The following is a 57,671-nucleotide window of genomic DNA, read 5'->3' as shown; positions in this document are numbered from 1 at the left end:
ACCTTCCGATAAGTCTCTGCGGTCACCTCAAACTACCGGCACACCTCAGTCCTGGCCGTAGCGCGGGTCCACCGACTCGGGGGCGAGCCCCAGCAGCTCCGCCACCTGCTCCACCACGACCTCGTGGACCAGCGCCGCCCGCTCCTCGCGGTTCTTGGTGCGGATCTCCACCGGGCGCCGGTAGACCACGATCCGCGCCGGGCGCCCCTTCTCCGCCGACGCCGAACTGCCCAGCGGCACGGTCTCCTCCGGCGCGCCCGGGACGTCCATCACGAGGAAGTCGACATCGGCGAGCTGCGGCCAGCGCCGCTCCAGCCGCTCGACCGAGTCCTGCACCAGGTCGCCGAAGACCTCCGCGCGGCTCGCCGAGAGCGGTACCTGGGGCGGCGCGACCGGTCCGCGCATGCCCCGCCCGTGACGGTCGCGATGACGCGGCCTGGGCTCGCTCGGCTGGGGCGGTACGGGACTGTCCATCACTGACGCAGCGTAGCTCTCCGGGGCCCTCCCCCATCGGCTCCCCGCGCCAAAGCGCCGCCAAAACGGCCCCTCTCGGCGGCATGTCGCCAATTGAGCGTTCCGGCTGCCCTTGCGGCCGGTTCGGGGTAGAACCACGATCACCGGACGTACGGTGAATGACCTGATTTACCTCGCGTCCTGACCGAATCCGCTCCGACCGCCCCTCCCCAACTCCCCTTCATCCGCAGGTCAAAGCAGCCGCCCAGGGCCCTTGGAAGCGCCCGCGAGCACCACGACACGGTGGGGTGACGTGGGGGAGAGTCGTCGCAGCCCGCTCAAGAGTGCGGTACCGTCCAACGTCGTGAGCCCTGTACGTCGCTGTTCGCGCACCGCGTGCGGTCGACCTGCCGTCGCGACACTGACGTACGTCTATGCCGATTCGACCGCGGTCCTCGGCCCGCTCGCCACCTACGCCGAGCCCCACTGCTATGACCTGTGCGCCGAGCACAGTGAGCGGCTCACCGCGCCACGCGGCTGGGAGGTCGTCCGTCTCACCGACGGCTCGGCCCCGCCGCGCCCCAGCGGTGACGATCTGGAGGCCCTCGCCAACGCCGTTCGGGAGGCCGGGCGGCCACAGCAGGGCGGCAGAACAGCCGACCCGCAGAACGGACGGCGCGGGGCGGACCCCATGGAGGTGGCCCGCCGGGGTCATCTGCGGGTGCTCCGCTCCCCCGACAACTGACCGCGACCGGCGGCCGCCGGCGGCGCTCGGCGACCACCCGGGCGGCCCCCGACGGCGCTCGGCGGCCACGCGCGGTAACCGACGGCAGCCGGCGGAGCCCGGAGCAGGCACCGGGAGCCCGAGGCGGGAGCCGCGAGCCCGGAGCGGGAACCGCTCAGTCGTCGAGCACCGACAGATCCTGCTCCGCCTCCGGCACCGACACCAGGCCCCGGTCGTCGGGCAGCGTCTGCACCGTGAACATCCGGACCCCGTCCTCCGGGAGCGCCAGCGTCCGCGCCGCGTGCACCGGACCGCCCGACTCCGTCTCCACCGTCAGCGCGTAGGAGCCCTTCAGCCCGTCCGGCACCGGTGCCGGGACCGCCAGGGTCGTGCGCGCCTTGACCTCGTACGTCTTCACGGTCCGCGCCCCGCCCTCCGTACCGGCCGACGCGGTCACCCGGACCCGGGCCGCCGCGCCCGGAGCGGTCAGGGAGAGCGTCGAGCCCTTCGACCGGTTGTCGGCGACCGACGAGCGTTCCCCCACCGGCCCGGTCGCCGGGATGAACGCGATCTCCTGCTCGTCGCCCTTGCCCCGCACGACCCGCAGCGCCGCCACCACCGGGGTCGCCCGGCCGGCCCGCTCGGGGCTGAGGATCAGCGAACCCGCCTCGCCCTTGGTGACATCGGCCAGCTCCAGGCCCGCCGTCATCCCCGACTTCACATGCAGGCTCTCGCCGCCGATCGGGACGATCCGGCCCGAGGGGCCCGCGAGTTCGACCTTCAGATCGGCGTCGCTGTCGCCGGGGGCGAAGGCCACCAGACGCACCGAGGTCGCGTCGGCCGGGATGCCCGGCAGCACCGCCGTGCCGGCGGGGTCGGCGGAAGGGGCGATCCAGTCGCTGCCCGCCTCGCTCTCGGCGGCGCGCACCACCGCGCCGACCCGGCCCGAGCGGGTGCTGACGTGCGCGGTGACATCGGGGGCCACCTCGGAGGTGAGGGTGGAGAGCAGGATCGGCACGCTGGAGCCGGCGGGCACCGGGATGCCCTCGGTGATGGTGGTCTTCAGCTCGCCCTTGGCGCCGAACAGCTCGATATCGGCGAGGGCGGGGGTGTCGTCCGGGTTGGTCAGATGGAGGTAGTCCTGGCGGTCCTCGGCGGTGGACGCGCCGGGGAGCCAGAAGTCGGTCCCCGGCGGGGTGCAGCTCACACCGAGCAGCCCGCGCGCGCTGCCCGCCGTGACCGCGGTGGTCTGCTGGACGGTCCAGCCGGGGGCGAGCCGCCCGGTGGCGAGACCCACCAGGGCCGGGGCGTCCTTGCCGCGCTCCTCGACGACCACGGGCCGGCCCGGCTCCTTCAGCGAGACCACGGACTTCCCCGCGGTGGACGGCCGGACCGGGGCCTTCTCGGAGGAGCGGCGCTCCGCCATCGCCGCGTTGGTGGACTTGAGTTCGGCCATGCCCTTCTCCCCCCCGGCCCCCTCGGCGCCCTCGCCGGCCGCCGGGGTGAAGGAGGTGTGCCGGGTCTCGGCGACCTCCGTGCTGCCCGCCGCCGGGCAGGCCAGGCTGGAGCGCTCCACGGGGAGCCGGGCGAGCGTCCCGGCCGCCGGGTCGGCCCGCCCGGTGTCCGGCGCGGTCAGCGAGGCGAGGCCGGTGATCGCGGCGAGGGCGGTGGCGGTGGCGAGCAGGGAGATGGTTGTGCGCTTCACTCTGAGTCGCCTCGGGGGGTCGCGTTGGGGTCCGTGGTACGGGGGTCGGGGTGGAGGTGGGGGCGCGTGGGGTCGTACGCGGGCGGATAGGGGTACGCCTCCGGGGCGGCGGCGCGGTGCGCGCCGTCGGCGTACGGGTCCTGGCTGTACTGCTCCCGGGCATAGGGCTCAGGGGTGTACTGCTCCGGGGTGTACGGCTCCGGTGCGGCCGGGGCGGCGCTCTCGTACGGGCCCGCGCCGTACGGGTCGGTCCCGCGCCGGTCGTCGGTGGCGTGAGTGCCGTCGGTGCCGTGACTGCCGTCCGTGCCGTACGGGCCGGTCTGCAGTGGTTGCCCGTGCGCTCCCTGGGCTCCCTGCTGTCCGTGGGTCCGCTCGCCCCCGTACCCGTCGCCGGGGTACGGAGCGGCGTACGGATCGGGGTACGCGCCCCCGTACGGGCCCGGCTCCTCCGGACCGCGCGCCGGGGCCCGGTCGTCCGCCCGCGCCTCCGCCGGGGGTTCCGCCGGGGGCTCCGCCTGGGCGCGCAGCCGCCGGGCCCTGCGGCCCTCCCCGTCGGCCGCCTGGGCCGGGATCGAGGCCGCGCCCGCACCGCCGGCCGCCTCGTCCGGCAGATCGTCGTCGTTCTGCGCCCGGCGCCCCGGCAGGGCGAGCACGACCAGCACCAGGGCGAGGAGCGCCTGGCCCCAGATCCACACCGAGTGCCCGGTGGGGTTCTCGTACGTCAGAGCCAGCCTGCCGCCCCCGGAGGGCAGTTCGAAGCCCTGCGCCCAGCCGTCGACGGTGGTCCGCTCCAGGGTTCGGCCGTCGAGCGTGGCCCGCCAGCCCTCGTCGGCGCGGTCGGCGATCCGCAGCACCCGGCCCTCGCCGCCGGCCGGGATCTCGGCGTGTGCCTCGACGGCGTCCGACTCGACCGGCAGCGGGTCGCCCTCGCCGCCGACGATCGTGGCGCGCGCCACCTGGCGGTCGACCCGCCAGAGGGAGCTGCCGTCGAGCTGGCTGAGGCGGCTCAGTCCGGGTGTCGAGTCCAGCACCCGGCTGGTCTGCCGCGGCGCTCCGTCGCGCAGCAGCACATAGCGGATCGCGAAGCCGCTGAGCTGGCTGCTCTGGTCGGCTCCGGAGCCGGCGACGAGATTGGCGACGATCTTGTCCAGCCGGGTGTCGCCCTCGCCGGCGGCGGCGAGTTCGGCGTCGCCGAGCCGCCCGCCGGAGCCCCTGAGCAGGGTGTACGGGACGGTGGCGGCGGAGGTGCCGCCGAGTACCAGGGTCCTGGGCTGGTCGCGGGTGTCGCTCTCCTCGGCGACGAACGCGGGCACCTGGACCGGGTCCCGGCGCTCCAGCGGGCCGCCGGCGCCGCCGGCCATCCAGCCGACGGCGGCGACGGCCGGGCCGAGCCCCGCGGCGACGGCGACGAGCACGGCGACGGGCTGGCGCCAGCCGAAGTTCTGCGCGCCGACGCGGGTGCGGCCCATCTCGGCGCCGAGCACGGCGGCGGCGAGCAGCGCGATGCCGTACACGAGGGTCGCGGGCCCGGCCCAGGTGGAGCGGTTGGCCAGGACCGCGAAGAGCAGTCCGGTGAGCGCGACGGCCCAGGCGGTGAGGATGGCGGCCCTGCGCTCGTCGCGCAGGAGCGCGGCCAGCGCGGCCAGCACGATCCCGATGAGGACGATCCCGCCGGTGGTGCCCGGTCCGCCGGGGCTGGTGCCCAGCAGATCGACCGCCGGCGCGCCCGCGCCGCCGATGTCGAGCCCGGCCTCCCGGAGGAAGGCGGCCGGGTCGGTCAGCAGAGTGAGCGACCAGGGCGCCAGGGCGAGCAGTGGGGTGCCGAGGGCGGCCAGGAAGCGGAGCGCGTACGCCATGAGGTCGCCCCGGCGCAGCACCAGCACGCCGACGCCCAGGACGGCCGCGACCGGCCAGACGACCGGGGTGAACGCGGTGGCGAGGGTGAGGAGGAGGGCGTAGGTCCAGGTGGCGCGCCAGCTGCCGCGGCCGGGGCGGTGCAGTCCGTGGGCGGAGACGGCGGCGCGGGCGATGAGGGGCAGCAGGATCGCGAGGACAGCCGTGCCGAGCCGCCCGGTGGCGAGCGCTCCGGTGGCGGCGGGCAGGAAGGCGTACGCGATGCTCGCCCAGGCCCGCAGCAGCCGGGAGGCGACCAGGGGCCGGGAGGCGAAGTAGGCGGTGAGGCCGGCGAGCGGGACCGAGCAGACGAGCAGCACGGTGAGCGCGGTGCCGGTGGAGCCGAGGAAGAGCCAGGACAGGGCGGCCAGCACACCGAGGTAGGGGGGTGCGTTCTGGGTGCCGCCGGTGCCGATGGGGTGCCAGTTGTCCGCGTACCGGGCCCAGAGGTCGGAGACCTCGGCGGGGACGGGGAGCAGGGCGCCGCCGGCGAGTGAGCCGCCGCCGAAGAGATCGCGGCAGGCGATCAGGGAGACCAGCAGGAGCAGGCCGAAGAGGACGGGTGCCGGTTTGCGGCCGATCTTCTTCAGCCGGGCGAACTGCTCGATCTCCAGATAGTCGGCGTCGTCGCCGCCGGGTCCGGATTCGACGGCGCCGCCGTGCCGGGAGCCGGTCGCGTCGGCGTCGTCGCCCGCGCCGAAGTGGCCGGCGACCTGTTCGACGGTGGCGCGGACGGTGGCGCCCGGCGGCGGGAAGAGGGGGCGCAGTTCGCTCGCCGCCGCGGTGCGGTCGGCGGAGCGCCTGCGCCGTCCGGCGATGACGCGCTCGGGGCGCAGCAGAACGCCGAGGGCGCCCATGACCTCGTCGACGGCCTGTCCCGGGGCCTTGCCGACGAGGTAGGCGAGGGTGCGCAGGACGGTGCCGAGGAGGATGCGCAGGAGGACGTACGGGAGGGCCGCGCCGCGGGCGTTGGTGAGCAGGGTGTAGATCGCGCCGGCCTTGTCGACCCGGTGGGGGTTGACGACGGAGCGGCCCGCGCAGTCGACCGTGCGGCGCTCGCGGGCGGCGGCCTCGGCGTGCCGCAGTACGGCGTCGGGGGCGACGAGGACGCGGTGGCCGGCGGCGTGGGCACGCCAGCACAGGTCGACGTCGTCGCGCATCAGGGGCAGCCGGCGGTCGAAGCCGCCGAGCTGTTCGAAGACCTCGCGGCGGATGAGCATGCCGGCGGAGGAGACGGAGAGGACGCTGCGGATCTGGTCGTGCTGGCCCTGGTCCTGCTCGCGGCGGTCGAGTCCGGTCCAGCGGCGTCCGCTGTTGGCGATGGAGACGCCGGCTTCGAGGAGTTGCTTGCGGTCGTACCAGCCGCGCAGCTTGGGGCCCACGATCGCGGCGTGATCGTCGGAGTCGGCGACGCGCAGCAGCTCGGCGAGGGCGTCGGGCTCGGGCGCGCTGTCGTCGTGGAGGAGCCAGAGCCACTGCACCGGTTCGCCGTGGGGCAGTTCGGGCAGCTCGTGGGCGTGGTCGTGCCAGGTTCTGGTGACGGGGTCCCAGCTGCTGGGGCGCTTGAGATAGGGGAGGTCGTCGGGGGTGAGGACGCCCGCGGTGCGCACGGCCTCGTCGACGGCGGCGCCGAATCCGGTGCGGCGGGCGAGGTGCAGTACGCGGCCGGTGCCGAGGGCTTCGGTGAGCAGCCGCGCGGACTCGTCGGCGCTGCCGGTGTCGGCGGCGACGGCGTTCTGCACGGGGCGTTCCTGGCCGAGGAGTCCGGCGAGGGCGTCGGGGAGCCAGCGCGCGCCGTCGTGGGAGACGAGTACGGCGGTGACGACGTGCCGCGGGAACTCCGGGGGCTGTGCTGGGGAGTACGCGGCGGTGGTGGGGGACATCGAGGTACGGGCCCTCCGGCCGAGGTCGCCCTTTCGGGGGGCGCTGAAGCGTCTGGGACGGGGCCCCACACTAACGGTAGGGAAAGGTGCCGGGGTGACGAAGCGGGGTGGTGGGGCGGGGTGGGCGCGGGGCGCGCCGGACCCGAACCGGAGAGGAATCCGGGCAGACCGGGCAGGGGGTCCGTGCGGAGGAGGGGGTCCGCGCGGAGGAGGGGCGGCGCGGAGGAGGGGCGGCGGGGTCAGGGTCGGGGGAGAGCGGGCGGGCGGGGGCCGGGGGCCGGGGGCCGGGCAGCGAAACGGTCCGCCGGCTGCGCTGTGCCGCAGCCGGCGGACCGTGGTCGGTGCGCCGGATTCGTCTCTCCGGTCTGATCCTGGATATCCGTTCGGTTTTCAGACGGCGGCCTTCTTCAGTCGTCGCCGTTCGCGCTCGGACAGTCCGCCCCAGATTCCGAATCGCTCATCGTTGGCCAGTGCGTACTCAAGGCATTCCGAGCGGACTTCACAGGCCAGGCATACTTTTTTCGCCTCGCGTGTGGAGCCGCCCTTTTCAGGGAAGAAGGACTCGGGATCGGTCTGGGCGCACAACGCGCGCTCCTGCCAGCCGATTTCGTCGTCCGCGTCCTCGACCAGCAGTTGTTCGAACAGCTCGGTCATGTGCGCCCCTCGTCTGTCTCTGCGTCCCCGTGATGTTGCCGTGATCGCGTGATCGATTTCGGCCAAACGACACGAGTGAAATTACAAGTGCGCCGATCCGGGCCAGTCAAGCCGGGATCTGCTATTGGGCCCGGTATTCACTCTGCGGAACCAAGGCTATGCGGAAAGTGTTCAAATCACCAAAAAGGTGACACATGCCGGTGGCCTGCTCCACGCCCTCGCGTCCCCCCTTCTCATGAGTGAAGACGACACAGGGTTCGATCTTGTTGCGATCCGGCCAGTGAAGCGATCCGGATCACAGTCCGGTCACGCGGCGTTCGGATGGGCAGCCGGGCGGGACCAGGCACGGTTGCTGCGCCTTGTCTCCGCTGTACCGGCTGAGCAAACCTTTCTCCGGATTCCGTAACCGTATGAGGTGAAACATTGCCGCCAAACCGGTCATTGAGTTGACATCAAAGACCCCCACCCGTCACCTTGGGTGGCATGTCAGCGACCTCAGCATCTTTTGCGACCCCCGTCCGCGGGTTCCGCTGTGCTGTCCAGGCGCGCTGTTGCTGTTCCAGCTGTTGATGCCGTCGACGCCGTAGCGCTCCGGCCTTCACCCCGCTCTCCGCTCCACAGCTCTCCGCCCCCGCGTTCCCGTGGGCACACGGCCCGCCACCGGAGCCGTGTGTGCGGCCTCCCGCCCCGGATGCCGTACGGCCCGAGGCTCCCGCTCTCCCGCACCCGCGCCCCGTCCGCACTGCTCGTTCTCCGCCGAGGAACCACCGCACCCATGAACAGCGACAGCGACCTCCAGATCGCCGGCGACATCCTCGCCGTGCAGCACCTCCTCCAGCCCGCCCCCGAACACCCCGCGACCGTCGCCGACTTCGCCGGCCTGGCCCGCTCCATCGCCGGCGACCGGGCCCGATGGGCCCCGCTGGTCCGGTACGACGCCGCCAGCCGCTGGTACCACCGGCTCGACACCGGCCCCGGCTACGAGGTGTGGCTGCTGTCGTGGGTGCCCGGCCAGGGCACCGGGCTCCACGGCCACGGGGACTCCGCCGGGGTGCTCACGCTCCTCGAAGGACGGCTCACCGAACGCACCGGGCGGGGCGCACGGGAGCTCACCGCGGGCGCGCAGCGGGTGTTCGCGCCGGGGTACGAGCACGAGGTGGTCAACGACTCGCTCGAACCGGCGGTGTCGCTGCACATCTACTACCCGGGGCTGACGGAGATGCCGATGCGGCCGGGGGCGGCCGTGCCCGCGATGGCGCACGCGCGGTGCCAGGGCGCCGTACCCGCCTGAGCCCGGCCACCACCCCACAGACGATCAGGCTCCGCCCGACAGCCCCACCCGTCGCCCGGCCACCACCCCACAGACGATCAGGCTCCGCCTGACACACTGACATCCATGCGCATTGTGGTTCTGGCCGGCGGCATCGGCGGCGCCCGTTTTCTCCGCGGTCTTCTGAAGGCCGCGCCCGAAGCGGACGTCACGGTGATCGGGAACACCGGTGACGACATCCATCTGTTCGGACTGAAGATCTGCCCCGACCTCGACACGGTGATGTACACCCTCGGCGGCGGCATAAACGAGGAGCAGGGCTGGGGGCGTACGGACGAGAGCTTCCGGGTCAAGGAGGAGCTGGCCGCCTACGGTGTGGGCCCGGAGTGGTTCGGTCTCGGAGACCGGGACTTCGCGACCCATATCGTCCGCACCCAGATGCTCTCCGCGGGCTACCCGCTCAGCGCCGTGACCGAGGCGCTCTGCACCCGCTGGAACCCGGGCGTACGGCTGCTGCCGATGTCCGACGACCGCGTCGAGACCCATGTCGCGGTGGAGCTGGACGGGGAGCGGAAGGTCATCCACTTCCAGGAGTACTGGGTGCGGCTGCGGGCCTCGGTGCCCGCCGAGGCCGTGGTGCCCGTCGGCGCCGACCAGGCGAAACCCGCGCCCGGGGTGCTGGAGGCCATCGCCGCCGCCGATGTGATCCTCTTCCCGCCGTCCAACCCGGTCGTCAGCGTGGGCACCATCCTCGCGGTCCCGGGCATCCGCGAGGCGATCGCCGAGGCCGGGGTCCCGGTGGTGGGGCTCTCCCCCATCGTCGGGAACGCGCCGGTGCGCGGGATGGCCGACAAGGTGCTCACCGCCGTGGGAGTGGAGGCGACAGCCTCGGCGGTCGCCTCGCACTACGGCTCGGGGCTGCTCGACGGCTGGCTGGTCGACACGGTGGACGCGGCGGCCGTCGCCGAGGTCGAGGGAGCGGGAATCCGCTGCCGGGCGGTCCCGCTGCTGATGACGGACGCGGACGCGGCGGCGGAGATGGCGCGGCAGGCGCTCGCGCTGGCCGAGGAGGTCCGGGGATGACACCGCCGTACGGAACAGGGGAACGGACCGCGGCCGGCGCGGCTCCCGAGGGAGCCGGGCCCCCGGAGGCCGGGGCTCCGGCGTTCTCGGTCCGGGCCGTGACCGGGCTTCCCGAGGTGCGGGCGGGCGACGATCTCGCCGGGCTGATCGCCGCCGCCGGGCCGGAGCTGGCCGACGGGGACATTCTGCTGGTCACCTCGAAGATCGTGAGCAAGGCGGAGGGGCGGATCGTCACCGCCGACGACCGTGAGGCCGCCATAGACGCCGAGACCGTGCGGGTGGTGGCGCGGCGCGGGCCGCTGCGGATCGTCGAGAACCGGCAGGGGCTGGTGATGGCGGCGGCCGGAGTCGACGCCTCCAACACTCCGGCCGGGACGGTGCTGCTGCTGCCGCTCGACCCCGACGCGTCGGCGCGGGCGATCCGCGCGGGGCTGCGGGAGGCCCTCGGCGTGGAGGTCGGGGTGATCGTCACCGACACCTTCGGGCGGCCCTGGCGCGCCGGGCTGACCGATGTCGCGATCGGGGCGGCGGGCGTGCGGGTCCTGGACGATCTGCGCGGCGGGACGGACTCCCACGGGAATCCGCTGAGCGCGACCGTGATCGCCACCGCCGATGAGCTGGCCGCGGCCGGCGATCTGGTCAAGGGCAAGTGCTCCGGGCTGCCGGTCGCCGTGGTGCGCGGTCTCGCCCACCTGGTGGGGGGCGACGACGACGCCCGCGCGCTGGTGCGGGACGCGGCCGATGACATGTTCCGGCTCGGTACGTCGGAGGCGGTACGGGAGGCGGTGACCCAGCGGCGCACGGTGCGGGAGTTCACCGACCAGCCGGTCGATCCGGCGGCGGTGCGCAGGGCGGTCGCGGCGGCGGTGACCGCGCCCGCGCCGCACCACACCACGCCGTGGCGGTTCGTCCTGCTGGAGTCCGCAGCCGCCCGCGCCGGGCTGCTCGACGCGATGCGGGACGCCTGGATCGCGGATCTGCGGCGCGACGGGAAGTCGGAGGAGTCGATCGCCAAGCGGGTGCGCCGGGGGGAGGTGCTGCGCCGGGCCCCGTATCTGGTGGTCCCCTGCATGGTGATGGAGGGCTCCCACCACTACGGGCACGAGCGCCGGGACGCCGCCGAGCGCGAGATGTTCGTGGTCGCCACGGGAGCCGGAGTGCAGAACTTCCTGGTGGCGCTCGCCGGGGAGCGGCTGGGCTCGGCGTGGGTCTCGTCCACGATGTTCTGCCGCGAGGTCGTCCGCGAGGTGCTGGGGCTGCCCGGGGAGTGGGACCCGATGGGGGCGGTGGCCGTGGGGCACGCGGCGGCGGTGCCGAAGCAGCGGCCGGTCCGGGAGGCGTCGGCGTTCATCGAGGTCCGTTAGCGCCCGGCCGGGTCCCGGCCGCTCCGGGGGTGGTCAGAGCCGCCCGATGTCGACCCGGTACATCCGGGGGGCGCGGCGGGGCGGGACGCGGCCGCTGAGCAGGATGAGACGGGCGGCGCGGTGGCGCTGGCCCGCGTACGGGGCGAGGAGTTCGAGCATCGCCGTGTCGTCGGCGTCCCGGTCGCCCGCGAGGGCGTAGCCGACGATGCCCGGCAGATGGAGATCGCCGGTGGTGACGGCGTCGGGGGCGCCGTGGCTGCGCTGGACCGTCTCGGCGGAGGTCCAGGGGCCGATGCCGGGGATCAGTTCCAGGCGGGCCCTGGCCTGTTCCGGCTCCATGTCCGCGGCCTCCTCCATCCGGCGGGCGGCCCGCGCCGCGCGGATGACGGTGGCGGCGCGCTTGTCGTCGACGCCCGCGCGGTGCCACTCCCAGGAGGGGATGAGGGTCCAGGTGCGGGGCTCGGGGACCACATGCATCCCGGGGGCCGGGCCGGGGGCGGGCTCGCCGTACTTCCGCACCAGGAGCCGCCAGGCGCGGTAGGCCTCGTCCGTGGTGACCTTCTGCTCCAGGACGGAGGGGATCAGGGACTCCAGGACCAGTCCGGTGCGGGTGAGGCGCAGGCCGGGGCGGTGGTGGCGGGCGTGGGCGACGGCGCGGTGGCGCGGGGTGAGGGCGCCGGGGTCGTCCCCGGCGCCGAGGAGCGCGGGGAGGGTGTCCAGGAGCCAGGCGGCGCCGGGGCCCCAGGCGCGTGCCTCCACCCTGCCGTCCCGTGCGGTGATCCGGAGCGTGCCCGGGCCGTCCGGGGTCCGGGCGGTCCGCCAGAAGGCGCCGTCCGGGGTGGCCCGGTAGGTGGGGTCGGCGGGGCCCCGGCGGAGGGGGGTGAGGGTGAGGGGGAGGGTGGTGGGGGCGGAGGGTGTCCAGGTGCGGGTGGGTGCTGTGGGGGGTGGGGTGGGGGTGCCTGGCACGGGAGGGGTCCTTGGGGAGGGGGGTGGCTCTTCCGAGGGTAACCGTGCGGGCTCCCGCCGGTCCCGCCCGCGCCACCCCCACCCGGCACTCACGGGCCGGCCGCCGCGCCCCGGGCGACCCGGGCGACCCGGGCGAACCCGGGCCGACGGGGGGCCTCCCGGAGGCAGCTCTGGGGAAGCTTGGGGACGGCCCCCGCGCGACAGGTGCCCGCATGGTGCGGGCAACGGTCGGGGGCCGGCCCCCGAACCCCCGCTCCTCAATCGCCGGAGGGGCTTGGGTTGCTCAGGTCGCCAGCGGGGGGCTGGATTCCGTGCCTCGGACCGCCCGGAAAGGCCGGGGGGCTGCTCAAACGCCGGAGGGGCTGGATTTCGCGCCTCGGCTCTCCCGCGAGGGCTGGGATGACCCGCCTCGGCCCGCCGGAGAGGCTGAGGGGTGCGACTCAAGCGCCAGAGGGGCTGGGATGACCCGCCTCGGCCCACCCGGAAAGGCCGGGTGGGTGCGCCTCAAGCGCCGGAGGGGCTGGGGTGGCCTCCTCAGACGCGGGAAAGCTGGAGTGGGGCGGCAAACGCCGGACGAACCGGTGGCCCGGCTCACACGCCGGAGGAACCGGGGGTGCGGCCCGGGCTCCGGAGGGGCTCGGAGGGTGGGGGCTACTGGTCCGAGGAGAAGCGGAGGGACCTCGGCGGGAGGGTGGTGTCGCACCAGACGCGCGCGCCGGCGCGAAGCTCATTGTCGGCACCGACCGTCGCCCCGTCACCGACCACCGTGTCGGTGAGCACACTGCGTGCCCCGACACAGGCACCCGCGCCGATGAGCGATGCCGTGATCACCGCGTTCTCCTCCACCACCGCCCCCGCCTGGACCACGCTCCCGTGGACCCGGGCCCCCGCGCCGATCCTCGCCCCTTCACCCACCACCGTCCCCCCGCTCAGCTTCGCGTCCACCGCCACCGTCGCCGACTCCAGCACCAGCCGCTCCCCGCAGCGCCCGGGAACCGCCGGGGACGGGGCGTGGCCGAGGACCAGGTCCGCCGAGCCGCGGACGAAGGCCTGGGGCGTGCCGAGGTCCAGCCAGTAGGTGGAGTCCACCATTCCCTGGAGGTGGGCGCCGGAGGAGAGCAGGTCCGGGAAGGTCTCCCGTTCCACCGACACCGGCCGGCCCGCCGGGATCGTGTCGATCACCGAGCGGCGGAAGACATACGCCCCGGCGTTGATCTGGTCGGTGACGATCTCCTCGGGGGTCTGCGGCTTCTCCAGGAAGGCCGTCACCCGTCCGTTCGCGTCCGTCGGCACCAGACCGAACGCCCGGGGGTCCGCCACCCGCGTCAGATGCAGCGAGACATCGGCGCCGGAGTCCCGGTGCGTGGCCACCAGCGCGCCGATGTCCAGGCCGGTGAGAATGTCCCCGTTGAAGATCAGTACCGGTTCGTCGGGGCCGGACCGCAGCCGTCCGGCCACATTGCGGATCGCCCCGCCGGTGCCGAGGGGCTCCTCCTCGGTGACGTACTCCAGGCTCAGTCCGAGCGCGGACCCGTCGCCGAAGTACGGCTCGAAGACCTCCGCCAGATAGGAGGTCGCGAGCACGATGTGCTCCACCCCCGCCGCCCGGGCCCGCGCCAGTTGGTGGGTGAGGAACGGGACGCCCGCCGCGGGCACCATCGGCTTGGGGGTATGGACGGTGAGCGGGCGCAGCCGGGTGCCCTTGCCGCCGACCAGGAGGATCGCTTCAGTCACCGTGTCGTCTCTGCTTCCTGTCCGGGCGGGGGGTGCTCATTCGTTCGAGATCGGACAGTTTATGCAGTGGACGCGGGTCCGCCCGGTCAGACGCGTCCCTGATACCCCGCGGAAGCCTTTCTCGCGGTGCCGAGTCTGCCGTACAGACGCGCCCCGGGGCACTCGGTGTAGAACCCGTCCCGGTGTCCGGAGATCACGTTGAACCGGACCTTGCGGCCCTTGGCGTACTTGCCGCTGCCCCCCGATGTGAGGGTGACCTTGCCCTGGGGATTGCCCTTGAACAGCCCGAGTTTCCAGGCCGTCAGCCGGGCCACCCCGGTGACCGCAGCCGCCGGCGGGTTGCTGCGGCCGTAGGAGCCGAGGACGGCGATGCCCATGCTGTTGGTGTTGAAGCCCAGGGTGTGGGCGCCTCGTACCGCCTTGGTCACGCCGCCGGCGCGTCCTTCGTAGACGTTCCCGCACTTGTCGACGGCGAAGTTGTAGCCGATGTCCCGCCAGCCGCTGCTCACGACGTGGTAGCGGTAGATACCGCGGAGGACGGAGGGCGCCTGCTTGCAGGTGTACCCGTTGCCGGTGGCGCTGTGGTGGACGAAGGCCGCCTTGACGGTCTTGCTGTAGACGAAGCCCCGCTCCCGCAGCGACTCACTGGCCTTCCAGCCCTTGCGGGTCACGATCTTCGGGCGGGGGCCGATGTAGGGCTTGGCGGCGGCCTGCTCGGGGAGCGCGTCGGGGGCGGGCATCCCCGGCCGCGCGGCCGCCTGCCGGTTCGCCGGCGCCCGTACGGCTCCGGAGCCGTCCCCGGGGTCGACCAGTTCCAGCCGCAGCCCCCGGGGCAGCGGCCGGGGTGCGCCGCGCTCGGGCCGTACCCGGACCTCCACGCCGTCCGACCTCCCCACCCACAGCGGCGCGGTGGAGCCCCGCGCCGAGCGGCTCTCCGGTGTGTCCGGGTCGGCGCCGTGCTCGTGGTTGTGGGTCTCCACGGACTGCCAGCCGGACCACAGACGGGTGGCGGTGGCCCGGGTGCGGATCTCGACGGTGCCGTGCAGTTCGGCCCCGGGGTCGTCCCAGACGACCCCGGCCATCGAGAACGGGGCGACCCGCCGCTCGAAGCGACCGTGCTCCGATGGCGGCGCGACGGTCCGGCCGGTGGGCTGCGGCGCGAGCGGCAGGGACCGGGTGGAGCCGGGGACCCCGGGGGTCTCGGCGGCGGGCGGGGGTGGTGTCTTGGAGTCGCCGGAGGGCGGTGCGAGCGGGAGTGCGAGCGCGGTCGAGACCGCGACGCCGATCGAGGTAGCCAGGAATCCACGCATGAGGGAGATCCTGGCCTCTGGGGCCCCGGTTCGCCCGCCCACACACCGGTGGCGCGTCGGGCCGACCGGAGGACCCCGTCACCGGTTCGGCGGCCCCCGCGCGCGGCGCGGCGCGTACCCTGTCGCTGATGAACGCCATCGACCGTACCCCCGCCGACCTGCTGCGATCCGCGCTCGCCGCGGACCCCGCGCGTCCCTTGGTCACCTTCTACGACGACGCCACCGGCGAGCGCGTCGAATTGTCCGTGGCCACCCTCGCCAATTGGGTGGCCAAGACCGCGAATCTGCTCCAGGGCGAGCTGGCGGCCGAGCCCGGCGACCGGCTCGCGCTGCTGCTGCCCGCGCACTGGCAGAGCGCGGTGTGGCTGCTCGCCGCCGCCTCCGCCGGAGTGACCGTGGATGTGGGCGGGGACCCGGCGGACGCCGATCTCGTCGTCAGCGGGCCGGACACCCTGGACCGGGCGCGGGCCTGCCGGGGCGAGCGGGTGGCGCTGGCGCTGCGTCCCCTGGGCGGACGGTTCCCCGCGCCCCCGGAGGGTTTCTCGGACTACGCGGTGGAAGTGCCCTCGCAGGGCGACCGCTTCGCGCCGTACGCACCCGTCGACCCCGGCGCTCCGGCGCTGTCGGTCGGCGGGATCGGGCTGAGCGGCGCCGAGCTGGTGGAGCGGGCGCGCGCCGACGCCGCCGGTCTCGGTCTCGCGCCCGGCTCCCGGCTGCTGAGCGGGCACGGTTACGACACCTGGGAGGGGCTCTCCGCCGGGCTGTTCGCGCCGCTCGCCGCCGGGGCGTCGGTGGTGCTGTGCCGGCACCTCGGCCAACTGCCGGACGAGGAGCTGCGCAAGCGGATCGAGAGCGAGCGCGTCACCGCTACCGCGCGCCCCTGAACATGCCGCGCGCGCCGGGTATGGCGGAGCGGTGAACTCCGTCTGTGAAACCCTCGTGCGAGCCAACAGCCGTGTCAGGGTGAACGGCTGGAGGACCACCCGGGTGGCCGATGCGGGGCCCGGCCAGGTGCCCGTCCTCCAACTCCCGGTGGAAGATCGGGCAAACGCACGTGTCAACGCACAACCAAGCGCGAGGTTCAGCCGTCTAGCCCTGCGATCGGCGGTCCAGCGCGCCGCCGACGCCATGAAGGATGGACGCAGACGTGACCGACAGTGCTGGTACTCCGACCGGGCCGGACGGCCCGGACGAGGGCGACGGCGCGACCGACGCGGAGGCCGGGACGGAAACCGGGACGGAAACCGGAGGAGGAGCCGGTGCCGGGGCAGGGGCTGAGGCCGGGGACAGCGCCGGTGCCGAGGCCAAGGCCGGTTCCGGAACCGGAACCGGAACCGGAACCGGAACCGGGGCGGGTGGGGACGGCGCGTCTCCCCCGGGTCCGGACATCCCCGTGGAGCCCGGAGCGAGCGGGCCCGGAGCGAGCGGGCCCGGGACCAGCGGACCCGAGGCCGACGGACCCGAGAGCAAAGAACCCGAGGCGAACGGGGCCGAGAGCAGCGGGCCCGAGGCGAACGGGCCCGAGATCAGCGGGGCAGAGACGAGCGGGGCCGAGGCGGCCGGCGGGTCCGCGGCCGGCGGGCCGGATGCGCCCGCCCCCGCGCCCTCCGGCGCCCGCCCCGCACGGCGCCGGCGTCTGCTGATCCGGCTGGCCGCCGGCGGCGTCTCCCTCGCCCTGCTCGCGGGCTCGGCCGCCGCCTGGTGGTTCTACCGCAAGCTCGACTCCAACATCACCACCGACACCACCGCCGCCGCGGAGCTCCAGGTCCACGAGAAGGAACGGCCGGCGCCCCTGGTGATGGACGCCCAGAACATCCTGGTGCTCGGCTCGGACACCCGCTCCGGCAAGGGCAACAGCGAGTACGGCCGGGACGACGGCGGCAAGCGCTCGGACACCACGATCCTGCTGCACATCGCCGCCGACCGGCAGAGCGCGACCGCGATGTCCATCCCGCGCGATCTGATGGCCGAGATCCCCGGCTGCCGCACCGCCGACGGTTCCCGGACCGGCGCCCGGTTCGCCCAGTTCAACAGCGCGTACGAGACCGGGGGCGCGGCCTGCACCATCCGTACCGTCGAGAAGATGACCGGCATCCGCGTCGACCATCACATGATCGTGGACTTCCGCGGCTTCAAGAAGATGGTCGACGCGATCGACGGGGTCGAGGTCTGCGTCCCGGAGGCCATCGACGACCCGCAGGCGCGGCTGCGGCTCGCCGCCGGGGAGCAGACGCTCCACGGCGAGGAGGCGCTCGGCTATGTGCGGGCCCGCAAGTCCCTGGGCGACGGCAGCGACACCGAGCGGATGGAGCGCCAGCAGCAGTTCCTGGGCTCGCTGGTCAAGAAGGTCCAGAGCAATGGCGTACTGCTCAATCCGGCGCGGCTCTACCCGCTGCTGGACGCGGCGACCAAGTCGCTCACCACAGACCCGGGACTCGACTCGCTGAAGGACCTCTACGACCTGACCCGCTCGGTCCGGAGCATCCCGACCGAGAAGGTGCAGTTCCTGACCGCGCCCCGGCAGCCGTACACCGCCAATACGAACCGGGACGAATTGATACAGCCCGACGCGGAGCAGCTCTTCAAGCGGCTGCGCGAGGACGCGCCCATCACCGTGGTCCCGGAGGGCGGCCGGGAGAGCGAGGAGACGAAGCGGAAGCAGGACGCCACCAGCCCGTCGAGCCCCAGCCCCTCGCCCACTTTCACGGGCACCAATGCGGCGACGGGCAGCTGCGGGGTAAAGCACTGACCAACCCGGGCCCATTCTCCATGCGGATTGGGCGTATTGCCCGGTTGTAAGCGACGTGGAATTTGTCACGGACGTCGCTCCCCTGTGAACTGGGCGGATAGTGTGAAGCGATCCGGTTTCTCCGGCTCCGCGCGATCACACTGCCGGAACGAGAAACCGAGCGCTCTTCGGGGGGAGAGGCGCTTCGCGTGGCAGCGACGGAGGATTCGGATAACCGTGGATGCGCAGAGCCGTGGGCGTGGGGACGATATGGACCCCGCCGACCAGTGGGTACTGAACCCGCAGACAGGCCAATACGAACTGCGACTGGACCACTCCGGAGCGCAACCCTCCCCACCCGCGCCGGAGCCGGTGGAGGACAGCGAGCCCCCCTCCCCCGACCGGGACACGCCCGCCGCCGCGCCGGTGCCCCGGCAGCGCTCGCGCAGGTCGGGGAAGAACGCGCCCGAGACCGCGCGTCCGCCGGCGGCGGGCCGCCGCAAGCGGAAACCGCCCGCGTCCCGCAAGAAGAAGATCCTCATATGGACCGGCGGAGTGGTCGGCTTCGTGGTCGTCGTCGGTTCGGTGGGCGCGTATCTCGGATACAACCGCCTGAACTCGAATCTCAACACGATAGCCGTGCCGGGCGCGGGGTCCGGCGGCTTCAAGAAGGACAAGGCCGTCAACATCCTTGTCATCGGCACGGACAAGCGGACCGGCAAGGGCAATGGGTCCTACGGCGACCTCAACAGCGCCGGTCACGCCGACACCAGCATTCTGTTCCATGTCTCCGAGGACCGGACCAACGCGACCGCGCTGTCGATACCGCGCGATCTGCTCACCGATATCCCCTCCTGCACGACCGGGACGGGCGGTGACGCCAAGACCGTTCCCGGTTCGCCGCGGACGCGGTTCAACGAGAGCCTGGGCCAGTCGGGGCGCGACCCCGGCTGCACGATGCGGACGGTCAAGGAGCTGACCGGCATCACCGTCGACCACTTCATGATGGCCGACTTCAACGCGGTCAAGACGCTGTCCACGGCGGTCGGCGGGGTCGAGGTCTGCGTGGGCAAGGACATCAACGATGTGAAGTCCAAGCTCAAACTGACCAAGGGCACCCATGTGCTGAAGGGCGAGGACGCCCTCGCCTTCGTCCGCACCCGCGGCTCGGTGGGCTTCGGCAGCGACCTCAGCCGGATCGAGATACAGCAGCAGTTCCTCAGCTCGATGATCCGCAAGATGAAGTCCAGCGACACCCTGACCAGCCCCACGAAGATGTGGGACCTGGCGAACGCCGCCACCAAGGCGCTCACCGTCGACACCGGGATCGGCAGCATCAAGAAGCTCCAGGACCTCGGTCTGGAGCTGGCGAAGGTCAACCCGAAGAACATCACCTTCGCGACGGTCCCGGTGCTGGACAACGACGGCGCGACCGTCGTGCTCGACGAGGCCAAGGCCAGGCCGCTGTTCTCGATGATCCAGAACGACATCTCGCTCACCGAGGTGAAGCAGAAGGAGAAGGACGCCAAGAAGGAGCAGAAGAAGCTGCTCCAGGGCCCCCAGGCCGAGGCGTCCGAGGTCCGGGTCGCGATCTACAACGGAAGCGACACCCAGGGGGTGGCGCTGGCGACCCTGACGTGGCTCCAGAACGAGCAGGCCGTACTGAAGTCGAGCAACGAGGGCAACGCGCCGGCCAAGGCCGCCAAGACCACCCTTGAGTACGGTCCCGACCAGGCGGACCAGGCCCGCAAGCTCGCGGCCCTGATGGGCCTGCCGGCCACGGCGATGAAGCCGGGCACGGCCGACGCCGGAGCGACCGAGCCGATGAAGCTCGTCCTCGGCGCCGATTTCAAGGGCGCGGGGGTGCCCATCACCGGTTCGGCGAAGGCGCCGGAGGGTGTCCAGAAGGTCGAAGCCGACAAGCAGACGTGCGCCCAGTGACCTGGGGGCTCCCCGTCACCGGGTGCGTATGACAGGGGGGTCCAGGGGTGGGACGCAAGAGCGTACGAGGAGGAAGGGCGCCGGACCGCGTTCCGCGCGCCCATGACGGAGCCGCGGACGGCGGTGCCTCCGGCGGCGGAACCGGCGCGGCCGGCGGGCCCGGCACGGCCGGCGGGCCCGGCGGGATCGCGGTGCCGGGACAGCGCGGGCGCCGGGGCCATCACCGTCCCCCGCCCTCCGGCGGGCGGGGCAGCACATCACCGGACGGCGGCTCCCGGTCCGCGCGCGGGGCGGGCCGCGGCGCCGGGAGCGGCCGGAGCCGCAAGCGCCGGGTGCTGCGGTGGACCGCGGTCACCCTGTCGCTGCTGATACTCGCGACGGCCGCGGCCGGCTATCTCTACTACGAGCACCTCAACAGCAGGATCAAGAAGGACGATCTGACCCTCGGCAGGAAGATGCCGGGCCACAAGGCCAACGCCAAGGGCCAGACCCCGCTGAACATCCTGGTCATCGGCTCCGACGGGCGCGACAGCAAGGCGAACCAGAAGCTCGGCGGCGCCAGGGACACCTTCAACGGCAAGCCGCTGGCGGATGTGCAGATGCTGCTGCACGTCTCGGCCGACCGCACCAACATCTCGGCGATCAGCATGCCGCGCGACACCATGCTGAAGATCCCCGAGTGCACGGACCCGGACAGCGGTGAGACCTTCCCCGCGAGCGACTGGGTCCAGACGAACGAGTCCCTCGGCCGGGGCGGGCCCGGCTGCACGGTCGCCACCTGGCACGAGCTGACCGGGATCACCATCGACCACTTCATGATGATCGACTTCGCGGGTGTGGTCTCCATGGCGGACGCCATCGAGGGCGTACCGGTCTGTGTCACGGACAACGTCGAGTCCCGCAACCTCAAGGGCGAGGGCTCCGGGCTGAAGCTGGAGAAGGGCACCACCTCGGTCAAGGGCGAGCAGGCGCTCCAGTGGCTGCGCACCCGGTACGGCTTCGAGGACGGCAGCGACCTCGCCCGCACCCGCGCCCAGCACATGTATCTGAACTCGATGGTGCGCCAGTTGCGGAAGAACGCGAAGCTCACCGACCCCAACAAGCTGCGCAGGCTCGCCGAGGCCGCCATCGAGGCGCTCACCGTCGACAAGGGCATCGACTCGGTGGCCCGGCTCCTCGAACTCGGCGACGACCTCAAGAGCGTGCCCAGCGACCGGGTCACCATGGCCCGCATCCCGGTCGACTACTCGAAGCGTCCCGGCTTCCGGGGCAAGGTGGAGCCGATCCCCGGCGAGGCCGAGCAGTTGTTCCGCATGGTCCGGGAGGACATCCCGCTCGACGGCAAGGGGGGCCCGAGGAAGAAGAAGACGGCCCCCGCGACCTCGAAGGACCCGGCCGCGGCGCCCGCCGAGATCGCGGTGCAGGTACGGAACGGCACCGGCGGCGGGCAGGCGCCCCAGCCGGGGCGGGCCACGGAGATCGCCGGAGTGCTCCAGGCCAAGGGCTTCACCCGGGCGGTGGCCGACACGGCCGGGGAGGCCGCGCCGAAGACGGTGGTCCACTTCTCCAACGCGGAGCTGGAGGGCGACGCCCAGGCGGTCGCGAAGGCACTGGGCCTGCCCCGGTCCGCGGTGAAGAAGTCGACGGATGTCACCGGTATCGCGCTGACCGTGGGAGCGGACTGGCGGCTCGGCACCGCCTTCCCGAAGCCCGAGGAGAGCGACCGGACCCCCGATTCGGCCAACGCGCTGAACGGCGGGGACACCAAGGCGTGCATGAAGGTGCAGCCCGGCTTCACCTGGTAGCGCGGGCTGGTGCCGGGGGCGGGGGCGGGCACGGTGCCCTCCCCGCCCCACAACGGACCTTATGGGTAAAGCAATCCCCAAAGCGTGCGTACCGGCCCGGGGAGTTCGGGCAGATTGCCCCTGTGTGGGGTGCGGTGATTTCCCTCGGTCCGTCCCCCGGCGCCGAACGGGACGGATAGTGTGACGAGATCCGGGGCCCGGCCAGGAGGCCGTGGCCCACCGGAGTGAGGCATCGCGCGTCTCCTGAGGGGGAGAGGCACGTCGCGTGGCACCGACGGAGGACCCGAGCGACCGTGGACGCACAGAGCCGTGGGCAGACGGACGGAGTCGACCCCGCCGACCAGTGGGTACTGAACCCGCGGACCGGCACCTACGAACTGCGGCTGGACGACACCGCGGACCACCGGGAGACCGGCGGGCCGCGCCACGGCGCCCCCTCCCCCGGGCCGGACCGTCCGCCCTCCACCGCTCTCCCGGGACCAAGACCGGGGCCGGAACCGGGGCCGGGACCCGGCCCCTCGGTGCCGGGCCAGCGCGGCCGGCGGCGGACGAACCCCCCGGCGGCCGAGCGTCCCGGCGCGTCCGGGCGGCGGGGGCGCAAGGCGAGGAAGTCCGCCCAGCGGAAGGCGCTGGTGTGGACCGGCGGCGTCCTGGGCTTTCTGCTGGTCGGCGGGTCCATCGGCGCGTATCTGGTGTACGAGCGGCTCAACGGCAACATCAACTCCGTCGACATCGGTGACGCGGCCAGCGGCGGCGGTCTCTCGGGCGGCCCGCTCAACATCCTGGTGATCGGCACCGACAAGCGGACCGGCGCGGGGAACCAGGGGTACGGCGACAAGGGGAGCGCCGGGCACGCCGATACGACGTTCCTGTTCCATGTCTCCGCCGACCGCACCAACACCACCGCGATCAGCATCCCCCGCGACCTGGTCGTCGACATCCCCGCCTGCCCCACCAAGCAGCCCGACGGCTCGACCCGGGTCATCCCCGGGCAGCCGAGGACCCGCTTCAACCAGTCCTTCGGCCAGCAGGGCCGCGACCCGGGCTGCACCATGCGCACGGTCAAGGAGTTCACCGGCCTGCCGATGAACCACTTCATGATGGTGGACTTCAACGCCGTCAAGACTCTGACGACCGCGATCGGCGGCGTGGACATCTGCCTGGCCAAGCCGATGAAGGACCCCGAGTCCCGGCTCGATCTGGCGGCCGGCCCGCACAGCGTCGAAGGCGAGCAGGCGCTCGCCTTCGTCCGCAACCGGCACGGTCTGAAGAACGACAGCGACCTCGACCGGATCGATGTGCAGAAGCAGTTCGTCGCCTCGATGATCCGCAAGATGAAGAGCGACATCCTGGGCGACCCCAAGGAGATGTTCGATCTCGCGAACTCCATGACCAGGGCCCTCACCGTGGACTCCCGGATAGGCACCGTGCCCAGGCTGACCGCCCTCGCGCAGGAGCTGGGGAGGATCGACGTCAAGAACATCACCTTCCTGACCGTCCCGGTGATCGACAACCCCAGCGAGGGGCCGGTCAAGGCGACCGTCGTCCTGGACCCGGTCAGGGCGCCGCAGGTCTTCGACATGCTGGCGAACGATGTCTCCTTCACCGAGGTGGAGAAGAAGGAGAAGGACGCCAGGGACCGGCGGAAGGCGCTGCTGGAGGGGGCGCGCGCGGACGCCTCGGAGATCAGGGTGGACGTCTACAACGGCAGTGACACCACCGGCGCCGCGCAGTCGACACTGCTCTGGCTCCAGAACACCAAGGGCGTGCCCCTGTCGGCGAACCGGAGCAACGCCCCCGAGAAGCTCGCCAGGACGACGCTCGCCTACGCGCCGGACCAGGCCGACCAGGCCAGGGCGCTCGCCGACATGATGGGGCTCTCCGCCGCCGCCCTGCGGCCGGGCAACCGGGACGCCCAGGGGACCGATCCGATGACCCTGACCCTGGGCGCCGACTTCAGGGGCGCGGGGGTGCCGGTCAGCGGGTCCGGCAAGGCTCCCGACGGGGTGAAGAAGACGGAGGCCGACAAGAAGGTGTGCGCGCAGTGATCCGCGCGCACCCGCGCGGGCGCGCCGCCGGAACCAAAGGCGGCGCCGCGCCCGCCGGTGGCGCCGAGGCTCCGGAGCCGCCGAGGCCGCGGGTGGCGCCCGGGTCTCCGAGGCCGCGGGTGGCGCCCGGGTCTCCGAGGCCGCGGGTGGCGCCCGGGTCTCCGGAGCCGCCGAGACCGCAGGTGCGCCCGGCTCTCCGAGGCCGCCGGACGGGAGGGGAGCCGGCTTCAGTTCGCCGTCGCCCGGACCGCCGGGCGGCGGCTCGCGATGACCTTCCTCGCCAGGGACCTGGGGCTGGTCAGAAAGCCGAAGCCCCACGACATGTGCATGGTCGCCAGCGCCACCGGGATCTGGAGCCGGGCCCGGAGCGGCAGCCCCTTGCCCGCCGGGACCGAGCCGGCGGTGATCGCGGCCAGATAGCCGCCGGGGACGATCAGGCCCCAGGGGGTGAGGACCGCGCCCACCACCAGCCCCGCCGCGATCGCGCAGACGGCGACCGGCGGGGCGAGATAGCGGAGATTGATCGAGCCGGCGTGGTAGCGGGCGACGACATGGCGCCAGCGGCCGTAGTCCTTGTACTGCTTGGCGAGCGCGCGGACGGAGGGCCGGGGCCGGTAGCCCACCTTCAGCTCCGGTGAGAACCAGATCCCGCCGCCCGCCTCGCGGATGCGGAAGTTCAGCTCCCAGTCCTGGGCGCGGATGAACTCCACGTTGTAGCCGCCCTGCTGCTCCAGCGCCTCGCGCCGGAAGACCCCCAGATAGACGGTCTCGGCGGGCCCGGCCGCACCCCCGGTGTGGAAGGCGGCGTTCCCCACGCCGATCCTCGATGTCATCGCGGCGGCGACGGCGCGCTCCCAGTCGTTCTCGCCCTCGGCGTGCATGATGCCGCCGACGTTCTGGGCGCCGGTCTCCTCCAGGAGCCGGACGGCGGTGGCGATGTAGTTCGCCGACAACATGCCGTGCCCGTCGACCCGTACCACGATCGGGTGATGTGATGCCTTGATCGCGGCGTTGAGGGCGGCGGGGGTCCGGCCGGTGGGGTTGGGCACGGTCTGGACCCGGGGGTCCTCCCGCACCAACTCGGCGGCGATCTCGTCGGTGCGGTCCGTGGACGGCCCGAGCGCGATCACCACTTCCATCTCGCCGCCGTACTCCTGCTGGAGGATGTGACGGACGGAGTTGCGCAGATGCCGCTCCTCGTTGAGGACCGGCATGATCACGGAGACAGGGGGCGTGGCGTTCATCGGTCGCCACGTTACCGCGAATGGGGGACACGGACGCGCGGCGCCCGGCCCATGGCGCGGGCAGCCGATCGTATGGGCCTACCGTGTGCTCGTTCCCCCGTTCGCCGCTCGTCTGTCGTCCGCCCGCGATCCCCCGGTGTCCGCCCGTGCCCGCCGCGGTCCGCCGTGCCGCGGACGGCCCCTCCCCCCGTCGCCCGCGGAGGTGTCCCCCTCGTGCCCACGCCGTCCCGCTCCCCCCGTCCCCGGCCCAATCCCGGGCCCAGGACCAGACGGCCGGTGGTCGCGAGACCCCGCTGGGGGCTGCGGGTGGCGACCGCGCTGTCGATGCTGGTGCTGGGCGCGGGCGTGATCGGGCACGCGGCGCTCACCAGCCTGGACACCGGGATCGACCGGGTGGACCCGTTCCGCGACATGAAGAACAGGCCCGAGCCGGGGGACGGGCTGAATCTGCTGCTCGTCGGCACCGACGGACGCGAGCGGATCACCCCGGAGGAGAAGGAGAAGTACCGGCTCGGCGGGGCGCCCTGCCACTGCACCGACACGATCATGCTGGTGCACATCTCCCGGGACAGCGGGCGGGCGAGCGTGGTGAGCCTGCCGCGCGACAGCTACGCCGAGATCCCGGCCCACACGGACCGGGCCACGGGCACCAAGCGGCCCGCGCACCCGGTGAAGCTGAACGCGGCCTACGCGGAGGGCGGGCCCGCGCTGACCGTGCGGACGGTCGAGCACATGACCAAGGTGAAGATCGACCACTATCTGGAGGTCGACTTCACCAGCTTCATGAGGACGGTGGACGCCGTCGGCGGGGTCGAGATCTGCACGACACAGCCGATGAAGGACCGCTACACCGGTCTGGACCTCCCGGCGGGCTCCCACCGGCTCGACGGCGGCCAGGCCCTCCAGTACGTGCGCTCCCGCCATGTCGACGTCGCCTCCGACCTGGGCCGGATGCAGCGCCAGCAGCGGTTCGTGGCCGCGCTGATCGAGCGGGTCACCAGCAGCGGGATGCTGCTGAACCCGGTGCGCTTCCGCGAGATCACCTCCACCCTGCTCGGCTCCGTACGGGCCGATAAGGACTTCGGCAGGGAACAGATGCTGGCGCTCGGCCGGGCGATGCGCGGGTTCTCGGCGGCGTCGTCGGAGTTCACCTCCGTACCGATCGGTTCGATGGGTACGGTGCCGGGCGTCGGCTCCGCCGTGAAGTGGGACACCGCCAAGGCGGGGCGGCTCTTCCGGATGATCCGGGAGGACAGGCCGCTGGCGCCGGCGCGCACACAGCGGCGGGCGACGCTGGTGGATGTCTCCCCGCAGCAGATCCGGGTGCAGGTCTACAACGGGACCCACCGGGACGGTCTGGGGCGCACGGTGGACGTCGCGCTGCGGGCGACCGGCTTCGCCACCACGCGCGCCCCGCTGAACGGCGGCGGCGAGGAGCCGGCGGAGCGCACCTTCGTCTCGTACGACCCTCGCTGGGACCGCTCGGCCCGCTCGCTGGCCACCGCGCTGCGCGGGTGCGAGCTGCGGCCCGTGCCGGGGCAGGGCAGAACACTGCGGGTGACGGCGGGGGAGGATTTCCGGGGGGTGGTGCCGGTGCGGGCGCAGGACGCCCTCCAGGGCGAGTTCGGCGCGGTCACCGGCGACCAGGTGACCTGCCCCTGAGCGGGCCCGGTGTCAGTCGACGATGCCGTCGGCGGTGCGCCGCTCCCGCAGCTCCTTGATCGCGCGGCGGCGGGCGAGCCGGTGGGTGCGGCGGATCTGGGCCTCCTGGTAGCGGCGGCGGTCGCGCTCGTCCTCGGGGAGCACCGGGGGCACGGGCCGGGGCTTTCCGTCGCCGTCGACCGCGGCGAAGACCAGATAGGCGGAGCCGACCTGCTGGGCGGGGGTCGACTCGTTCCAGCGCTCGGCGAGCACCCGGACACCGATCTCCATGGAGCTGCGCCCCGTCCAGTTGCACTGGGCGCGGACATGGACGAGGTCGCCGACGCGGACCGGCGCCAGAAAGACCATCTCGTCCATCGAGGCCGTCACGGCGGGGCCGCCGGAGTGCCGGCCCGCGACCGCGCCCGCGGCGTCGTCCACCAGCTTCATGATCACACCGCCGTGCACCGTCCCCAGGAGGTTGGTGTCCGCGGCCGTCATGATGTGGCTCAGCGTGGTGCGGGAGGCCGATGTGGGCTTCCCGCCGATCGCCGGGTCCGGATGGTGGGGGTGGTCTGTCATGGTCTCCACCCTAAGCGGGGCCGGTGCGGCGGGGCCGCCGCGGGCGCGCGGCCGGCACATTGCATCAGCTTGGCAACAGGCCCGGTCCTATTCGCCACCCGGCCTGTCGGGGAGCCTCTGTGACCCGGCACACTTACCGTCATGAACGAATGGCCCAGTGGATACGGACGCGGCAGCCAGGGCCCGGAGCCCGAGGGCGCCCGGGCGATGCCCCATGTGCGGCGGCGGCCGGTCCCCCAGCAGCAGTCGCAGGGGTACGAGGACAGCCACGGCGCCCCCTACGACAGCGGCTACAACACGGGCCAGGTCTACGGCTCCCCGGCCGGCGGTCACGACGGCGGCGGATACCGGGCCCCGGGCTCCCCGGCCGGTCCCCCGCCCCCGGCGGGCCCGCCGCGCGGGCCGGTCGACTGGCGCCGCCGGATAAAGATCGGCTCGCTGGTGCTGGTGGGGACGCTTCTGGTGGTCACCGTCGGCACCTACTTCTGGGCCGACGGCAAGGTGCGGCGCGAGGTCGATCTCTCCAAGGTCATCGAGCGCCCGGGGGAAGACGACTGCACGACGTATCTGATCGTCGGCTCGGACAGCCGCAAGGGGATGTCGGCCGAGGAGAAGAAGCGGCTGCGGACCGGGTCGGCGGAGGGCAAGCGGACCGACTCGATGATGATCCTCGCCGACTGCTCCGGCGGCACCACGATGATCTCGCTGCCGCGCGACTCGGATGTGGAGATCCCCTCGTTCAAGGGGTCGCAGTCCGGCAAGCTCTTCCCGGCCGAGGGCCGCAGGGTGAAGCTGAACGCCGCGTACGCGGAGGACGGCCCGGAGCTGCTGGTGCGCACGGTCGAGCACAACACGCATCTGCGCATCGACCACTACGCGGAGATCGGCTTCGCGGGCTTCGCCCAGGTGGTGGACGCGATCGGCGGGGTGGAGCTGGACATCCCGAAGGCGTTCAAGGACAAGAAGTCGGGCGCCGACTTCGAGGCGGGCAAGCAGCTCCTCGACGGCGAGCAGGCGCTCGCGTTCGTCCGCACCCGGTACGCGTTCCCGGACGCGGATCTCGCGCGGACGAAGAACCAGCAGAAGTTCCTGGCGGCGCTGGCCGGCCAGACGGCGACCCCCGGCACGATCCTGAACCCGTTCAAGCTCTACCCGGTGATGGGCGCGGGCCTGGACACGCTGGTGGTGGACAAGGACATGTCGCTGTGGGACCTGAGCCAGATGTTCTTCGCGATGAAGGGGGTCACCGGCGGCGACGGCACCTCGATGAACATGCCGGTCGCGGGCAGCCGGGGCGGGAACCTGGTCTGGGACAAGGCGAAGGTCGCCCAGATCGTGAAGCAGATCAGGAACGACGAGAAGGTGACGGTGCCGGGCAACTGACCCCGGTTCCGTACGCTCCGTGTGTTCCGCAGGTCCTGTACGGCGGTGAGGGCCCGCACCGGGGTGACCGGGGCGGGCCCCTCTCCTGGGCCGGGCGGCGCGGAACCTCCGGGGGCCGGGGGCCGGCGCGGGGCCCCGGGGCGGGCCGGGCGGCATAGGCTCGGGGCGCAGAATCCGTATCCCGCCCGGAGGGCCGCCGTGCGCCGACGACTCATCAACTCCACCCTCGCCGTCGTCCTCGTCGTGATCGCCGTCTTCGGTATCTCCCTCGTCCTCGTCGAGACCCGCACCATCTCCGAGAGCGCCCAGGAACGCGTCGAGTCCGAGGCCATCCGCCTCGCCAGCATCGTCGACGGGCTCCTCATCGGAGGTGAGCCCGTCAACCCCGCGATCCTCGCCGAGCAGGGCGCCGCCAAGCGGTACGCGCTCATCGAGATCCCCGGGCGCGCGCCCATCGAGATCGGCGAACGGCCCACCGGCGGTGTCCTCACGGGCAGGGCGAGGGGCGAGCAGAACGAACTCGTCACCGTCGAGGAGCCGCGCTCCGCCATCACCCGGGAGGTCGGCGAGAGCCTCCTGATCATCAGCGGCGTCGCGGTGATCGCGATCGTCGCGGCGATCCTGCTCGCGGTCCGCCAGGCCAACCGTCTCGCCTCCCCGCTCACCGACCTCGCCGAGAGCGCCGAACGCCTCGGGCGCGGCGACCCGCGCCCCCGCCACCGCCGCTACGGCGTCCCCGAGCTGGACCGGGTCGCCGATGTGCTGGACGCCAGCGCCGAGCGGATCGCCCGGATGCTCACCGCCGAGCGCCGGCTCGCCGCCGACGCCTCCCATCAGCTGCGGACCCCGCTCACCGCCCTGTCGATGCGCCTGGAGGAGATCTCCGCGACCGATGACCCGGCGACCGTGAAGGAGGAGGCGAACATCGCCCTCACCCAGGTGGAGCGGCTCACCGATGTCGTGGAGCGGCTGCTCACCAACTCCCGCGATCCCCGGACCGGCTCCGCCATCGCCTTCGATCTGGACGAGGTGGTGAAGCAGCAGATGGCCGAGTGGCGGTCCGCGTACCGCAGCGCCGGGCGCGCCCTGGTCTGCTCCGGGAAGCAGGGGATGCGCGCGGTCGGCACCCCGGGCGCCGTCGCCCAGGTGCTGGCGGCGCTGATCGAGAACTCGCTGATGCACGGCGGCGGCACCGTGGCGCTCCGCACCCGGGTCACCGGCAATCAGTCCGTGATCGAGGTGACCGACGAGGGCCCGGGCGTCCCCGCCGACCTCGGTGCGCGGATCTTCGAGCGGTCCATCAGCGGCCGGAACTCCACCGGCATCGGCCTCGCGGTGGCCCGCGATCTCGCGGAGGCCGACGGCGGCCGGCTGGAGATGCTCCAGCAGCACCCCCCGGTGTTCGCGCTCTTCCTCAGCCGGGTCGCCCGCCCCCGCAAGGAGGAGGAGCGGCCCACGGTCCGCTGAGCCCGGAGCCCCGGCCGGAGGCGCCGGCGGAGGCTCAGGGGCGCGGAGCCACCGCGCCGGGCTCCGCCCGGCCCTGCTCCAGGAACGATTCGGCCGTCTGCACGGCCTCCCGGGCCGGCAGTGCCCGGAACACCCAGGTCCGGTAGGACCAGAAGCGGAAGAGTGTCGCGACGCCGATCCCGAGGAACTTGAAGACATTGCTCTGGAGCGGGCTGTCCCAGCCGAACCCGTAGGTCGCCACGTAGAGAATCCCGTTCTCGATCACCATGCCGATGGCGCTGAAGAACATGAACAGCGACATCTCCCGGGTCCGCCCGGTCTTCTCGCGGTCCCGGTAGGTGAAGTAGCGGTACCCCAGGTAGTTGAAGACGATGGCCACCGCGTTCGCCACCAGCGACGCCCGCACCACGGGCAGCTCGGTGGCCGCCCGCGTCAGGTTGAAGACGGCGAGGTTGACGATGACCCCCGCGCCCCCCACCGCCCCGAACTTGGCGACTTCGCGCATGAGCTGGTTGAACCGCGTGCGCAGCGCTCCGCCACGTTCACTCATAGTGAGAGTCCAGCCCCATCGGATCGACATCGCCAACCCCGTCATGCTAACCAGCGCCCAGGGGCCCCGCCCGGGCGCCCGGACGATGGTGTGGCGGGTCCGTGACCGTGTGTGCGCCCGAGGAGGACGGTGCGTACCGGACGGATACGGGCCGATGCCCGGCGCGGCGCGGCCGATATCCTGAGGGCGTGACGTTCCCGGTAGTCGGCATGGTCGGCGGCGGTCAGCTCGCCCGTATGACCCACGAGGCGGGCATCCCCCTCGGCATTCGTTTCAAGCTCCTCAGTGACAGCGCGCAGGATTCCGCGGCGCAGGTGGTCGGCGATGTCGTCATCGGCGACTACCGCGATCTGGCCACGCTGCGGGCCTTCGCACAGGGCTGCGATGTGATCACTTTCGATCACGAGCATGTCCCGGTCGAGCATCTGCGGGCCCTGGAGGCGGACGGCATCCCCGTGCGCCCCGGCCCCGACGCGCTGCTCCACGCCCATGACAAGGGGGTGATGCGCGCCCGGCTCACCGAGCTGGGGGTGCCCTGCCCCCGGCACCGCATCGTCGCCGACCCGGCCGACGCGGCGGCGTTCGCCGAGGAGGTCGGCGGCTTCCCCGTCATCCTCAAGACCGTGCGCGGCGGCTACGACGGCAAGGGCGTCTGGTTCGTGCGCACGCCGGCCGACGCGGCGGAGCCGTTCCGCGCGGGCGTGCCCGTGCTCGCCGAGGAGAAGGTGGACTTCACCCGCGAGCTGGCCGCGAACATCGTCCGCTCCCCGCACGGCCAGGCCGTCGCCTACCCCGTGGTGGAGTCCCAGCAGGTCGACGGCGTCTGCGACACGGTGATCGCCCCCGCTCCCGGGCTGGACGAGGCACTCGCCGGCCAGGCGCAGCGGCTGGCGCTCACCATCGCCGCCGAGCTGGGTGTCGTCGGGCATCTCGCGGTGGAGCTGTTCGAGACCTCGGACGGCCGCATCCTCGTCAACGAGCTGGCGATGCGCCCGCACAACTCCGGGCACTGGACCCAGGACGGCGCGGTGACCTCGCAGTTCGCCAACCATGTCCGGGCCGTGCTCGATCTCCCGCTCGGTGATCCGCGCCCCCGCGCGCCCTGGACGGTCATGTGCAATGTGCTGGGCGGTGACTACCCGGACATGTACGGCGCGTATCTGCACTGCATGGCCCGCGACCCCCAGCTCAAGATCCATATGTATGGCAAGGACGTGAAACCGGGCCGCAAGGTGGGCCATGTCAACACCTTCGGCGACGATCTCGCGGAGGTCCGCGAGCGCGCCCGCCACGCGGCCGACTACCTCAGAGGAACGATCACCGAATGAGCAGCACCACCCCGCTTGTTGGCATTGTGATGGGCTCCGACTCCGACTGGCCGGTCATGGAGGCGGCGGCGCACGCCCTCGCCGAGTTCGAGATCCCCTACGAGGTCGATGTCCTCTCCGCGCACCGGATGCCGCGCGAGATGATCGCGTACGGAGAGGGCGCGGACTCCCGGGGACTGAAGGCGATCATCGCGGGCGCGGGCGGCTCAGCCCATCTGCCGGGCATGCTCGCCTCCGTCACCCCGCTGCCGGTGATCGGCGTGCCGGTGCCGCTGAAGTATCTGGACGGCATGGACTCGCTGATGTCGATCGTGCAGATGCCGGCCGGGGTCCCGGTCGCCACCGTCTCCGTCGCCGGAGCGCGGAACGCGGGCCTGCTCGCGGCGCGCATCCTCGCCGTGCAGGACCCCGAGCTGCTGGCCCGGATGCGGGAGTTCCAGCAGGTGCTGAACGACCAGGCCACCGAGAAGGGCAAACGGCTCCGGGCGAAGACCGAGGGTGCGGGTTCCTTCGGCTTCGGGAAGTAGTCCGCCATGGAACCCACCCCCGAACTTCTCGGCAGGGCGCGCGAACTGCTCGCCTCGCACCCCGTGGTCGACGGCCACAACGACCTCCCCTGGGCGCTGCGCGAGCACGTCCGCTACGACCTGGACCGGCTCGACATCGCCGCCGACCGCACCGGTGTGCTGCACACGGACATCCCCCGGCTGCGGGCCGGGGGCGTCGGCGCGCAGTTCTGGTCGGTGTACGTGCGGTGCGGGATGTCCGGCGACGACGCGGTCAGCGCCACCCTGGAGCAGATCGACGGCGTACGCCAGCTGCTGGCCCGCTACCCCGGGGACCTGGCGCCCGCGCTGACCGCCGACGACATGGAGCGGGCGCGCGCCGAGGGCCGGATCGCCTCGCTGATGGGGGCGGAGGGCGGCCACTCCATCAACAACTCCCTGGCCACCCTGCGCGCGCTGTACGACCTGGGGGTGCGCTATCTGACGCTCACCCACAACGACAACGTCCCGTGGGCGGACTCCGCCACCGACGAGCCCGGTGTGGGCGGGCTCTCCGCCTTCGGCCGTGAGGTCGTCCGCGAGATGAACCGGCTCGGCATGCTGGTGGACCTCTCGCACGTGGCGGCCACGACCATGCGGGACGCGCTGGAGACCTCGTCCGCGCCGGTGATCTTCTCCCACTCCTCCGCGCGGGCGGTCTGCGACCATGTGCGCAATGTCCCCGACGACGTGCTGGCGCTGCTGCCGGGCAACGGCGGGGTCGCGATGGTCACCTTCGTACCGAAGTTCATCCTGCCGGCCGCCGTCGAGTGGACCCGCGCGGCCGACGAGAATCTGCGGGCGCACGGCTTCCACCACCTGGACACCGTCCCGGAGGCGATGAGGGTGCACGCCGACTTCGAGGAGGCGCATCCCCGGCCGGTCGCCACCGCGTCCACGGTCGCGGACCATCTCGACCACATGCGCGAGGTGGCGGGCGTCGACCACATCGGCATCGGCGGGGACTACGACGGCACGGCCTTCACACCGGCCGGTCTGGAGGATGTCGCCGGATATCCGAACCTTGTCGCGGAACTGCTGCGCCGGGGCTGGTCCGAGCCCGAGCTGTCCAAGCTGACCTGGCAGAACGCGGTGCGTGTGCTGCGGGACGCGGAGTCGGTGGCCCGGGAGACCCGTGCCCGCCGGGGCCCGTCGAACGCGACCCTCGCGGAGCTGGACTCCTGAGCGGCGGCCGTTGAGGGGGGGTACGGGTCCCACCCGTACCCCCCTTTCTCTCTGTCAGCCCCCCTCGGTCACTCCGCGCAGAGACAGAACGGGTGGCCCGCCGGGTCCTGGAAGACCCGCCAGGCCCGGGTGTGGTCCGCCGTGTCCAGCGGCTTCGCGCCCAGCGCGAGGATCTCCGCCTCCGCCGTGTCCAGGTCCGGGACCATCAGATCCAGATGGAACTGCTGCGGCGCCTCCGGCGAGCCCCAGCGGGGCGGCACATGGTCCGGGGCGAGCTGGAAGGAGATCGGAACGCCGGGGATGCCCACCAGCTCCACCCAGTCGCTCTCCGACACCTTCACCTCTCCGCCCAGCATCCGCTGGTAGAAGCCGGCCAGCCCGACCGGGTCCGGGCAGTCCAGTACGACGGTTCCGAGCGTGGCGATGGCCATGGTGTCCTCTCCGGAAGGGGCGGCCCCGCCACCAGTGACTGGTTACCGGCTCACCGCCCTCAAGGGGTAACTGCTGCTGTTACCGCATGCTGCCCCATGAGAGGTAACGTCGCAACCATGACAGAGGCAGCCGCGACCCCCGGCGCGCTCACCCTGATAGAGGCCCTGGTCAACTCCCTGGACCTCGCGACCGGGGCGGACGAACTCGACACCGAGGCGGGCCGCGCGCCCTTCGGGCTCACCGAGGCCGGGGTGGCGGACGCGCGCGAGCTGCGCGAGGCCCTGCGCTCGGCCGCGCTCGTCCACGCCGGACACCGCCTGCCGGGCGCGGTGTCACCGGCGGAGCTGGGCCGGCTCCTCGCCGCCGCGCCCCTGCTGATCACGGTCTCGGACGACGGCACGGCGGCACTGCGCCCCGCCGACCCGGCCCCGCTGGCGTCCCGGGTCGCCGCAGCCGTGGCCGCCGCCGTCGCGGACGGCACCTGGGCGCGGCTCAAGGCGTGCGAGTCCGACACCTGCCGCTGGGTGTACTGGGACCGGAGCCCGGCGGGCCGCCGCCGCTGGTGCTCGATGTCCGTGTGCGGGTCACGCGCCAAGATGCGTACCTACCGGGCGCGCCGCACTCCGCCGGGGGCCGGGCGGCCCGGGGCTTGAGCCGGCCGGGGCGTGGGCGGGCCGGGGCCCTGCGTGTGGCGGGAGCCTTGGGTGTGCGGGAACCTGAGCGGCCCGGCGCCTTGGCGGCCGGGAGCCCTGGGTGTGCGGCGCCCGCGCCCGTGCTCCCGGGCGTCAGGCGCCCGGGTGTCAGGCGCTCGGGCGGCCCATCGCCCGGTAGGTCCAGCCCGCGCCCCGCCACTTCACCGGGTCCAGCGCGTTCCGCCCGTCCAGCACGATCCGGCTCGTCGTGACCTCGCCCAGCTCCGCCGGGTCCAGCTCGCGGAACTCGCGCCACTCCGTCAGATGCAGCACCACATCCGCGCCGCGCACCGCCTCCAGCGCCGTCTCCGCGTACCCCAGTGTCGGGAAGAGCCGCCGTGCGTTCGCCATGCCCTTGGGGTCGTAGACCGTCACCTGCCCGCCCTGGAGGTGGATCTGCCCGGCCACATTCAGCGCGGGCGAGTCCCGGACGTCGTCCGAGTCGGGCTTGAAGGCGGCGCCCAGCACACCCACCCGCTTCCCGAGGAACGAGCCCCCGCCCACCGCCTCCCGCGCCAGCTCCACCATGTGGCCGCGCCGGCGCATATTGATCGAGTCGACCTCGCGGAGGAAGGTCAGCGCCTGGTCGACACCCAGCTCACCGGCGCGCGCCATGAAGGCGCGGATGTCCTTCGGCAGACAGCCGCCGCCGAAGCCGATCCCGGCCCGCAGGAACTTCGAGCCGATGCGCTCGTCGTGCCCGATCGCCTCGGCCAGCTTCACCACATCACCGCCGGCCGCCTCGCAGACCTCGGCCATCGCGTTGATGAAGGAGATCTTCGTCGCCAGGAAGGAATTGGCCGAGGTCTTCACCAGCTCGGCCGTCGGGAAGTCGGTCACCACGAAGGGCGACCCCTCGGCGATCGGCGTGGCATAGACCTCCCGGAGCAGCTTCTCCGCCCGTTCCCCCGCGACCCCCGCCACGATCCGGTCCGGGTGCAGGGTGTCGTCGACGGCGAAGCCCTCGCGCAGGAACTCCGGGTTCCACGCCAGCTCGACATCGCCCGGGGCCCGCTCGTCCAGCAGCCGGGCCAGCCGGGCTGCGCTGCCCACGGGCACGGTCGACTTGCCGACCACCAGCACGGGCCGGGTCAGCAGGGGCGCGAGGGTGGCGAAGGCGGCATCGACGTACGACATGTCACAGGCGTACTCCCCGTGCTTCTGCGGGGTGTTCACACAGACGAAGTGGACATCGCCGAACTCCGCGACCTCCTCCCACGAATCCGTGAACCGCAGCCGTCCGCTCGATCCCTCCAGCCCCGCGACATGCCGGGCCAGCAGCTCTTCGAGCCCCGGCTCGTACATCGGCACCCGGCCCGCCGAGAGCATCGCGATCTTCTCGGGCACCACATCGAGGCCGAGCACCTCGAACCCCAGCTCCGCCATGGCCGCCGCGTGCGTCGCGCCGAGGTAGCCGGTGCCGATCACAGTGATCCTGAGGGCCATGCGGTGCTCCAGAGAAGTCGAGGGGGAGGCGGTCCGAGCATAGTCGGGGGCCCGGAAGGGCACATGTGTGGCTGTCGCCAAGGTCACGTATGCCCGTGCGGGGCCCGGCCCCTAAAATTGGTTACTTAACGGTAGTTAGCGCTTCTGGGGAGTGAGTGACGTGGCTGGATCGACCGGTAAGTCGGACTTTGACCTGTACCGCCCGTCCGAGGAGCACGACGCCCTCCGCGACGCCATCCGCTCCCTCTCCGAGGCGAAGATCGGCCCGCACGCCGCAGCCGTGGACGAGGAGGCCCGCTTCCCGCAGGAGGCGCTGGACGCCCTGGTCGCCGGGGATCTGCACGCGGTCCACGTACCGGAGGAGTACGGCGGCGCCGGGGCCGACGCGCTCGCCACCGTGATCGTCATCGAGGAGGTCGCCCGGGTCTGCGCCTCCTCCTCGCTGATCCCCGCCGTGAACAAGCTCGGCTCGCTCCCGGTGATCCTCTCCGGCTCCGAGGAGCTGAAGGCGAAGTACCTGCGCCCGCTCGCCGAGGGCCGCGCCATGTTCTCGTACTGTCTCTCCGAGCCGGACGCGGGCTCGGACGCGGCCGGCATGAAGACCAGGGCCGTGCGCGACGGCGACCACTACGTCCTCGACGGGGTGAAGCGGTGGATCACCAACGCCGGGGTCTCCGAGTACTACACGGTCATGGCCGTCACCGACCCCGGGAAGCGCTCCAAGGGGATCTCCGCGTTCGTGGTGGAGAAGTCGGACCCGGGGGTCTCCTTCGGCGCCCCCGAGAAGAAGCTCGGCATCAAGGGCTCCCCCACCCGCGAGGTCTACCTCGACAACGTCCGCATCCCCGCCGACCGCATGATCGGCGCGGAGGGCACCGGCTTCGCCACCGCCATGAAGACCCTGGACCACACCCGCGTCACCATCGCGGCCCAGGCCCTCGGCATCGCCCAGGGCGCCCTCGACTACGCCAAGGGCTATGTCCAGGAGCGCAAGCAGTTCGGCAAGCCCATCGCGGACTTCCAGGGCGTGCAGTTCATGCTCGCCGACATGGCGATGAAGCTGGAGGCCGCCCGCCAGCTCACCTACTCGGCCGCAGCCAAGTCCGAGCGCGTCGACGGCGATCTGACCTTCTTCGGCGCGGCGGCCAAGTGCTTCGCCTCGGATGTGGCGATGGAGGTGACCACCGACGCCGTGCAGCTCCTCGGGGGGTACGGGTACACCCGGGACTACCCGGTGGAGCGGATGATGCGCGACGCGAAGATCACGCAGATCTACGAGGGGACGAATCAGATCCAGCGGATCGTGATGGCCCGCAACCTGCCGTAGCGACCTTTTAGCAGGTCAGCGGCCATATCTCGGGTGAACGCCCCGGCCCGGCGCGGCGGGGGCGTTCCTTGCCCGGGCCGGTGCCGCAGAGGGCCGGGCCCCGGATCTGATCGCGGCCAACCGCCAGTCCGCCGATGCGCGTGTGGAGTGGAGTGGAGGAGGAGACTGCGGCGAACCGGCCTCCGGAGGCTCCAGGAGAGCACCGGTGACCTGTACCAACGGACCAGGACCTTCCGCGTCCACGTATCCGATGTGATCCCCGGCTTCCTCTGGGATGGGCCTGGGCTCGCTGCCGGTGGACTACCGGAGCGGGCAGTCCATCGCGGGAGAAGTCCGATTCGGGGAGCAGCACGCCAGCGCCAGAGAGAGGAACGAGGGCCGCTCAAGGTAGAAGCCGAGGGAGACGTCCCCGCCCCACCCCAGCCGCTCGGCGGCCGAGCCGGCCAGTATCGCCAGCCAGGTGCTGTCCCGATCCGACTCCGAGGCGAACCGGGGGGCGTAGCCGGCGAGCTGTTCCCCGAGCCATTCCGCCGCTTCCTTCGGCTCATCCCAGGTGCCGCGCACCAGTTCCGCGGGCTTGATGAGCCAGTTCGCTGTTTCGAGCGGTGGGAGGTCCACAACGGGAAACTCCGCCCGCGCCTCGTTGTGGCGCTGGACCAACTCCGGCCTTCCGTCCGCCGGAGGCGCGCCGGGGTGCGGAGGCCGCCTCAGCGCCTCGTCGTCGAACCGCCGCTTCGGTCCGGCCCACAGATATCCATGGTGGTGCAACTGTCGTCCCATTCGGCTTCGGCGCGGGAAGGGTGTGGCGGGTGCGCTACCGGCTCCGGGTCTCGGAGGAACCGAGTCGGAGCCGGTGGAGCGCGGGCGACGACCGTCAGGCAGACAGACCGAACCGCGCCGGGTCGATACCGGCTGCCTCCAGCTCAGCGGTGGTGAACCTCAGCGGCTCGGCGCGGGGGCGCTTGCTGTCACCCACGGCCCAGGCGTCCGGGCCGATCCCGGCGAGGGTGACGCATGCCTCGCCGTCCGGATGGGTGTTGCCGCCGCAGGCCTTCATGAACACCACGCCTTCGATAGTGAGCGTGTACAGATCGATTCCGTTCTGCATTGACATTCCTTCCTGATCACTTGAACAGCCGCAGGCTCGACCGTTCAGTGGCTGATTCCGCATTCCGTGAACCGGACTTTAGAATCCCGGAGTTCGGTGCGGGGAAATGATTCTCGATTATTCTCACGAGAGGCCCCTCCATCCCTCGACATTCCCGCGCGAGGGCAGGGACGCTGAGCACACAGACCGATCTTGTGCTGTGGCGCACCCATGGAAAGGATGGCCTCAGATGGCACGCACGCTGCGATTCAACGGGACGAACAGCGGTGGAACCGGATGCCCCGCCGTGCACGAGGACCTCGGGAGTGGCGAGGTCATCGTGCACGGAACACCGCTCACCGATCCCAGCGACCTTCGACAGCTCCAGCACCTGTCCGAAGGTGAAGTGGCCGTCGTGGTTCCCCGTGACCTGCTCGTGGACTACACACCGAAGGACACGAACCGGCAGGCGAGGATCATCGGCCTGGACGAGTTCGAAAACCTTAATGGCTGTTTGACTCCCGGATCGTGGCACTGCTCAACTTCGACGCAGAGGATCAGCTCGTGGACGTCGAGCTCATCACCGAACCCGCCGAGGTGGTACGGCGGTCTCTGGTGCGGGAGGCGGCATGGCACCACGCCGTTCCCCATGAGAAGTTCGCGGCCGGGCCGGCCGTGACCGGATAGCGAAGGGCGGAGCGGTACCGGGTGAGTACGGACTTCCAGCAGGCGCGGAGCGCTCTCGGGCTGCGGCTCAGAGAGCTTCGTGAGTCAAGTCCCGGCGTCAGACTCACCGGTATCGCTCTCGCCGAACGGCTCGGCTGGACGCAGAGCAAGGTGTCCAAGCTGGAGAACGGACGCCAGACCGCCACTGTCGAGGATCTGCGGGCTTGGGCGGACGCGACCGGGCAGCCGGAGTCCTTCGAGGAGCTGCGCACACAGCTCAGGAGTTTCGAGTCTCGCGTGCGCTCCTGGCACCGCCAGCTCGCGTCCGGCCACCGCCCTGTACAGGAGACGTGGAACGCGTTGGTGGCGCAGGCCCGGGAGATCCACACCTGGGAGAACACCATGGTCTCCGGGATGCTTCAGACAGCCGACTACGCCAGGCATGTGTTCACCGCCTACTCGGGTCTTCAGAAGTCACCGAGGGACACCGACGACGCCGTGCGCGCCCGCCTCAAGCGTCAGGAGTGGATCCATGAGCCGGGCCACCGGTTCAGGCTCCTGATGTGGGAGGCGGCCCTGCGTACCCGCATCTGCCCACCGCCGGTCCTCGCCGCGCAGCTCGACCGGCTGTCGGGCCTGATCGGCATGGACACCGTGTCTCTCGGCATAGTCCCGCTCGAAGCGCCCGTGACGATCCCGCCGGCCAACTCGTTCTGGATCATCGACAGCAGGCTTGCCATCACCGAGGACTGGCACGCGGAACTCTGGCTGGACGACGCGCCCACGGTCACGACGTACCAGCGGGTGTGGCAGAGCCTGAACGAGTCCGCCCTCTACGGCGCCGACGCCCAGCGCCTGATCACGGTGGCTCGTCGCACACTCCTGGCGTAGGACCGCCCGGCAAGCGTGCTTCCCGGCAGCCGGGTGCCTCACGCCGGGGATCGTCTGCCGGTGCCGCTTCTTCCCGCGCGGCGCGTGGCGTTCCGTGCGAACCGGCCCGCGATCCGGGCCATCAGGCACTCGAACACCTCCTGCCGGCGGGCGGGGCTACGCTGTGGCCGGCGGCCCGGTCTGCACACTCCGATGATCAACGGTGGCCGCACCCGTCTCCACAGCGCGTCAGGGGCGCGCGGGGTCTGCCTGCCGTCATGTGTCCGGAGGATTTGTGCGACGTGGCGAAGTCTGGTGGGTCCAGTTCGACGAGCGGAGGTTGGTCGTACTGCTGTCGGGAGACGACACGTCCGCGATCCGGGTGATGCAGGTCGTCGCTCCTGCGGGTGTCGACATCAGCGGTCTGGGCATCGAGGTGCCGGTCGGCGCCGGTGAAGGGCTGCCGTTCGAAGGCGTGTTGCGGCTCGCGTTCCCGCGTCCGGGCTTCACGCCGTGCACCTGGCTGACCACGGTGTACCGGGGCGACCTGATCGAGCGGGCGGCCGTCCTGTCCTCCGTGAAGCTCAGCGAGATCGACGACGCCCTCCGGCTCGCTGAGCAGGCGCAGGAGCGGACTCCGGTCACGGCCGAGAAGCTCGGCGGGATGAGGGATGCCCTCCGTCTCGGTGAACTCGGGTAGGCGGAGGAGGAGCCGACGCTCGCGAGGCCGGCCACCTGCCGCCACCGACGGGGGTGCCCAGCCCCGAGCGCCGGGCCCCGCCCCACGACAGGGGCGGCCGCCCCTGGCCCGTCCGGGGGCACCTCCCAGAGGCAGCTCTGGGGGAGTTGGAGGACGGACCCTGTGCGACAGGACCCCGCACGGTGCGGGCCACGGTCGGGGGCCGGCCCCCGAACCCCCGCGCCTCAAACGCCGGCGGGGCTGGAATTCGTGCCTCAGCCCGCCGGAGAGGCTGGGGATGCGGCTCACATTCCGGCGAGGCTGAGGTGGTGCGGCTCAAAGACCAGCGAGGCCGGGTTTGCCCAGGCCCCTGGGAAGCGCTGGGTGGATGGACCGCACGCGCTGGACCAGCCGGGTTTGCCCAAGGCCCCGGAAGCGCTGGGTGGATGGACCCCGCACGCCGGACCAGCCGGGTTTGCCCAAGGCCCCGGAAGCGCGGGGTGGATGGACCCCGCACGCCGGACCAGCCGGGTTTGCCCAGGCCCCCGGAACCACCCCGGGCAGGGCGGGTGGAGGGTGGCACCCAGGCCACCGCGAGGGCCGGGTTCGCCGGGGCCGCACGGAACAGAGCGGGGGGCTGTGGATCAGGCCCCCCGCGGGGGTCAGCTCTTCTCGAAGCGGAAGCCGACCCCGCGGACCGTCGCGATGTAGCGGGGGTTCGCCGCGTCGTCGCCGAGTTTCTTGCGGAGCCAGGAGATGTGCATGTCGAGGGTCTTGGTGGACGACCACCACGTCGTGTCCCAGACCTCCCGCATCAGCTGATCGCGGGTGACCACGCGGCCCGCGTCCCGCACCAGGACCCGCAGCAGGTCGAACTCCTTCGCGGTCAGCTGGAGCTCCTCCTCCCCCATCCAGGCCCGGTGCGACTCCACGTCGATCCGCACCCCGTGCGTCGCCGGGGCCGGGGCCGGCTCGGTCGCGCCGCGGCGGAGGAGGGCGCGCACCCGGGCCAGCAGCTCCGCCAGGCGGAAGGGCTTGGTCACGTAGTCGTCCGCCCCGGCGTCGAGCCCGACGACGGTGTCGACCTCGTCGGCGCGGGCCGTCAGCACCAGGATCGGCACCGTGTGGCCCTCGGCGCGGAGTCTCCTCGCGACCTCCAGGCCGTCCATCCCCGGCAGGCCGAGATCCAGCACCACCAGATCGACACCGCCCGCGAGCCCCGCGTCGAGCGCGGCCGGGCCGTCCTCCCGCACCTCGACCTCGTACCCCTCCCGGCGCAGTGCGCGGGCCAGCGGCTCGGAGATGGAAGCGTCGTCCTCGGCGAGCAGTACACGGGTCATGGAGTGATGGTAGTCCGCGGGACGTTCACACCGGGGCATGATCCACAACCCCTGTAAGTCGTGGGTTCGATCATGACTACGACCTTCGATTAGGGGCATACGGTTCCACGGCCACCTGTGATCCGTGTCTCAAGTCCTTCCTTATCCGACACTGTCATGTCGTATGGTGTCGAGTACGCCTGTAGCACTACACGGAGACCTTTGGCCTGCCGCGCAACAAGCCAGCAGTCGGCAGCGGTGGCGAGCCAAGGGTCTCTTCTGTGCGCGGGTCCGGAGATACCGGGCCCGCAGACAGTGAATGACCTGTGGGCCGGGCCCCGGGCGCAAAGTCGCCCCCGGGGTGTGGATCCCGTTGCGGACTTGTCCTCCCGCCTCCGGCCGTGCCGGAGCGAACCTCCCGGGCGTGGGGTGGGGCAGTTCCCGTACCGGTGCCGGTCACCCCCACCGGGCGCGTCCCGCTCACCGAAGCAGCGCGTCCCGACAGCAAGGAACGTCCATGGCGTCAAGCCTGACGAAGGACTCGGCCGGCTCCGCCGCCGCCGAGAAGACCTTCTTCGGCCACCCCCGCGGCCTGGCCAATCTGTTCATGACCGAGATGTGGGAGCGGTACAGCTTCTACGGAATGCGGGCTCTGCTCGTGCTCTACCTGGCCACGAATGTGGCCGACGGTGGACTCGGCATGAAGGACGCGACAGCGGTCGCGATCTACTCCGTCTACAACGCCATGGTCTACCTGCTCGCCCTCCCGGGCGGCTGGCTGGGCGACCGGGTGTGGGGCGCGCGCAAGGCGACGGCCATCGCCGGCGTGATCATCATGACCGGCCACTTCCTGCTGGCCGTCCCCGCCAGTGTCTCGTTCTTCATCGGTCTGGCGTTCATCGCCGCGGGATCGGGCCTGCTCAAGGCCAATATCTCGACGATGGTCGGCCAGCTCTACACCGACAAGAACGACCCCCGCCGCGACGGCGGCTTCACGATCTTCTACATGGGCATCAACCTCGGTGCCTTCTTCGCCCCGCTCACCATCGGCTGGGTGGGTCAGAAGGTCGACTGGCACCTCGGCTTCGCGATGGCCGGTGTCGGTATGGCGATCGGTCTGGTCTTCTACTTCCTGGGCTTCCGCAATCTGAGCGAGGAGTCCCGGGTCGTGCCCTCGCCGCTGACCGCCGAGGAGCGCTCCGCGCTCGTCCGGAAGGCGCTGATCTGGCTGGGCGTCGCGGTCGCCGCGTACGCGGTCGTCGGTCTCTCGGGCGCGTTCACCGTCGACTGGGTGCTGTGGCCGCTGACCATCCTCGGTCTGCTGCTGCCGACGTGGTACCTGTTCCGCATCAGGCGGGACAAGGACCTGTCGACGCTGGAGCGGGCCCGGATGTCGGGGTACATCTGGTTCTTCGTCGCCGCCGCCGCGTTCTGGGCGATCTACGACCAGACCGGTTCGGTGCTCTCGCTCTTCGCGAAGAACGACACCGAGCCCACGCTCTTCGGCTTCGAGTTCCCGACGACCTGGTTCCAGTCCCTGAACCCGCTCTTCGTGATGGCGCTCGCGCCGGTCTTCGCGATGCTGTGGGTGGCGCTCTTCAAGCGCGACAGGGAGCCGAGCACGCTCTCCAAGTTCGCCCTGGCGCTGGTGCTGGTCGGCGGCTCGTTCGGCGTGATGATGGTGGCGCAGGGCCTCGCGGCCGGCGATGCCAAGGTCTCCCCGATGTGGCTGGTCACGGTCTACTTCATGCAGACCGTCGGTGAGCTGTGCCTCTCCCCGGTCGGCCTGTCGCTGACCACCAAGCTCGCCCCGCAGAAGTACGCCGCCCAGATGATGGGCGTCTGGTTCCTCGCGCTGACCGCGGGCAACTCGGTGATCGCGCTGCTCCAGCTCCTCGGCGCGCCGACCGACACCCAGGGCTGGTTCGCCAGCCAGGGTGTGATCGCCGCCCTCGCGGGTGTCGCGATCTTCATGATGCGCCGGAAGGTGAAGCCGCTCCTCGGCGGAGTGAACTGACGGCTCCACGAGCCCGAGGCCACCGAGGCCGGCGAGGGCCCGCCGCACCGGTTCCGTACCGGTGCGGCGGGCCCTTCTCCCTGCGTGCGGCCGTACGGTCAGCACCCCGGTCTCCCGGAGGCGGACCTCGGCGGGGCCGCCCCCGGGGCGCCCGGAGCGGGGCGGGCGGGGGTCCGGGGGCGCACCCGGTCGACGGCGGCCATGCCGATACGGAACAGGGCCGCCGGTACGACCACGGCGAGCAGCACCCAGAACGCGGTGACCCCCCAGGGCCTGGGCACCTCCCAGGGCCGCGACACGAGCGTCCGGCCGCCGTACCGCACCGAGACGGCGTAGTCGCCGTGGGCTCCCGCCGACAGCTCCACCGGCAGGGCGACCAGGGCTCTGCGGCCGGGCTGGATCGTGCCGCGCCAGCGCCGCTCCTCCCACCGGGGCGCGTAGACGCCGTGCGCGGTGCCGATCCGGAAGACGGGGTCCCGCACGGGGGTGGTGCCGAGGTTGCCGACGGTGAGGACGAGCCGCCGGGCGGGCGGGGCGCCGAAGAGGACCAGGACGCCGGAGTCGCCTTCGAGGCGGGCGGCGGTCAACACGGCGAGCTTTCCGTCCGGGGGGCGCGGGAGCGGCGCGGTGGGGTGGCCGGTGACGGTGAGGGGGGCGTCCGCCGCGGCCCGGTCGGCGGTGACGGCCGCCGCGTGGACGACGCAGGGGCAGGGCCGGGGAGGCACGGCGACGGGGAGCTTTCCGCTGAAGCCGCCCGCGCTGTCGGTGGTGACCGTGCGGCCCTGGGCGTTGGCGCAGCTGTTGGTTCCGCCGATCATGTTCTGTCCGCAGATGAGCAGGGTGAGCAGGGCCCGGGGCCGCCATCCGCCGCCGCTGACGGTGATCTCCTCGCCCTCGGCGGCCCGCTCGGCGGAGAGCCGGACCGAGGGCGGGCTCTCCGCCGCCGGGGCGGGCCCCGCGCAGGCCACCAGGAGCAGCAGGGCGCACAGGCAGAGCAGGACGGGGGGACCCAGGGGGGCGGGCGGACGCGGGGGCGCCCCCGGGAGGCGGGGACGGAGGCGGAGGCGGGGCGCCCTCATCGTCAGCCCGTGGTCCGCCGGCCGCCGCGCCTGGTCAGCCAGAGCACTCCGGCGGCCCCGGAGAGCAGCACGGTGCCGCCGAGCGTGCCGAGCGCGACCGCGGAGTCCAGCGGGCCGGTCCGGGGCAGCTCGTCGGAGCCCGTACCGCCGGAGCCGGAGCCGTCCGAACCCGTACCGCCCGAATCCGTACCGCCCGAATCGCTGCCGCCGGAGCCGGAGCCGTCCGACCCGCCCGAACCCGAGCCGGTCACCGTCAGCTCCAGCGACGGCTTCGGGCTGTTCTGGGGCGTGCAGGTCGTGGTCGTGCCGAGCGCCTTGATCGTCAGCACCCCGGCCGTGAACGTGACCTTCCCGCTCTTCCCCGGGGTGTACGTCCCGGAGAGATCGCTGATCTTGATGGCGGTGTTGGCGGGGATCGCCTCGGCGTTCGCCGGCCCGGACACCGCGACCGTGCCCGAATCCGCGCCCCCCAGGCTGATCTTCGCGCTGGGACTCATCGCCCCCTTGCCCAGCTCCACCGGGCTGGAGGAGACACCCTTCCGGAAGGACATCGTCAGCTGGTACGAGCTGCCGCTCTTCACGGCCCGGATGTCGATCGGCGAGACCGCGGTCTTCACCCCGATCGGGGTCTGGCACCTGTAGTCGACATCGACGACGGTGGCGTGCGCGGCCGGGGCGGCGGTCAGCACCACCGGGCCCGTCACCGCCGCCGCGAGCAGGAGAGCCGTCCGTTTCCGGTATCTCACCTCAGAGCCCCCTCAGGCCGGAGATCATCGCTTGCCGTCCGAAGCCGCCGCCCGGGATTACTGACGTGGCATCAGATGGGCGCTCAAGGTACGCCGGGAGACCTGGAGAGGGAAGACGAAGAGCGCGCCTAGTCGGCGCGTCCGGGGGTCCTCCCCCCGGACGCGCCGCCCCGGGGGGAGGACCCCCGGAAAGGGGCACGGAGGGGGCACGGAGGGGGCACGGAGGCGTACGGAAAAGGGGTACGGAAAAGGGGCGGGCGCGGCCCCGCACGGCCGCGCCCGCCCCCGTACAAGGGGCAACGGGCCCTATCCGGGCGCCGCCAGCTCCGCCCACACGGTCTTTCCGGGCTCGTCCGGCACCCGGATGACACCCCAGTCGAGGCAGAGCCGCTCGACGATGAACATGCCGTGGCCACCGGGCCGCCCCGCGCGGTGCGGGGTGCGGGGCGCGGGCTGGCCCGCGCCCCGGTCGGTGACCTCCAGGCGCAGCACCTTGTTCTCGCAGCGCACGGTCAGTTCCTCGGGGCCCTCGGCGTGCAGACAGGCGTTGGTGACCAGTTCGGAGACGACCAGCAGGACATCCTCGGCCGCGGCTCTGCGGTCGGCGGTGGCCGCGGGCAGCCAGCCCCAGTCGTACAGCGCCTGGCGGGTGAAGTCACGGGCGAGGGGGACGATGCCGCTGGCGCTGCCCAGGGCAATGCGCCGCACCGCCCCTCCGGACACACCGGAGGGAGCGTCCGCGACGACATCGTCCGGCTCGGGGCCGAGGTCGCCCGGCTGCTGCGGCCGGGTGGTGCTCATCAGCGCTTCACCTCACCGATCCACCAGTTCGCCATCCATGTACACAACGCCGCCGCACTGCCGTCCCTGCCATCCGTCCGGCACTGCCGCCTCCCGATTCACCACGCGCACCGCTCCCCCGCGCCCGTACATCAGAGTGCCGGACCTCCGGCCCTCCGCACGGGCTCATGGCAGTTCTCCTGCCCTGGCATGGGGTGACAACACTCACTACGCCCCCAGCGGAAAATCTCACCCGTCCCGGAAGCCCCGGAAGTCTCCCGGACCGGGCCCCGGCCGTCAGCCCGCGAGGGCCTCGTCCAGGGAGTCGTGGACGGTGAAGACCGCCTCGGCCCCGGTGATCTCCAGCACCCGCGCCACCACCGGCAGCATCCCGGCCAGATGGACGCCGCCTCCGGCGGCCTCCGCCTTCAGCCGGGCGGCCAGCAGGACGTTGAGTCCGGTCGAGTCGCAGAACTCCAGTGCGGAGCAGTCGACCACCAGCCGGGAACGACCTTGCGCGAGCGCCTCCTCCAGGGGGGTGCTCAGCAATTCGGCGGTGTGGAAATCCAGTTCACCCGCCGGTTTCAGCACTTCACTGCGGCCCTCGGTCCGAACCTCGACCTGAAGCCGGCCACGATTCGCGCTGCCGACCGTTGCGCGGTCCATGCCCGTCCCTCTTCACCGTCTCGTACATCCGCTGTGACATTTCCGGTCACGGCACGCACGGGGTGACCAATTCTGTCGCCATGTGCCCTGGTGGCCCTGGGGCCTCAACCGTGACTTCCGGCGAACATTACGCCTTCCCCGGGGCGACAGGCCAGCGGAACTCCCTCACCAAAGCCCTATATAGGATAAATGCCACTTGCAACCAATCGCCGATACCAGGTAGGGCTGGTGGAGAACAGACAGAACACGCCAACCACACGACCGGCTCTGGAGGCGCCGCTCACCGCAGCGCGCACACATGGCACCGGCTGCCGCACGCCGAGAACGATGGAGGAGACCCATGTCACCCCGGCTGGACCCCGCCCCCGCCGCCCACGCCGCCACCGTCACCGTCACCGCCGCGTCCCCCGTTTCACTCCCGGGCCCGGAGACTCTCGCCGAGTCCCCCGACGATCCCTTCGACGAAGCCCTTGAGCCCCTTCCCGCGATCCCGCCCTTCGCGGAGATCGGCGCGCTGGACGCCCGGGCCCTCTCGAAGACCCTCTTCGCCCGGCTGGAGCTGCTGGAGGAGGGCACCCACGACCACGCGTACGTCCGCAACACCCTCGTGGAACTCAACCTCGCGCTGGTCAAGTTCGCCGCCGCCCGGTTCCGGGCCCGCAGCGAGCCGATGGACGACATCATCCAGGTCGGCACCATCGGTCTGATCAAGGCGATCGACCGCTTCGAACTCAGCCGCGGCGTGGAGTTCCCCACCTTCGCCATGCCGACGATCATCGGCGAGATCAAGCGCTTCTTCCGGGACACCAGCTGGTCGGTGCGGGTGCCGCGCAGACTCCAGGAGCTCCGGCTCGAACTGGCCAGGGCCACGGACGAGCTGTCCCAGCGGCTGGACCGCGCCCCCACCGTGACCGAGCTGGCCGGGCATCTGGGCATCGCCGAGGACGAGGTCGTCGAGGGGATGGCCGCGAGCAACGCCTACACCGCGGGCTCGCTGGACGCCCGCCCCGAGGGCGACGACGGCGACTCCGAGGGGACCCTCGCCGACCGGATCGGCTACGAGGACCACGGCATCGAGGGCATCGAGTACATCGAGTCCCTCAAGCCGCTGATCGCGGGCCTCGCCCCACGGGACCGTAAAATTCTCTCCCTCCGTTTCGTGGCCGGCCTCACCCAGTCGGAGATCGGCGAGGAGCTGGGAATCTCCCAGATGCATGTCTCCCGGCTGCTCTCCCGCACCCTGGCCAAGCTGCGGAAAGGGCTCACCGTCGAGGAGTGAGCCGGCAGTGAGCGCCGGGCCGCGCGGCCGTCCGGGACAGGGCCCCTTTCCGCCACGGAGGGGGCCTTTCCGCTTGGTTGGCGGGCCGGGCGGGCCGGGCCGCATTGAGCGCGGGGCCCGCGGGAGGACAAAATGGTGCGCGGGGAGGGCTGCCCACCCGCGCGCACGGCACGAGAAGAGCGGTGCGCCGGCCTAGGGGCAGAGAACGCGTGTACATACCGTCGTGCCGAACGGGGCTCCGACAAGACCCGTGCCACCAGCGCCCGCAGGGCCGGGCCGGTGGCTGACACCATCCGGCTGCGCGGGCCGGCGGCCCCGGAGCCGGGGCCTGAGCGGAGGACGACGACCACCGGAGCCGCAGGAGCCACTGGAGGTGCCGGAGCCACCGGACGTGAGGCGGGGCCGGGGCCGGGGTCCGCGAGCGGGCCGGGCCCCGGGCCGCGGCGGGCCGGGACCGAGGTGACCGGCGCGGAGGCGGACGGCCCCGAGGGCGGGGCCGACGGCGGTGCCGGGGCCGAGGGCGCCAGTGGCGACTCCATGTTCCGCAACGCCTATGCCCTGATGCTCTCCACCGGTGTCTCGGCCGCGCTGGGCCTCGGCTTCTGGCTGGTCGCCGCCCGCTACTACACCAAGGAGTCCGTCGGCGAGGGCTCCGCCGCCATCGCCGCCATGCGGCTGCTCGCCTCCATCACCGCGACCACGATGATCGGCGCGGTGGTGCGCTATGTGCCCCGCGCCGGGCGCGCCACCGGCCCCCTGGTGTGGCGGACCTATCTGTTCAGCTCCCTCGTGGTGGCCCTGGCCTCCACCGTCTTCCTGCTCACCCTCGATCTGTGGGGCTCCTCCTACGAGCCGCTCGACGGGCTCTGGCCGGGGCTGTTCTTCATCGCCGCCTGTATCGGCTGGGCGCTGCTGACCCTCCAGGACGGCGTCCTCACCGGGCTGCGCAAGGCCGTCTGGGTGCCGGTGGGCAACGCCGTCTTCTCCGTCGGCAAACTGGTGCTCCTCGCGGCCTTCGCGACCACCCTGCCCGTGCTCGGCATCTTCGTCTCCTGGGCCGCGGCCATGGCGCTCTCCGTGCTGCCGCTGGCCTGGCTGATCTTCCGCAGGCTCATCCCCCGGCAGGCCGCCGCCGACCGGGACCGCGAACCGCCGGGGATGCGGGAGATCGGCCGCTTCCTCGCCGGGGACTCGGCCGGCTCGCTCTTCTCGCTGGCGATGATCAATCTGCTGCCGGTGATGGTCGCGGTCCGCTTCGACGCGGCCCACAACGGCTTCTTCTACATCGCCTACACCGTGGGCGGCACGATGGAGTTCATGGCCATCAACATGGCCTCCTCGCTCACCGCGCACGCCTCGCACAGCCCGGAGACCCTGGCCGCCGGGGTGCGCGGGGCGCTGCGCCGGATGGCGGTGCTGCTGGTGCCGGTGGTGCTGGTGCTGGTGATCTTCGCGCCGCAGATCCTGGCGCCGTTCGGCCCGGAGTACGCCGAGAACGGCACCACCGTGCTGCGGCTGCTGGCCGCCGCCGCGCTGCCGCGCGTGGTGGTCGAGCTGTACATCGGGGTGCTGCGCGTCCAGGGCCGTACGGGGATGCTCGCCGCGCTCCAGAGCACGATGTGCGCCCTGGTGCTGGGCAGCGCCGCGCTGCTGCTGGGCCCGGCCGGGATCGCGGGCGCGGGCTGGGCGATGCTCGGCTCGATGACGCTGGTGGCCCTCGTCTCCGCGCCCGGGCTGCGCTCGGCGCTCTCCAGCCGCGAACCGAGGCCGTCCCGGGTGACCGCCCTCTTCCACCGGAGCCCCGGGAAGAAGACCGAGTACGGCACCGACTGGGCCCGCAGGGCCGCCGAGCGGCGGGAGCGGGAGCAGGTCAGGGCCCGGGAGTACGCCGAGGAGTACGGCGAGGACTGGGCGCGGCACACCGCGTATCTGCGCGGCGCGCACAACGACACCGCCACCCCGGCCTTCGGCATCCCGGTCTATCTCGCGGCCCGCCCCGAACCGGTGCCGGAACCCCTGCCGGGACAGGGGCAGGGCCCGGGCCCGGGGCAGTGGCAGGGGCAGGGACAGGCCGACGCGGCCTTCGAGAACCGGCTGGCGCTGATCCTGTGGCTGCTGCTCGGCATCTCCGTGACGCTGTTCTGGGTGCCGCTGCTGTACGCCCCGGACATCGCCTTCGACCGGCTGTCGGGCACCGGGCTGATCCGGGCGCTGCCGCCGGTCACCGTCACGGCGGGGGTGCTGCTGATCGTGGTGCACTGCGCGGCCCTGTCGCTGCTGCGCCCGCGCACCGGGCTGCTGGGCACGGGCACCCTGGTCACCTTCGCCGCGCTGCACGCCTCCCCGGCGGCGCTCGGCTGGGAACCGGAGCCGGTGGACGGCGCGTGGTACGGCACACTGGCCCGGTTCCTGGCCTCCGCCGGAGGGCTGGACGGCACCGAGCCGCTGCTGCGCTGGCTGCCGGCGCTCTGTCAGCTGCTCGCCCTGGTCGCGGCCCTCGCGATCGGCCGGGCCTCGGGGCTTCCGGTCGCGGCGCAGTGGGGTGCACTCTGGCTGCTCGCGGTGTGCGGCTGGGCCTTCCAGCGGTCACTGGCGCCGGTCGCGCTGCCGCTGCAACTGGCCCTCACCTGCGCCGCGCTCGCCATCATCTGGATACGCATCGCGCGGACGCGCAAGGCGCGCACCGCGCCGTCGAGGAACTGAGCCACCTGGGGTGAAGCGTGCAACAACCAGCCATCGAGACCGGGAGACCCCTGGCGCTCCCCGAAGCGGGGAGCGCCGACGGGCACCGGGAGGACCGGCCGGGCCCGGGCGGCCCTCCCGGGGGCGGCTCCGGTCCCTCCGGGGTGCGTGACCTCTTCGCCGACCCGGCGCGGCGGCGCGGCTTTCTGCTGCTCGCCGCGCCGCTGGCCGCCGCGCTCGTCCTGTGGGCGGTCGCGGTGGCGCTCACCGATGTCTCCGATCTGACCGACTACGGCCTGTTCGCCGAACTGCCGGCGGTCTACTGGATCGGTCTGGTGACCCTGACCGCCGGGTTCTGGATCTGTGTCCGGGACCCGGCGCGCGGCAACTGGTGGTCCTTCGCCTACACCGCGGGTCTGCTGGTGATGCTGCGGGCGACCGCCGCCGCCGTCTATCCCACGCCGCTCTACGCCTGGGCCTGGAAGCACGACGCGGTCATCGAGCATCTGCTGACCGCGGGCCGGCTCCAGCGCGGTGCGGAGCTGGGCGACATGGCGGTGTACGACCAGTGGCCCGGCTTCTTCGCGGCGCAGGCCGCGCTGGTGCGGCTGACGGGGGCGGAGAACGCGCTGGCGTTCATGGCCTGGTGGCCGCTGTTCTCCTCGCTGCTGCTGCTCGCGCCGCTGCTGCTGATCTACCGCACCTTCACCCAGGACCGGCGGCTGATCTGGACCGCTGTCTGGCTGTTCTCCGTCGGCAACTGGGTGGGACAGGACTACTTCTCGCCCCAGTCGCTGGCCTTCGCGCTCTATCTGGGGGTCATCGCGGTGGCCCTGCGGCGCGCCGAGCGCCCGGCCCCCGGCCGGCGCTCCCGGCAGGTGGTGTGGACCGTGCTGCTGATACCGCTGATCGCCGCGATCGTCATCGCGCACCAGCTCACACCGGTGATGCTCGCGGTGGGGCTCGCCGCGCTCTGTCTGATGCGGCGCTACCGCGACTGGACGCTGCTGATCGCGCTGCTGCTGGTCTTCCTGGCCTGGAACCTGACCGCGTCGCTGCCGTTCCTCAGGGAAGCGGTCCCCGACATGATCAGCAACTTCGGCAAGGTCGCCGACAATCTGGAGACCGGGTACGGCGCGACACCGACCGGCACCGGGGCGCTGGTGGTCTCCTGGACGGCGCGGCTGCTGTCGGCGGGTGTGGTGCTGCTCGCCGGGATCGGGGTGCTGCGCGGCGGCAGGCCGCTGCGCCGGCGGGCCCGGCCGCTGCTGCTGCTCGCCGGGGTGCCGCTGCTGATGGCGGTCGCCAATGACTACGGCAGCGAAATGATCTTCCGGGTGCTGATGTTCATGCTGCCCGCGCTCTGCTTCTTCGCCGCCGCCGCGCTGATCCCGCAGGCCCGCGCGGAGGCGGCCGGGCGGGGGTCCCGGCGGGCGGCGAAGCAGGCCCCGGGGCCGATGCGCCTCCTGGTGCCCGTGGTGGTGCTGACCGTGCTGACCGCGCTCTTCGTGCCCAGCTACTCGGGCAAGGACCGGCTGAGCTACTTCCCGCCCGAGGAGGTCGACCTCGTCCAGCGCCTCTTCGACCAGGCGCCGGACGACTCCCTGGTGGTCGCGGCGCACCGCAACTACCCGCTCGCCTACGAGGAGTACTGGCGCGTGGGGCACTACTGGTTCCTGGACGACGCCAAGACCCATGTGGACAAGATCCTCAAGAACCCGGCGGACCGGCTCGCCCGGGACATGGCCGGGGTGAAGGCGCCCGCGCGCGGGTATCTCCTGCTCACCCGGGGACAGATCGCCAACTCGGAGATGAACGGCATGCTCAGGGCCGCGCAACTGCGGCACATCGAGCGGTCGGTGGCGGATTCGCCGCTCTTCGAGGAGGTGGCCCGCAACAGCGCGGGGGTGGTCTTCCGGCTGAAGCGGCAGCCCGGCCCGGCAGGCTCCACCCCCGGCAAGGACTCCGCCTCCGGCAAGGACTCGGCCTCCGGCTCCGGCTCCGGCGACAGTCCCGACACCAGCTCCGACGGCTCATCGGAAAGAAGCTCATGACCCCCGACCGCCGTGCGCTCGTCCTCCGCGCGCTGCCGCCCGCCGCCGGCTGGCTGGCCATCGCCGCCACCGCCCTGCCCGACGCCTCGCCGCCGCGCGTGCTGCCCGTCGTCCTCTTCCTGCTGCTGGGGCCGGGGGCGGCGTTCCTGCGGCTCTGCGGTCCCGCACTCAGCCGGCACCGCGCGGTCGGGCCGGAGGAGAGCGGGGACAGCGGCTTCGAACGGGACTCCCTCCGGATCGAGCGCCTGGTGCTGATGGTGCTGCTGAGCCTGAGCGCCACCGTCATCGTCGCCACGGCGCTGATCGCCGCCGGGGCGTTCAGCGGGCTGCGGGTGCTGGCGCTGCTCACCCTGCTGGCGATGCTCGCCGCCTGCTGCCCGGAGCTGTCGTCGGGCGGCAGGCACCGGGCGGCCCAGGCCCCGGCCCCGGCCGCTCCCGCCGACCGGGCGGAGGGCTCGGCGCCATGACGGAAGGACCCCGCCGTCGCCCCGCCCGGCGCAGGACCTGGCTCCTGGCGCTGGCCACCGCCGGAGCGCTCCTCGTGGGCGCGGGCGCCGTCGCCGTCCAGCGTTCCGCCGGGGACGGGGACGGCACGGCCGCCCGCCCCGCCCCGGCGGCCGACTGCCGGCCGACCAGGCTGCTGGAGCCCCGGTGCGGCGCCTGGTTCGGCGCGTACGTCCGGCACCAGAAGCACGACCTGGAGGAGAAGGTCCTCGCGTACGAGAAGCGCGCCGGACGGCGGCTGGACATCGTCTACGCGTACCACGACATGTCCACCGGCGGAGTGGAGGGCACCCTGCTCAGCGAGCAGGAGCAGCGGGTGGGGCGGGAGCGGATGCTGCTGCTGTCCTGGGAGAGCAAGTGGTGGGGCGGGAGCGGGGAGCAGCAGCCCCGGTGGACGCAGATCTCCTCGGGCGCGCTGGACCGGACCGTCATCGATGTCCAGGCCGAGCGGATCAAGCGGTACGGGAAGCCGCTCTTCCTCTCCTTCGACCTGGAGATGGACAACCGGGTGCCCGAGGACGGCACCCCGGCCGAGTTCGTCGCCGCCCACCGGCACATCCACGACCGGTTCCGGAAGCTGGGCGTGACCAATGTGGTCTGGGTCTGGAACATCACCGGGTACGAGGGCAACAACAAGCTCTTCCGGCAGCTGTACCCGGGCGACGCGTATGTCGACTGGATCGGCTACAACCAGTACAACTACTACCGCTGCCACGACGCCGCGTGGATGAGCTTCGAGGAGACCCAGCGGGCGTCCCACGCGTGGATCAGGAAGAACATCTCCGACGAGAAGCCCCTGATGCTCGCGGAGTTCGGCACCGCCGACGACCCGGAGCGCCCCGAGCGGCAGGCCGGCTGGTACCGCGAGGTGCCCCGGGTGGTGAAGTCGCTGGACGGGGTCCGGGCCGCGCTCCAGTGGAACTGGCGCGACGAGGGGCCCGGCTGCGATCTCTCCCTGGCCCGGGACACGTCCTGGGACAGCCTGCGCACGGCGGTCTCGGACCCGTACTTCCACCAGCCGCGCCCCTGAGTCCACCCGGGGCACGGCGGCGGGCGGCGGGCGGGGTCAGCCGGCGAAGGTGTGGCCCCGGACGGCCGCCCGGCCCCGCCGGTACCACCGCCAGCCGACCGTGCGCAGCGAGTCGCCGGGAGGGGCGGGGCGCGCGCCCCGCCCCTCCATCCACGCCTCGACGTCCGCGACGGTGTGGGTGCACCGCACGATGAGCCGGGAGATGCGGTAGGTCTCGTCCCGCTGGGAGCTGAGCGCGTGCCGGACCGCCACCGCCGAGGCGTACCCCTCCCGGAGCGCCGCCCCGCGCACCTTCCGGCTGTTGTAGCCGTGCGGATAGGCGAGATGGGCCACCTCGTGCCCCAGGAGCTGCTCCAGGGCGTCCTTGGGCTCGCGCAGCTCGCGGCGGAGGGCCGCGGCCGGGAGGGTGTCCAGCTGGGCGTGGGTCACCGTGTGCGTGCCGACCTCCATGCCGTACTGCTCCAGCAGCCGCACCTCCGAGAGCGTCATCATCGGCGCCGGGGGCAGCAGGCTGCGCAGCCCCGGGGTGATCGCCCCCGTGGTCAGATACGCGGTCGCGGGCAGCTCGCGCTCGGCCAGCTCCTCGGCGGTGTGGCCCGGGAGGTCGGCGAACCCGTCGTCGAAGGTGAGCACCACCGGGCGCGCGGGCAGCGGCGCGGTGCCCGTGAGCCCGGCGATGAGCGCGCCGATGGTGATGGGGGTGCGCCCGCTGGCCACCACCGCGTCGAGCTGGGCGACGAACTCCTTGGGCGCGACGGTGAACTCGGCGATCCAGTCCGGTGGGTCGTCCATGACGGCGTGGTAGAGCAGTACGGGGATGTGGGGCGACGTCGCCACCGTGCCGTCACTCATGTCCGGGCCTCTTGTTCTCAACAGCCGTGCCACGGCGGCCGGATTCCCCGGACGCGGCGGCGCGCTCTGACATATCCGACGGGTCCGGCCAGCATGCCCCGGCGCTCCAGCCGGGAGAGCTGCCGCGGCCAGGCGTGGCCCTGTGCTCCATGGGCGCCGGGGACGGCCGCCTCGGCGGTGTCGCGGTGGGCGGTGATGGTCCGGGCGTGGGCCAGGCCCCGGGGGAGCTTCCGCAGCAGGGCGGGGATCAGGGCGGGGCGGCGGACCAGGAGGGCGGTGAGGTACGCGGTGAGCCCGGCCCCGTATCCGTACGCCTGGTTGGTGAGGTCCCGCCAGGTCTCGCGGTGGTGGTGCCAGACCAGGGCCTCGGGGGTGTAGCGCAGCCGGTGGCCGGCGGCGAGCACGCTGACGAAGGCGTAGAGGTCGTCGCCGCCGCGCGCGGGGGTGCCGGTGCCGGTGGCGGGGTCGAAGCCGCCCGCGGCGCGCAGGGCCGCCGCCCGGAAGGCCATGTTGGCGCCGGAGCCGAAGCTTCCGGCGGTGAAGGGGAAGAGCGGTTCGTCGGCGGGCGGGGCGGCCGGGTCCCAGGTCCTGGGCGCGAAGCCCTTGGCGAAGCCGCCGTGGCTCTCCAGCAGGATCTGGGCGGGGGTGCCGAGCCGGGCGGGCAGGATCAGTCCCGTCGTACAGCCCAGGCCGGGGTCGGCGGCGAAGGGGGCGGTGAGCGCGGTGAGCCAGTGCGGGTCGGCGATCACATCGTCGTCGGTGAAGGCGATGACCTCGCCGGCGGCGACGGCGACGCCCCGGTTGTGGGCGATGGCGAGCCCGGGGACCTCCTCCCGGACATAGCGGACCCGGTCCCGGTAGGCGCCGGAGACGAGGTCCTCGGTGCCGGTGGTGAGAGGGGCGTTGTCGACGACGACGATCTCGAAGCCGGGGTGGTCCTGGGCGAGCAGGGAGTCGAGCGCCCGGGCGAGCTGCTCGGGGCGCTCACGGGTGGCGATCACCACGGAGACCGTGGGCGCGGGCTCCCGGGGGTCGGTGGGGTCGGTGGGGTCGGTGGCTATGCCATCGGCGTGGCCACCGGCGTGGTCGTCACGGACGGGGTGAGCCGGGGTGCGGGCCAGCAGGGCGCGGGCCTCGGCGGCCACGGCGTCGGCGGGGTTCTTGCCGGGCGGGACGCGGCAGACGACGGTGGCGGCGGGCCGCCCGCGCAGCCTCACCAGGGCGTAGACATCGCCGCCGGCGATCTCGGGGCCGGTGCCGGGCGAGGGCCCGACCCCCCCGAACCCGATGACGGCGCCCTCCGGGCCGTCCAGATCGAGCTGGGCGACCTGGAGGGGCGCCGGGCTGGGTGGGTTGTCCATGGTCATATTCCTCGCGTGTGTGAGCGCCGAGCCGCCGGTCCCGGTGGCCGGGACCTCCGGAGCATGCGGCGGATGAGCAGTATGTGGCCTGCGGGCCGGATGTGATCCGCTGTTGGCCGGCATTCGGTCGGTTTTCCCCGGCATACGACCGGTTCGCGGCGGAGGCGGGCGGGGCGGCCGAGCCGGGTGGCCGCCGAGGTCAGCCGCCCCGGACCCCGCCGATACGGGTCAGGGTCTCCCGGGCGTACCCGGCCAGCCGGGGCCGGTCGCGGACGAACCGGTGGGTGCGGCGGGCGGGTTCACGGCTCACCCAGTGGAGGGCGGCCCCCATCCCGGGGCGGGTCGACGCCCCCTCGTGGACCCTGAGCCGCCCGGTCATCAGCGAGCCCTTGTACCGGGCCGCGCCCCGGCCCAGATCGAGCAGTCCGATCCCGGCCGCCGCCGCGGCCTCCGCCATCCGCAGCAGCAGGACGAGCCCCGGGGAGTAGCGGGCGAAGCGGGGGTCGTACGCGGGGAACCAGTAGGCCAGGACGCCGGGCGAGCGCAGGCCGAAGTGGGCGGAGACCGGCCGCCCTCCCGCGTACAGCACCGAGAGGACCCCGGAGCAGCCGGGCGTA

The 57,671-nt window shown here is 72.5% G+C and carries 47 protein-coding genes and 1 pseudogene (1 of these 48 cut by a window edge); 26 read left to right on the top strand and 22 right to left on the bottom strand.

Going from position 1 to position 57,671, the window contains the following annotated elements:
• Positions 1-45: 45 nt before the first annotated feature.
• Positions 46-474, bottom strand: coding sequence for a metallopeptidase family protein (locus tag ACWCRA_RS25640; protein WP_351559213.1), 429 nt, complete (start codon positions 472-474; stop codon positions 46-48).
• 292 nt (positions 475-766) lie between these two features.
• On the opposite strand from ACWCRA_RS25640, the gene ACWCRA_RS25635 reads away from it, so the two are divergent.
• Positions 767-1,198, top strand: coding sequence for a DUF3499 domain-containing protein (locus ACWCRA_RS25635; RefSeq protein WP_351559211.1), 432 nt, complete (start codon positions 767-769; stop codon positions 1,196-1,198).
• Positions 1,199-1,352: 154 nt separating this feature from the next.
• Here the strand turns inward: ACWCRA_RS25635 and ACWCRA_RS25630 are convergent, their stop codons facing one another.
• From ACWCRA_RS25630 to ACWCRA_RS25620, 3 genes are all read right to left on the bottom strand, one after another.
• Positions 1,353-2,882, bottom strand: a complete 1,530-nt coding sequence (locus tag ACWCRA_RS25630; RefSeq protein WP_451068701.1) for a DUF5719 family protein — start codon at positions 2,880-2,882, stop codon at positions 1,353-1,355.
• Positions 2,879-6,658, bottom strand: coding sequence for a glycosyltransferase (locus ACWCRA_RS25625; RefSeq protein WP_451068700.1), 3,780 nt, complete (start codon positions 6,656-6,658; stop codon positions 2,879-2,881). Before ACWCRA_RS25625 ends, ACWCRA_RS25630 begins: the two co-directional genes overlap by 4 nt.
• A gap of 390 nt (positions 6,659-7,048) precedes the next feature.
• A complete protein-coding gene (locus ACWCRA_RS25620; protein ID WP_006348971.1) occupies positions 7,049-7,312 on the bottom strand; it encodes a WhiB family transcriptional regulator in 264 nt (87 codons plus the stop codon).
• Between the two features lie 775 nt (positions 7,313-8,087).
• Here ACWCRA_RS25620 and ACWCRA_RS25615 point away from each other — a divergent pair.
• From ACWCRA_RS25615 to ACWCRA_RS25605, 3 genes are all read left to right on the top strand, one after another.
• The gene (locus tag ACWCRA_RS25615; protein WP_451068699.1) at positions 8,088-8,603 is read left to right on the top strand and encodes a cysteine dioxygenase; all 516 of its coding nucleotides are present in this window, start codon (positions 8,088-8,090) and stop codon (positions 8,601-8,603) included.
• A 105-nt stretch (positions 8,604-8,708) separates the two neighbouring features.
• Entirely contained in the window at positions 8,709-9,665 is a 957-nt protein-coding gene (cofD, locus tag ACWCRA_RS25610) for a 2-phospho-L-lactate transferase (RefSeq protein WP_351559203.1), read from the top strand.
• Complete coding sequence (locus ACWCRA_RS25605) at positions 9,662-11,029, top strand: coenzyme F420-0:L-glutamate ligase (RefSeq protein ID WP_351559201.1); 1,368 nt, start codon at positions 9,662-9,664, stop codon at positions 11,027-11,029. Before cofD ends, ACWCRA_RS25605 begins: the two co-directional genes overlap by 4 nt.
• Before the next feature lie 33 nt (positions 11,030-11,062).
• On the opposite strand, the gene ACWCRA_RS25600 is transcribed toward ACWCRA_RS25605, so the two are convergent.
• From ACWCRA_RS25600 to ACWCRA_RS25590, 3 genes are all read right to left on the bottom strand, one after another.
• Positions 11,063-11,995, bottom strand: a complete 933-nt coding sequence (locus tag ACWCRA_RS25600; RefSeq protein ID WP_451068698.1) for a DNA-3-methyladenine glycosylase family protein — start codon at positions 11,993-11,995, stop codon at positions 11,063-11,065.
• A 651-nt stretch (positions 11,996-12,646) separates the two neighbouring features.
• Positions 12,647-13,729, bottom strand: coding sequence for a sugar phosphate nucleotidyltransferase (locus ACWCRA_RS25595; protein ID WP_451068697.1), 1,083 nt, complete (start codon positions 13,727-13,729; stop codon positions 12,647-12,649).
• An 86-nt stretch (positions 13,730-13,815) separates the two neighbouring features.
• On the bottom strand, positions 13,816-15,039 hold the full coding sequence (locus ACWCRA_RS25590; RefSeq protein ID WP_451068696.1) for an N-acetylmuramoyl-L-alanine amidase: 1,224 nt from the start codon (positions 15,037-15,039) through the stop codon (positions 13,816-13,818).
• A gap of 128 nt (positions 15,040-15,167) precedes the next feature.
• Here ACWCRA_RS25590 and ACWCRA_RS25585 point away from each other — a divergent pair, with 128 nt between their 5' ends.
• The 5 genes from ACWCRA_RS25585 (at position 15,168) to ACWCRA_RS25565 (ending at position 23,561) form a co-directional block, all read left to right on the top strand.
• Positions 15,168-15,923, top strand: a complete 756-nt coding sequence (locus tag ACWCRA_RS25585) for a TIGR03089 family protein (protein ID WP_351558216.1) — start codon at positions 15,168-15,170, stop codon at positions 15,921-15,923.
• Positions 15,924-16,174: 251 nt separating this feature from the next.
• A complete protein-coding gene (locus ACWCRA_RS25580) occupies positions 16,175-17,788 on the top strand; it encodes an LCP family protein (protein ID WP_451068695.1) in 1,614 nt (537 codons plus the stop codon).
• 216 nt (positions 17,789-18,004) lie between these two features.
• On the top strand, positions 18,005-19,708 hold the full coding sequence (locus ACWCRA_RS25575; RefSeq protein WP_351558213.1) for an LCP family protein: 1,704 nt from the start codon (positions 18,005-18,007) through the stop codon (positions 19,706-19,708).
• Positions 19,709-19,755: 47 nt separating this feature from the next.
• The gene (locus ACWCRA_RS25570) at positions 19,756-21,513 is read left to right on the top strand and encodes an LCP family protein (RefSeq protein WP_451068694.1); all 1,758 of its coding nucleotides are present in this window, start codon (positions 19,756-19,758) and stop codon (positions 21,511-21,513) included.
• Between the two features lie 293 nt (positions 21,514-21,806).
• Positions 21,807-23,561 (top strand): LCP family protein, encoded by a 1,755-nt coding sequence (locus ACWCRA_RS25565; protein ID WP_451068693.1) that lies wholly within the window; start codon positions 21,807-21,809, stop codon positions 23,559-23,561.
• Between the two features lie 227 nt (positions 23,562-23,788).
• Here the strand turns inward: ACWCRA_RS25565 and ACWCRA_RS25560 are convergent, their stop codons facing one another.
• Positions 23,789-24,805, bottom strand: coding sequence for a glycosyltransferase family 2 protein (locus ACWCRA_RS25560; RefSeq protein WP_351558209.1), 1,017 nt, complete (start codon positions 24,803-24,805; stop codon positions 23,789-23,791).
• A 165-nt stretch (positions 24,806-24,970) separates the two neighbouring features.
• On the opposite strand from ACWCRA_RS25560, the gene ACWCRA_RS25555 reads away from it, so the two are divergent.
• Positions 24,971-26,467 carry an LCP family protein gene (locus ACWCRA_RS25555; RefSeq protein WP_451068692.1) on the top strand — a complete coding sequence of 499 codons (1,497 nt, stop codon included), beginning with the start codon at positions 24,971-24,973 and terminating at the stop codon, positions 26,465-26,467.
• A gap of 12 nt (positions 26,468-26,479) precedes the next feature.
• On the opposite strand, the gene ACWCRA_RS25550 is transcribed toward ACWCRA_RS25555, so the two are convergent.
• Positions 26,480-27,028: an acyl-CoA thioesterase gene (locus ACWCRA_RS25550; protein WP_351558207.1), complete on the bottom strand. Its 549-nt coding sequence runs from the start codon at positions 27,026-27,028 to the stop codon at positions 26,480-26,482.
• 141 nt (positions 27,029-27,169) lie between these two features.
• Between ACWCRA_RS25550 and ACWCRA_RS25545 the strand changes: the two genes are divergently transcribed.
• Complete coding sequence (locus ACWCRA_RS25545; protein WP_451068691.1) at positions 27,170-28,411, top strand: LCP family protein; 1,242 nt, start codon at positions 27,170-27,172, stop codon at positions 28,409-28,411.
• 198 nt (positions 28,412-28,609) lie between these two features.
• Positions 28,610-29,878, top strand: coding sequence for an ATP-binding protein (locus ACWCRA_RS25540; RefSeq protein WP_351558205.1), 1,269 nt, complete (start codon positions 28,610-28,612; stop codon positions 29,876-29,878).
• A gap of 34 nt (positions 29,879-29,912) precedes the next feature.
• Here ACWCRA_RS25540 and ACWCRA_RS25535 read toward each other — a convergent pair whose 3' ends face one another.
• Complete coding sequence (locus ACWCRA_RS25535) at positions 29,913-30,428, bottom strand: GtrA family protein (RefSeq protein WP_351558203.1); 516 nt, start codon at positions 30,426-30,428, stop codon at positions 29,913-29,915.
• 188 nt (positions 30,429-30,616) lie between these two features.
• Between ACWCRA_RS25535 and ACWCRA_RS25530 the strand changes: the two genes are divergently transcribed.
• The 3 genes from ACWCRA_RS25530 to ACWCRA_RS25520 are packed head-to-tail and all read left to right on the top strand — an operon-like array spanning position 30,617 to position 33,486.
• The gene (locus ACWCRA_RS25530; protein WP_351558201.1) at positions 30,617-31,756 is read left to right on the top strand and encodes a 5-(carboxyamino)imidazole ribonucleotide synthase; all 1,140 of its coding nucleotides are present in this window, start codon (positions 30,617-30,619) and stop codon (positions 31,754-31,756) included.
• Positions 31,753-32,283 carry a 5-(carboxyamino)imidazole ribonucleotide mutase gene (gene purE / locus ACWCRA_RS25525; RefSeq protein WP_351558199.1) on the top strand — a complete coding sequence of 177 codons (531 nt, stop codon included), beginning with the start codon at positions 31,753-31,755 and terminating at the stop codon, positions 32,281-32,283. Before ACWCRA_RS25530 ends, purE begins: the two co-directional genes overlap by 4 nt.
• 6 nt (positions 32,284-32,289) lie before the next feature.
• Positions 32,290-33,486, top strand: a complete 1,197-nt coding sequence (locus ACWCRA_RS25520; RefSeq protein ID WP_351558197.1) for a dipeptidase — start codon at positions 32,290-32,292, stop codon at positions 33,484-33,486.
• Between the two features lie 68 nt (positions 33,487-33,554).
• Here ACWCRA_RS25520 and ACWCRA_RS25515 read toward each other — a convergent pair whose 3' ends face one another.
• Positions 33,555-33,917: a VOC family protein gene (locus ACWCRA_RS25515; protein ID WP_351558195.1), complete on the bottom strand. Its 363-nt coding sequence runs from the start codon at positions 33,915-33,917 to the stop codon at positions 33,555-33,557.
• A gap of 117 nt (positions 33,918-34,034) precedes the next feature.
• On the opposite strand from ACWCRA_RS25515, the gene ACWCRA_RS25510 reads away from it, so the two are divergent.
• Complete coding sequence (locus ACWCRA_RS25510) at positions 34,035-34,571, top strand: CGNR zinc finger domain-containing protein (protein WP_451068690.1); 537 nt, start codon at positions 34,035-34,037, stop codon at positions 34,569-34,571.
• 147 nt (positions 34,572-34,718) lie between these two features.
• On the opposite strand, the gene ACWCRA_RS25505 is transcribed toward ACWCRA_RS25510, so the two are convergent.
• The gene (locus tag ACWCRA_RS25505) at positions 34,719-36,056 is read right to left on the bottom strand and encodes a UDP-glucose dehydrogenase family protein (protein WP_351558191.1); all 1,338 of its coding nucleotides are present in this window, start codon (positions 36,054-36,056) and stop codon (positions 34,719-34,721) included.
• 151 nt (positions 36,057-36,207) lie between these two features.
• Here ACWCRA_RS25505 and ACWCRA_RS25500 point away from each other — a divergent pair, with 151 nt between their 5' ends.
• Complete coding sequence (locus ACWCRA_RS25500; protein ID WP_351558189.1) at positions 36,208-37,383, top strand: acyl-CoA dehydrogenase family protein; 1,176 nt, start codon at positions 36,208-36,210, stop codon at positions 37,381-37,383.
• A gap of 300 nt (positions 37,384-37,683) precedes the next feature.
• Here the strand turns inward: ACWCRA_RS25500 and ACWCRA_RS25495 are convergent, their stop codons facing one another.
• Entirely contained in the window at positions 37,684-38,151 is a 468-nt protein-coding gene (locus ACWCRA_RS25495; RefSeq protein WP_451068708.1) for a hypothetical protein, read from the bottom strand.
• Between the two features lie 106 nt (positions 38,152-38,257).
• Complete coding sequence (locus ACWCRA_RS25490; RefSeq protein WP_451068689.1) at positions 38,258-38,491, bottom strand: DUF397 domain-containing protein; 234 nt, start codon at positions 38,489-38,491, stop codon at positions 38,258-38,260.
• Positions 38,492-38,720: 229 nt separating this feature from the next.
• Between ACWCRA_RS25490 and ACWCRA_RS25485 the strand changes: the two are divergent.
• The 3 genes and pseudogenes from ACWCRA_RS25485 to ACWCRA_RS25475 all read left to right on the top strand — a co-directional run bounded on the left by ACWCRA_RS25485 (position 38,721) and on the right by ACWCRA_RS25475 (position 40,706).
• Positions 38,721-39,157 (top strand): annotated as a pseudogene (locus ACWCRA_RS25485) (DUF6879 family protein).
• Positions 39,158-39,178: 21 nt separating this feature from the next.
• Complete coding sequence (locus ACWCRA_RS25480; RefSeq protein WP_451068688.1) at positions 39,179-40,027, top strand: helix-turn-helix domain-containing protein; 849 nt, start codon at positions 39,179-39,181, stop codon at positions 40,025-40,027.
• 274 nt (positions 40,028-40,301) lie between these two features.
• Positions 40,302-40,706 carry a type II toxin-antitoxin system PemK/MazF family toxin gene (locus ACWCRA_RS25475; protein WP_451068687.1) on the top strand — a complete coding sequence of 135 codons (405 nt, stop codon included), beginning with the start codon at positions 40,302-40,304 and terminating at the stop codon, positions 40,704-40,706.
• Positions 40,707-41,347: 641 nt separating this feature from the next.
• Here ACWCRA_RS25475 and ACWCRA_RS25470 read toward each other — a convergent pair.
• A complete protein-coding gene (locus ACWCRA_RS25470) occupies positions 41,348-42,025 on the bottom strand; it encodes a response regulator transcription factor (RefSeq protein ID WP_347730218.1) in 678 nt (225 codons plus the stop codon).
• Between the two features lie 496 nt (positions 42,026-42,521).
• Between ACWCRA_RS25470 and ACWCRA_RS25465 the strand changes: the two genes are divergently transcribed.
• Positions 42,522-44,021, top strand: coding sequence for a peptide MFS transporter (locus tag ACWCRA_RS25465; RefSeq protein WP_351557401.1), 1,500 nt, complete (start codon positions 42,522-42,524; stop codon positions 44,019-44,021).
• 98 nt (positions 44,022-44,119) lie between these two features.
• On the opposite strand, the gene ACWCRA_RS25460 is transcribed toward ACWCRA_RS25465, so the two are convergent.
• From ACWCRA_RS25460 to ACWCRA_RS25445, 4 genes are all read right to left on the bottom strand, one after another.
• Complete coding sequence (locus tag ACWCRA_RS25460) at positions 44,120-45,100, bottom strand: neocarzinostatin apoprotein domain-containing protein (RefSeq protein WP_451068686.1); 981 nt, start codon at positions 45,098-45,100, stop codon at positions 44,120-44,122.
• A gap of 2 nt (positions 45,101-45,102) precedes the next feature.
• Positions 45,103-45,846, bottom strand: a complete 744-nt coding sequence (locus ACWCRA_RS25455; RefSeq protein WP_351557397.1) for a peptidase — start codon at positions 45,844-45,846, stop codon at positions 45,103-45,105.
• Positions 45,847-46,152: 306 nt separating this feature from the next.
• Entirely contained in the window at positions 46,153-46,647 is a 495-nt protein-coding gene (locus ACWCRA_RS25450) for an ATP-binding protein (RefSeq protein WP_351557395.1), read from the bottom strand.
• Between the two features lie 276 nt (positions 46,648-46,923).
• The gene (locus tag ACWCRA_RS25445) at positions 46,924-47,292 is read right to left on the bottom strand and encodes an STAS domain-containing protein (RefSeq protein ID WP_351557392.1); all 369 of its coding nucleotides are present in this window, start codon (positions 47,290-47,292) and stop codon (positions 46,924-46,926) included.
• A 340-nt stretch (positions 47,293-47,632) separates the two neighbouring features.
• Between ACWCRA_RS25445 and ACWCRA_RS25440 the strand changes: the two genes are divergently transcribed.
• From ACWCRA_RS25440 to ACWCRA_RS25420, 5 genes are all read left to right on the top strand, one after another.
• Positions 47,633-48,571, top strand: coding sequence for an RNA polymerase sigma factor SigF (locus tag ACWCRA_RS25440; RefSeq protein WP_351557389.1), 939 nt, complete (start codon positions 47,633-47,635; stop codon positions 48,569-48,571).
• 459 nt (positions 48,572-49,030) lie between these two features.
• Positions 49,031-51,274, top strand: a complete 2,244-nt coding sequence (locus ACWCRA_RS25435) for a lipopolysaccharide biosynthesis protein (RefSeq protein ID WP_451068685.1) — start codon at positions 49,031-49,033, stop codon at positions 51,272-51,274.
• A gap of 17 nt (positions 51,275-51,291) precedes the next feature.
• Entirely contained in the window at positions 51,292-53,307 is a 2,016-nt protein-coding gene (locus tag ACWCRA_RS25430) for a glycosyltransferase (protein ID WP_451068684.1), read from the top strand.
• The gene (locus ACWCRA_RS25425) at positions 53,304-53,774 is read left to right on the top strand and encodes a hypothetical protein (RefSeq protein WP_351557380.1); all 471 of its coding nucleotides are present in this window, start codon (positions 53,304-53,306) and stop codon (positions 53,772-53,774) included. Before ACWCRA_RS25430 ends, ACWCRA_RS25425 begins: the two co-directional genes overlap by 4 nt.
• Positions 53,771-54,841 (top strand): glycosyl hydrolase, encoded by a 1,071-nt coding sequence (locus ACWCRA_RS25420; protein WP_351557377.1) that lies wholly within the window; start codon positions 53,771-53,773, stop codon positions 54,839-54,841. Before ACWCRA_RS25425 ends, ACWCRA_RS25420 begins: the two co-directional genes overlap by 4 nt.
• A gap of 36 nt (positions 54,842-54,877) precedes the next feature.
• Here the strand turns inward: ACWCRA_RS25420 and ACWCRA_RS25415 are convergent, their stop codons facing one another.
• The 3 genes from ACWCRA_RS25415 to ACWCRA_RS25405 form a co-directional block, all read right to left on the bottom strand.
• Entirely contained in the window at positions 54,878-55,693 is an 816-nt protein-coding gene (locus ACWCRA_RS25415) for a polysaccharide deacetylase family protein (RefSeq protein WP_351557374.1), read from the bottom strand.
• Positions 55,694-55,710: 17 nt separating this feature from the next.
• A complete protein-coding gene (locus ACWCRA_RS25410; protein WP_451068683.1) occupies positions 55,711-57,054 on the bottom strand; it encodes a glycosyltransferase family 2 protein in 1,344 nt (447 codons plus the stop codon).
• A 199-nt stretch (positions 57,055-57,253) separates the two neighbouring features.
• Positions 57,254-57,671, bottom strand: the 3' portion of a protein-coding gene (locus ACWCRA_RS25405) for a GNAT family N-acetyltransferase (protein ID WP_451068682.1). Its footprint extends 707 nt past the window's final position; 418 of the gene's 1,125 nt are visible here — the last part of the coding sequence; the start codon falls outside the window, past its right edge — the gene reads right to left on this strand; its stop codon occupies positions 57,254-57,256.

It is taken from the genome of Streptomyces sp. NPDC001889, from assembly GCF_053594535.1.
Note: the sequence above shows the minus strand (reverse complement) of the source record. Positions and strands in the feature narration are given on the sequence as shown.

Coding starts and splice junctions, on each gene's coding strand:
- ACWCRA_RS25640 (WP_351559213.1), bottom strand. CDS start 474: ATGGACAGTCCCGTACCGCCCCAGCCGAGCGAGCCCAGGCCGCGTCAT.
- ACWCRA_RS25625 (WP_451068700.1), bottom strand. CDS start 6,658: ATGTCCCCCACCACCGCCGCGTACTCCCCAGCACAGCCCCCGGAGTTC.
- ACWCRA_RS25620 (WP_006348971.1), bottom strand. CDS start 7,312: ATGACCGAGCTGTTCGAACAACTGCTGGTCGAGGACGCGGACGACGAA.
- ACWCRA_RS25615 (WP_451068699.1), top strand. CDS start 8,088: ATGAACAGCGACAGCGACCTCCAGATCGCCGGCGACATCCTCGCCGTG.
- cofD (WP_351559203.1), top strand. CDS start 8,709: ATGCGCATTGTGGTTCTGGCCGGCGGCATCGGCGGCGCCCGTTTTCTC.
- ACWCRA_RS25605 (WP_351559201.1), top strand. CDS start 9,662: ATGACACCGCCGTACGGAACAGGGGAACGGACCGCGGCCGGCGCGGCT.
- ACWCRA_RS25590 (WP_451068696.1), bottom strand. CDS start 15,039: ATGCGTGGATTCCTGGCTACCTCGATCGGCGTCGCGGTCTCGACCGCG.
- ACWCRA_RS25585 (WP_351558216.1), top strand. CDS start 15,168: ATGAACGCCATCGACCGTACCCCCGCCGACCTGCTGCGATCCGCGCTC.
- ACWCRA_RS25580 (WP_451068695.1), top strand. CDS start 16,175: ATGGACGCAGACGTGACCGACAGTGCTGGTACTCCGACCGGGCCGGAC.
- ACWCRA_RS25560 (WP_351558209.1), bottom strand. CDS start 24,805: ATGAACGCCACGCCCCCTGTCTCCGTGATCATGCCGGTCCTCAACGAG.
- ACWCRA_RS25550 (WP_351558207.1), bottom strand. CDS start 27,028: ATGACAGACCACCCCCACCATCCGGACCCGGCGATCGGCGGGAAGCCC.
- ACWCRA_RS25545 (WP_451068691.1), top strand. CDS start 27,170: ATGAACGAATGGCCCAGTGGATACGGACGCGGCAGCCAGGGCCCGGAG.
- ACWCRA_RS25535 (WP_351558203.1), bottom strand. CDS start 30,428: ATGAGTGAACGTGGCGGAGCGCTGCGCACGCGGTTCAACCAGCTCATG.
- purE (WP_351558199.1), top strand. CDS start 31,753: ATGAGCAGCACCACCCCGCTTGTTGGCATTGTGATGGGCTCCGACTCC.
- ACWCRA_RS25520 (WP_351558197.1), top strand. CDS start 32,290: ATGGAACCCACCCCCGAACTTCTCGGCAGGGCGCGCGAACTGCTCGCC.
- ACWCRA_RS25515 (WP_351558195.1), bottom strand. CDS start 33,917: ATGGCCATCGCCACGCTCGGAACCGTCGTACTGGACTGCCCGGACCCG.
- ACWCRA_RS25510 (WP_451068690.1), top strand. CDS start 34,035: ATGACAGAGGCAGCCGCGACCCCCGGCGCGCTCACCCTGATAGAGGCC.
- ACWCRA_RS25505 (WP_351558191.1), bottom strand. CDS start 36,056: ATGGCCCTCAGGATCACTGTGATCGGCACCGGCTACCTCGGCGCGACG.
- ACWCRA_RS25490 (WP_451068689.1), bottom strand. CDS start 38,491: ATGCAGAACGGAATCGATCTGTACACGCTCACTATCGAAGGCGTGGTG.
- ACWCRA_RS25470 (WP_347730218.1), bottom strand. CDS start 42,025: ATGACCCGTGTACTGCTCGCCGAGGACGACGCTTCCATCTCCGAGCCG.
- ACWCRA_RS25465 (WP_351557401.1), top strand. CDS start 42,522: ATGGCGTCAAGCCTGACGAAGGACTCGGCCGGCTCCGCCGCCGCCGAG.
- ACWCRA_RS25460 (WP_451068686.1), bottom strand. CDS start 45,100: ATGAGGGCGCCCCGCCTCCGCCTCCGTCCCCGCCTCCCGGGGGCGCCC.
- ACWCRA_RS25450 (WP_351557395.1), bottom strand. CDS start 46,647: ATGAGCACCACCCGGCCGCAGCAGCCGGGCGACCTCGGCCCCGAGCCG.
- ACWCRA_RS25445 (WP_351557392.1), bottom strand. CDS start 47,292: ATGGACCGCGCAACGGTCGGCAGCGCGAATCGTGGCCGGCTTCAGGTC.
- ACWCRA_RS25440 (WP_351557389.1), top strand. CDS start 47,633: ATGTCACCCCGGCTGGACCCCGCCCCCGCCGCCCACGCCGCCACCGTC.
- ACWCRA_RS25425 (WP_351557380.1), top strand. CDS start 53,304: ATGACCCCCGACCGCCGTGCGCTCGTCCTCCGCGCGCTGCCGCCCGCC.
- ACWCRA_RS25420 (WP_351557377.1), top strand. CDS start 53,771: ATGACGGAAGGACCCCGCCGTCGCCCCGCCCGGCGCAGGACCTGGCTC.
- ACWCRA_RS25415 (WP_351557374.1), bottom strand. CDS start 55,693: ATGAGTGACGGCACGGTGGCGACGTCGCCCCACATCCCCGTACTGCTC.
- ACWCRA_RS25410 (WP_451068683.1), bottom strand. CDS start 57,054: ATGGACAACCCACCCAGCCCGGCGCCCCTCCAGGTCGCCCAGCTCGAT.